Here is a 56,897-nt window from a genome sequence, read left to right as displayed (position 1 = left end):
CGCTGGGACAGATCCGCGATGTCCTGCCCGCGAATCAGCACGTGCCCCTCGCTCGGCCGTTGCAACGCGGCCACGCAGCGCCCGATGGTCGACTTGCCCGACCCCGACTCGCCGACCAGCCCCAGGGTCTCCCCCGGCCTGATCTGCAAGCTGACGCCGTCGACGGCCCGGAAGGCGGGCCGGCCGAACGGCCCGGGGAACGTGACGACCAGATCCTTCACATCGAGCACGGGCTCGACGGTCCGGTCGATCACGGGCCGCTCGATGGTCGCCGCACCGAGATGCGGAACGGCATCGAGCAGCGCCTTGGTGTAGTCGGCCTTCGGGCTGGCGAACAGCTCGTGCACCGGCGCCTGCTCGACCACCTCGCCCGCGCGCATCACCACCACCCGATCGGCGAGGTCGGCCACGACACCCATGTTGTGGGTGATCAGCACGATCGCGCTGCCGAGCCGATCGCGCAGATCGCGCAGCAGTTCCAGGATCTCGGCCTGCACGGTGACATCGAGCGCGGTGGTCGGCTCGTCGGCGATGATCACCTTCGGCTCACACGAGATGGCGATCGCGATCATCACGCGCTGTTTCTGCCCGCCGGAGAGCTGGTGCGGGTAGTAGTCGACGCGATGCTCGGGATCGGGCAGACCGACCAGGCGCAACAGGTCGATCGCCTTGGCCTTGGCGGCTTTTCGGCCCATCCCGCTGTGCGCGCGCAGCGCTTCACAGATCTGGAAGCCGACGGTGAACAGCGGGTCCAGCGCACGCGCCGGTTCCTGGAACACCATCGACACCTCGCCGCCGCGCAGTGCGGTGAGCTGACGTTCGGTCATCGAGGTGACCGGCCGGTCGCCGATGGTCACCAGCCCGCGCACCGACGCCGAATGCGGCAGCAGTCCGATGGCGGTGCGCGAACTCACCGATTTGCCCGACCCGGACTCGCCGACGATGGCGAGCACCTCACCGGGGAACACCTCGTAGGACACGTTGCGTACCGCGTTCACGGGCCCGCTGTCGGTCGAGAAAGTGACCGACAACCCCGAAACAGCCAGTGCGGCGGTCTTTTCACTCATCGACTGTTTCCTTGTCTGCCGAGGTGACCGCACGCCGGGTGCGCAGCAGCGGGTTCAGTGTTTCGTCGAGGCTCTCGCCGACCAGCGTCATCCCGAGCACCACCAGCACGATCGCGGTGCCGGGGAAGATCGAGGTCCACCAGATGCCGTTGGAGACATCGTTGAGCGCCTTGTTCAGGTCGTAGCCCCACTCGGCGGCCTGGGTGGGTTCGATGCCGAACCCGAGGAAGCCGAGCGCGGCGAGGGTGAGGATGGCGTCGGCGGCATTGATCGTGACGATCACCGGCAGCGAGCCGGTGACGTTGGACAGGATGTGGCGGAACATGATTCGCGTCGTCGACGCCCCGGTCACCCGGGCGGCGTCCACGTACGGCTCGGTCTTCACCGCGACCGTCGCGTTGCGCACCACCCGGAAGTACTGCGGCACATAGACAACCGTGATCGCGATGGCCGCCGACAGCATGCCGCCGAGACTGCTCGACGTGCCGCCCGCGACGACGATCGACACCACGATCGCCAGCAGCAGCGACGGGAACGCGTAGATGGCGTCCATGATCAGCACCAGCGTCTTGTCCACCCAGCGCCCCACGAACCCCGACAGCAGCCCCAGCGGCACGCCGATCAGCAGCGACAGCGTCACCGAGATCGCGATCACCAGCAGCGCGGTGCGCGCGCCGAACAGCACCCGCGAGAGCACGTCCTCGCTGCGCACCGAGGTACCGAACCAGTGCTCGGCCGAGGGACCTTGCTGCGGCACGAAAGCCACTCCGTCAGCGGAGTTCTGGGCCAGCCCGTAGGGCGCGAGCAACGGCGCGAACGCCGCCACGAACACGAACACACCGACCAGCACCAAGCCGGTGATGAGGGTGACCCGTTGCAGCCCCGAGGTTTTCGACAACAGTTCGGCGCCGGGCAGACGCCGGCGTTTCACAGCGGTAGTCATCAGAACCTCACCCTCGGGTCGATCAGCGCGACGATGGCGTCGACGACGAAGCTCATCACCGCGACAACCAGCGCGATGAACGCCACGATGCCCTGCACCGCGATGAAGTCGCGCGCCCGCAGATACTCGGCGAGCTGATAGCCCAGGCCTTTCCATTCGAACGTGGTCTCGGTGAGCACCGCGCCGCCGAGCATCATCGCGATGCACATGCCCATCACCGTGATGATCGGGATCAGCGCGTTGCGCACCGCGTGCCTACCGGTGACCACCCGCGTGGACAATCCGCGCGCCCGCGCCGCCTCGACGAAATCGCTGCGCAGCGTCTGGATCAGGTTCACCCGCACCAGCCGCAGGAAGATGCCGCCGGTGAGCAGCCCAAGGGCCACCGCGGGCAGCACCGCGTGTTCGAGCACGTCGAGCACATAGGACGGTTCGCCGTAGAGGATCGAATCGATGATCAGGATGTTCGTCTTCGGCGAGACATGTTGCAGCGCCAGCTCTACGTCGGTGCTGGCCCGGCCGCCGACCGGGAACCAGCCCAGCCATACCGAGAAGATCAGCTTGAGCAGCATGCCCACGAAGAACACCGGTGCCGCGTAGGCCAGCACCGCGGAGAACCGCAGGAACGCGTCCGAGGGCGTATCCCGGTGTGTCGCGGCGTATCTGCCCAGCGGAACACCGACCGCGAACGCCACGAGCAGACCCCAGAAGACGAGTTCGAAGGTGGCGGCACCGTAGGTGATCACCACATCGCTGATCGCCTGGTTGTCCTGGGTCCGTCCGAAGTCACCGTGCAGGAAGCCGGTGATGTACTCCCAATACTGCGTCAGGATAGGGCGATTGAGCCCCGCGGCTTCCTTGCGGTCTTCGATCTGGTCCTGGGTCAGCCGGCCACCCATGGCCGCGCTGATCGGGTCACCGATCACCCGCATCAGGAAGAACACCACTGTCACCAGCAACCACGCGGTCGGCAGAATCAGCAACAGCCGAATCAGCAGGTACCGCAGCAAAGCCACCTGGCGGGAACCCCCGCCGCGCATCCACCCGAAACGCCGCGCCCGGATCGGTGATCCGGGCGCAGCAGCAACGTCACTCACTTGCTCAGAACCGTGAACCGGAACTTGAAGGAGCCGTCGAGGGTCTGATCGACACCGTCGACGCCCGGCTTCGACACCGCGACCTGCTTACCCGAGAGCAGCGGCAGGGTCGGCAGGAAGTTCTGCGCCAGATCGGTCTGGATCTTCTTCAGCAACTCGGCCCGCTTGGTGGGGTCGCCCTCGGTGGTCTCGGCGGTGAGCTGGGCATTGATGCCGGGGTTCTCGAAGTGCGACTGCAGGAAGTTGTTCGGGCCGAAGAACGGCGTCAGGTAGTTGTCGGCGTCCGGGAAGTCCGGGAACCAGCCGAACTGGTACATCGGGTAACCGTCGGAGGCGCGCTCCTTCTGGTAGGTCACCCACTCGGTGGACTGCAGGTTCACCTTGAACAGACCCGAGGCCTCCAGCTGCGACTTGACCGCCGCGTACTCCTCCGAGGAGCTCGAGCCGTAGTGATCGGGGTTGTACTGCAGGTTCAGCGTCACCGGGGTGGTCACGCCCGCGTCGGCGAGGAACTTCGCGGCCGCGGCCTTGTCCGGCTTGGCGCCGTAGAGGTCCTTGAGCGGCTCGGCCGCACCCGCCATGCCGGCGGGCACGTAGCCGAAGGCGGGCTGATAGGTGCCCTTGTAGACGCCGTTGGCCAGTGCTTCGCGGTCGACGGAGGACGCGAATGCCTTGCGTACGGCCAGCTTCTGCTCCGGGGTGTTGCCCGGCATGGTGTTCATGTTGAACACCACGTAGCGCAGCTCGCCGCCGGGGCCGTCGGTGACCTTCACCTTGGAATCGGCCCGCAGGGAGTCGATGTCGGTGGGGGTGAACGAGCGGTAGCCGACGTCGATGGCGCCGTTCTGCAGGTCCAGCTTCAGGTTGTCGGAGGTGGCGTAGTACTTGGTCGACACCGTCTTGGTCTTCGGTGTGCCGAGGATGCCCTGGTAATCGGGGTTGGCCTGGTACTCGACGAGCTTGTTCTTGTCGTAGCTCGAGATCGTGTACGGGCCGGAGTAGCCCTTGGCCTTGACGACCTCGTCGTCGGTGGCCACCTTGTCGGCCGGGAACACCGCCTCGTCGACGATGGGGCCCGCCTGGGTCGGCAGGATGGTCGGGAAGGTCTGATCGTTGGCGACCTTCAGCGTGAACGCGACGGTGAGATCGTCGACCACATCGGTCTTCTCGAGATTGCCGAGCAGCGACGCGGGACCGTGCGGATCGTTGATCTTCACCATCCGGTCGAAGGAGAACTTCACGCTCTTCGCGGTCAGCGGGTTACCGCTGGCGAATTTCAGCCCGGACTTGATCTTGCAGGTGTACACAGTGGGAGTGGTGAATTCGCACTTTTCCGCCGCGTCGGGCTTGGGCGTGGTATCGCCCGGTGCGAAGTTCAGCAGATACGAATAGATCTGGTTCTCCACCAGCAGCGAACCGTTGTCGTATGCCGCGGCCGGGTCGAGCGAGAAGATCTTGTCGGTGGTACCGACGACCAGGCCCGCACCGGAGCCCGCCTCATCGGTGCGGCCGGAGCCACAACCGGCCAGCGCGGCGGCGACAGCGGCGGTAATACCCACTGCGGCAATTTGTTTCGCGCGCGTACTTCGTGCCTTGTTCAACATCAGGTCCCATTCTCGAACGCCGCGCAGCCGTCGCACCCGGATCACAGGGGCGACGACTACATGGTGAGCTAGCGATATATCGAGGGACCGTACAGGTGAACCATTACCGCCCAGTTTCAAATGGTCCGAATTATTGCCGCCATGTTATGAACTAATCTTACGAAATTGCCGGTTACCGGAATTACTCTCGTACACAACACAAAAGGGGCCGATCAGGTTTATCCTGTCCGGCCCCTCTGGTGCGGCGTAGTGCGACGTGTCTTTACCGCCGACACGTGTTATGGACGGCTCAGTGCGTCCACGTTGGCGTTCTCACCGAGCAGCTTCGACTCGGCCTTGCCCGAGAGCATCCCCTCGAGCACGTTCTTGCCGATGGCGGCCTCCGGCGGCAGTTCGATCGGGTAGTCGCCGGTGAAGCAGGCGGTGCACAGTCGCGAGCGCGGCTGCTCGGTGGCGGCGATCATGCCCTCGGTGGAGACGTAGCCGAGAGTGTCGGCGCCGATGGAGCGGCGCACGTTCTCGACCATGTCGGCGTAGCTGTCGTCGGCGCCGGTGCCGTTGGCGATCAGCTCCGCGCGCGAGGCGAAGTCGATGCCGTAGAAGCAGGGCCACTTCACCGGCGGCGACGCGATGCGCACGTGGATCTCGAGTGCACCGGCCTCGCGCAGCATGCGGATCAGCGCGCGCTGGGTGTTGCCGCGCACGATGGAGTCGTCGACGACGATCAGTCGCTTGCCCCGGATCACTTCGCGCAGCGGGTTGAGCTTGAGGCGGATGCCGAGCTGACGGATCGTCTGGCTGGGCTGGATGAAGGTACGGCCCACATAGGCGTTCTTCATCAGGCCCTGGCCGTACGGAATGCCGGAGCCCTGGGCGTAACCCACCGCGGCGGGCGTGCCCGACTCGGGCACCGGGATCACCAGGTCGGCCTCGACCGGATGCTCCTTGGCCAGCTTGCGGCCGATCTCCACGCGGGTGGAGTGCACCGAGCGACCGGCGATCGTGGTGTCGGGGCGCGCCAGGTACACGTACTCGAAGACGCAACCCTTGGGCTCGGGATTGGCGAAACGCATGGAGCGCACGCCCTCGGAGTCGATGGCCAGCAGCTCGCCCGGCTCGATCTCACGGACGAACGCGGCACCGACGATGTCGAGCGCGGCGGTCTCGGACGCGACGACCCAGCCACGGTCGAGCCTGCCCAGCACCAGCGGGCGCACGCCGTGCGGGTCACGCGCGGCGTAGAGGGTGTGCTCGTCCATGAAGGTGAGGCAGAACGCGCCGCGCAGCTGCGGCAGCAGCTCCATCGCGGCGGCCTCGATGCTGGAGTCCGCCGAGGCGTGCGCCAGCAGCGCGGTGACGATGTCGGAGTCGGAGGTGGCGCCGGTCATCTGCGGGCGGCCATCGATCACACCGGCGCCGATCAGGCCGAGTTCGCGTGCGCGACCGGCCAATTCGGCGGTGTTCACCAGGTTGCCGTTGTGGCCCAGAGCGAGGCCGGAGCCGACGGAGGTGGTGCGGAAGATCGGCTGCGCGTTCTCCCAGGTGACGCCACCGGTGGTGGAGTAGCGACAGTGCCCGACGGCGATATGCCCCGGCATTGCCGCGAGCGTCTGCTCGTCGAAGACCTGGGAGACCAGGCCGAGATCCTTGAAGACCAGGATCTGGGAGCCGTCGGAAACGGCGATTCCGGCCGCCTCCTGCCCGCGATGCTGCAGGGCGTACAGGCCGTAGTAGGTGAGCTTCGCCACGTCTTCGTCGGGAGCCCAGACGCCGAAGACGCCACACTCCTCGCGAGGGTCGTGTTCGATCTCGTCGGGGGTATTGGGCGTGGGGACGATCGTGGGATCGACGTCGGTCACCGTTTGCTCCCTGTTCGGGCGGGCTGGGGGCACTAGTCAGTCTACGGGTCATCCGCAGCGGGTAGTACGCGCGCTCGCATCCCGGCAGCAATCCACTGGTCACGAACCCGCCGATCGGCCACACAGAGCTGTTACGGTGCGCATCGTGACGACGGACGACAGTGCACACGTTGCAGCCGGTGGAACCGGGTCGCATAGCGACAACACCGGTGCGGAGCCGATTGATTCCGACCAGAAACCTCTCGGCGAAGCGACGTTCGCCACACCGAACTTGAATCGGCGTCACTGGGCTCGCATCGTGCTCGCGCCGACCGCGGTCTTGACCGTGCTCACCGCACTGCTCGGCTTCATGTACCTCGGCTATATCGCCGACCCGGAGAAGAATCTGCACGACTTCCCGATCGCGCTCGTCGATTCCGACGTCGGCGATGTCATGGGCTCGGGCGATCAGCGCAAGCAGGTCGATTTCGGCAAGCAGATCGCGGATGCGCTCGTCGCGGGCGTGCCCGCCGATCAGATCGACTTGCGCGTCGTCGGAAAATCGGAGGCCGAGCAGTTGCTGCGCACCGGACAGGTGTACGGCGCGATCATCATCCCCGGCGATTTCAGCAAACGCCTGGGCATTCTCGGCACGGGCAGCATCGTGCCCGGCGAGATGGAACGGCCGATCATCACCCTGCAGACCAACCCGCGCATGGGCGCCTACGGCGTCGGGATCGTGCAGCGCATCGGCGACCGGGCGCTGTCGGAGGTCGACAAGCAGGTCGGGCTCCAACTGACCGAGCAGGTACGGGCGACCCTGGCCGAAACACCGGCGGGCGCGCCGCCGCCGCAGGTGTCCGGCGCGGCCATGATCACCCTCGAGAGCCCGATCGATGTGGTCGCGCAGGAATTCCGTCCGCTGCCGAGCGGCACCGGGATCGGCCTGACGGCATTCTTCTTCTCCCTGCTCCTGCTGCTGGCCGGGATGGTCGGGGCGATGGTGATCCACACGATGGTCGATTCCCAGCTCGGCTTCATGCCCACCGAATACGGCCCCTGGTCCGTGCACTATCCGCCGACCCCGATCTCGCGCTTTCACACCCTGCTCATCAAGTGGGGGGTTTCGGCGCTGGTCGCGGTGATCGTTTCGCTGGTGTTCCTGCTGGTGGCGAAGGTAGTGGGCATGCCGGTCGACAATCCGCTCGCCCTGTTCCTGTTCTCGGTGCTCGCCATGATCGCGGTCGGCTGGACCGCGCTGATGACGCTGGCCGCCCTGGGCACCGCGGGTCTGCTGGTGAACCTGACCCTGTTCGTCATCCTCGGTCTGCCGTCCTCCGGCGGTACCGTCCCGATCGAGGCGACGCCGACCTATCTCGCGTGGCTCGCCGAATTCGAGCCGATGCACCAGGTGTTCCTCGGTGTCCGCTCGATCCTGTACTTCGACGCCAGCTATGCGGCGGGTCTCGACCGCGGCATCTGGATGTCGCTGCTCGGCATCGCGATCGCCGTCGTCCTCGGCACGATCATCACCCGCTACTACGACTACAAGGGCCTGCACCGCAAGCACACCGCGGCCGCGTGAGTTGGCGACCCGGTTGCCGCTACTCGGCAGCCGGGTCGTCCCGCGCGGGCAACGGCACGATCGGCAGCCACCCCGCGATCTCCCCCGCCCTTGTCCCCGAGGCGCTCACCACCCCCGCCCGCACCGCGTCGTCGAATCCGAGCAGCCCGGTAGCCAGCAACAACCAGGTCCGCGCATCCGTCTCCACCACATTCGGCGGATTCCCCCGGGTATGCCGAGGCCCCTCGATGCATTGCACGGCCACGAACGGCGGCACCCGCACCTCCACCGAATGCCCCGGCGCACTCCCCGCCAGGGCCCGCGCCGTCCCCTTCACCGCGGCCCCCAACTCCCCCCGCCCCGGCACCGGCAACGCCGGATCCCGCAACCACTCCCCCACACCCAGCACAGCCGCCCGCACCTGCGCGGGGTCGACCACATTCCGTCCAGCCATACCGCGAGACGCTACCGACGTTCACCGACATTCCGGTCACCCGAGCCGACTCCGTGACCCGAACGTCGAACACCCGCTAGCGTGACTTCCGATGAGACGCGCGACAGCCTTGATCTCGATCCCCGCGGCGACGCTGATCGCCGCCTGCCAGACGCCCGACGACACCACCCCGCCCGATCCGCCACAGACCGTGCTGGCGTGCCAGGGCAAATACGTGACCGGCCCACAAACGATCGCCGGATTCGACCTCTCGAAATTCATGCAGCGCACCCGCCTGCCACCGGATGTCCGCATAGCCGCGGGAAGATCGGCCGTCTCGCCCGGGCGACCGGGCTCGGTCGACTTGTACCTCGACCTCTGCCTGCCGGGCACCGCGACGATGAACGACCTCCTCCCGGTCGCCACCGACCTGGCTCACGAGCTCAAGGCCGACGAACTCGGCTCCCGCACAGACACATTGACCATCGCCTGCGTGTGCGCCCACCTCCCTGGCCGGACCGAAGTGCGCGACGAGGACTTCCCCGAGCACCCGTGGAACGGCACACCGTCCCGCGACGCCGAGTACCTGACCTGGACCAGGTCCGACAGCTGAAACAGGGGCTCACGGCAGCGCCCCGACGGCCGATCGAACGCCCGACGGCGCCGATCGGCGGGGCTCGTCGTACATTCGTCCTATGAGTGTCACCGATCCCCTCGAGCCGACAACGCTGCGATTGCGCGCTGCCGACGGGCTCGCCCTGGTCGCGGACAGCTTCGGCGCCGAAGGCGGCCCGTTGGTCGTGATGCTGCACGGCGGCGGACAGAACCGGCATTCGTGGAAGCGGACGGGACGGGCGCTGGCCGCGGCGGGGATGCGAGTTGTCGCCGTCGACGCGCGGGGACACGGGGACAGCGATTGGTCACCGGAGGCGGACTACTCCAGGACCGTGATGGTGGCCGACCTGCACACCGTGCTCGAACAGCTCGGTGCGACGCGGGACGCGGGCGCTGTGGTGGTCGGGGCCAGCATGGGCGGGATCACCGGGCTGCTCGCCACCGCGACGCCGGGTGGCAGCGCGATCCGCGCACTCGTGCTGGTCGACATCGTGCCCCGCTCGGAGTCCACGGGCGTGGCGCGCGTGATGGACTTCCTCGGCAGGCACCGCGACGGTTTCGACACCCTCGACCAGGTGGCCGACGCGGTCGCCGCCTACCTGCCGCACCGCCCGCGTCCCGACAACGCCGACGGTCTCCTGCGCAACCTGCGTCAGCGGGACGGCCGCTGGTACTGGCACTGGGACCCGGACCTGATCAGCGACGTCAACGACGACCCGGAAGCCCGCATCGTCGAGATGGAAGCCGCCGCCGAGGCGCTCACCATCCCGGTCCTGCTGATCCGCGGCGGCAAGTCCGACGTGGTCAGCGACGAGGGCGCCGCGGCATTCCTGGCGCTCACACCGCACGCCCGCCTGGCCGAGATCAGCGCCGCGGCCCACACCGCCGCGGGCGACGACAACGACGCCTTCACCGAGGCCGTCGCCGATTTCGTCGCGACTGCCTGAGCGGGGTTACCGCCGCAGCCCGTCCACCCACCGAGCGGCGGCGGGCGCGAGCGCTCCGCCGGCATTGATCGCCAGATGCAGGAGCGCGGGCGCGGTGGCGCTACCCGACCGGCGCCGGAGTTCGGTGAAAACGAGGCCGGCGAGGGTGGTGGCCAGCACCGTGGGGACAACCGGATCGCCCGCGACCCGTGCCGGTCGGATGTGCCAGAGGCCGAAATCGAGGGCGCTGATCACGGGTGCGAGCGACCCGGCGCTCTCGGCGAGCACCGGGTCGAGGGTTCCGCGGAAGACGGCTTCCTCGGCCAGGACCGTGCCCACGGGGATGTGCAGGCCGATCCATTCGAGGGTCGATGTCTCCGGTGCGCGGACAGCGATCTCGAGCGGGAGGCGACGCAGGGACGGGATCGACAGGGCGACGGCGTAGCCGGCGACGACGACGGCCGCACTGCCGAAACCCCAGCGGAAGCCACTGGGCGACAACCAGTTCGGGTTACCCCGAAAGAGTTTCGTGTAGCCCGTCGCGAAAGCGATGTTCGCCGCGGTGCGGCCCCGCAGCGCAAGATCGAGAGCGGGGAGAACCCGGTTGCTCCACAGCAGCGGAAGGGCCAGCGCGGCAACGGCTTCGAGCCTTCTCACTTCACCTCCCGCTCGTAGGTTTCCGCCGATTCCAGTGCGACACGGATGCTTTCGACGACATCACCGTTCAACCCCGGCGGCGCCGCGACGGCCAACCACCCGTCCAGCACCAAACTCCCGTACCGGTGCCCGTGCCCGTCGACCACCCCCTGCGCGTTGGTGAGATCGGCCGTGACCTGCCAGAACGTCACGAACGGCGCCCACCGCATCTGTGTCGACACATCGGGACCGCGCGGTTCGCTCAACCAATCCGGCCGGGTGAAGATCAGATCGGCCGACCACCACACGATCGGGTCGGACGGATGTTGCAGATAGGCGATGCGGGGTTCGCGCCACGGCTCGGCGCGATCGAGATCTGTCGCGTCATCGGCGAATCGGACGACGAGCCCGTCCGCGTACACCGGCGCCACCGCGGGCGTCCCCGGATCACGGCGGTCGACGAACTGCCGCCACAACCGATTCGAATTCGGCGGCCCCACCCACAACGCGCCGTCGACCTCCTCGCGAAGATCGGCCAGCCCGTCGAACGCCTCCTCCGACCCCTGCGAACCCAGGCTCTCCCCATAGACGAACAGTTTGGGCCGATGCCCCTCCGGCTGGGCCGACCACCGCTCGTACACCGCGTCGAACAGCTCCCGGCTGGCCGCGGCCGCCTTGTCCCGGTCCGACAGGAACGAGAGCACGCTGGGCAGATACGAGAACTGGGTCGCCACGATCGCCGTATCCCCGCCGTAGAGGTATTCCACGGCGCCCGCGGCCATCCCGTTGACCCACCCGGTCCCGGTCGTCGTGACCACCACCATCGCCTCGCGTTCGAAGGCTTTGGTCCGCTCCAGTTCGGCGACGGCCAGCTGCGCGGCGGTCTGGTCCCGAGTCACCGACTCCAACCCCACATAGGCCCGGATGGGTTCGCGCGCGGTCTTTCCCGTCACCTCGGTGATCGCGGCGGCACTCGGCCCGTTGGACACGAACCACCGCCCCTCGAACCCCAGCGACTGCCACGGCGCCAGCGATCCCGGACTCCCCGAACGCTCCGGCGCGATCGGCTGCACCGCGTACGGCGTGGCCCGATCGTTGCGCACGCTGAACGCCGAGTTGGCCACCGCGAAGAATGCCCGCGAGGCGACGCCGTTGAAGATCGTCACCGCGAGCACGACCAGCACCAGCAACCCGGCGGCGGGCGCCACTTCGCGCGGCACCCGCACCCACCGATTGAGCTGGCGAGCCAGGCCGAGCACCATGACGCGCACCGTCCGATACGCGGCCACCACCGCCACCCCGACGGCCATGCTGAGCAGTCCGGTCCGCAGATAGGCGGGCGTGGTGGTGCCCGCCATCCCCATCAGCGAGGTGATCTCGCGCTGCCACCGCGCCGACTGCACCAGCATCAGCGCCGCCACCAGCGCACACCCCACCAGCACGGTCGCCTTGATCGCGTATCGCAGCCGATCGGACGGGCTCGGAATCGGAATCCGCGACCGCACCCACCGCCGGAACAACCACTCGAGCACACATCCGAGCCCGTAACCGATCGCGGCGTTGATCCCGCTGATCAGCCCCTGGAACAGCCAGTCACGCGGCACCAGCGAAGGCGTCACCGACAGCCCGAAGAACAGCGTTGCCAGCACCAATCCGACGTAATTCAGATCGACGACGACCTCGACGCGCCGCAAGACCACGGCGCCGCGCGCACGCAGCATCGCGGTAGTCGAAGCGCGCTCGGTCACCGCCCCAGTATGGCGGCCGGTACCGACAATCACCGGATTTGTGACTGCGGAGCCGCTCACAAACTACGTACCGCACTCGAGTAGTTGTACGCGCGATCGCGACACCGAGGATCAGCACACTGAGAGCCATGAGCACAAACACCAAGCCGAAGAACACCTCGGCCTACATGGCCCAGGCCGCGATCGCGTTCGCTGTGAGCCTGTTCGGGACCGGCGCCGGAATCGCGTACCTGCCGCTGGACGGCTGGCAGCGCGCGTTCCTGGCGATGTCGGGCCTGTTCCTGGTGACCAGCTGCTTCACCCTCGCCAAGGTCGTGCGCGACCAGCAGGAGACTCAGTCACTGATCGGGCGGATCGACGAGGCGCGGCTGGAACAGCTGATCGCCGAACACAATCCGTTCAAATCGGTGTCGTGAGCCGAGCCGGGCGGCGCCGATCGAGGGGTTCGGCGCCCCCGGTTCGTCACTTCAACTGACGTTCGGTAGCCATGGATTCTTCGAGGAACACCCGAATCCGGGCAGCCAATTCCGGTGTGTAGTCCGATGGTTGGGCCACTGCGGCCCACGCGTCGGGCACCAGGTTGCCGTAGTTGTGGCCGTGCCCGTCCGACACCGTCTGCGCGCGCGGCAGATCCGCGGCGACCTGCCAGAACGTGACGATGGGATACCACGACATGGCCGGTGAAACATCGGGTCCGCGCTTCTCCCGCAACCAATCCGGCTGACTGAACAGCAGATCCGGCGACCACCACACCACCGGGTCGGAGGCGTGTTGCAGGTAGGTGATGCGCGGGTCGTTCCAGGCCGGCGTCGGCCGGGCCAGCTGATCGTCGTCGGCGGCGAACCGCACCGACATCCCGTCGGCGTAGATCGGGGTGATCTCGTCGGTGCCGGGGTCACGTCGGGTCACGAATTCCGACCACAACCGGTTGGAGTTGGGCGGTCCCACCCACAGCACGCCGTCGGTGCGGTTGCGAATGTCGGCCAGACCGGAGAACGCACCCTCCGACCCCTGCGAACCGAGGCTCTCGCCGTAGACCAGCAGCTTGGGCCTGGCGTCTTCGGGCAGCGCCGACCAGCGTTCGTACACCTTGTCGAACAGCGTGCGCCCCATGGTCATCGACTTGTCCCGGTCGGACAGGAACGACAGCGCGCTGGGCAGATACGAGTACTGCGTCGCCACCAGCGCGGTGTCGCCGCCGAACATCAACTCGATCGCCTCGGCGCTGACGGTATCGACCCAGCCGGTGCCGGTGGTGCTGATCACCACCAGCACTTCGCGTTCGAAGGCCTTGGTGCGGTCGAGTTCGGCGATGGCCACATCGGTCTGCGCCTCGACCCCGTCCGCGGATTCCAGCCCCGCGTAGACCCGAATCGGTTCGCGCGCGGGCTTTCCGGTGACCTGCCCGATCGCGAGAGCGGTCGGCGCGTTCGCCACGAACCATCGGCCCTCCGAACCCAGCGTGTCCCACTTGGCCAGCGACTCAGGGCTGCCGGAGCGTTCGGGCAGCGTCGGCTGGACCGCGTTCGGTGAGGTGTGACTGTTGCGCGCGCTGAACGCCGAATTGGCGACGGCGAAAAAGCCTTTCGCCAGCACACCGTTGAACAGCAGCACCGCGGCCACCAGCACGACGATCACCCCGAGCGGCCGGGCGAACGCCGCCGGAATCCGCACCCACTGGTTCAGCGCCCGCGTCACCGCGCGCACCAATCGCATCACCAGGCGCGAGATCCAGATCAGCAGTCCGACCACCACCGCGCCGACCAGCACCGTCCGCGGATACCCCGCGTCGGACACCGGCTCCATCCCCATCAGATCGGTGATCTGCCGCTGCCACTTCGAGGACTGGATGCTCATCAGCACCGCGAAGATCAGGCACGCCATCACGATCGCGCTCTGCAGCGCCACCACCAGCCAGCTCGGCCGCCGAGCCCATGCCGTGCGCACCTGCTCGGGCCAGGTGATCCGCGGCGCCACCCATTTGCGCCAGGCCCACGCCAGCAAGCAACCGAGCCCATAGCCGATCGTCGCGTTGATGCCGCTGACCAGCCCCTGGAAGAACCAGTCACGCGGCAGCAGCGAGGGTGTCAGCGACAACCCGAAGAACAACGTCGCCACGATCAAGCCGGCGTAGTTGGGATGAAAAAACCTCTCCACCAGGTGAATTCCCCTGATGAAGAGGTTCTCGCGAACTGCCGGTGGAGAAGCCGAGCTCGTATCCTCAGTGGTCACAAGCTCGACTCCTCTGTCCGATCAGGCGGTGTGCGCTCCGAACAGCTTAGGCAGCGTGCCTTCGAATGCCTCGCGCAATTCGGCGAGTGTCACGGAGAACTGCCCCTGCACCTCGACCGAATCCGAGCCCTGGTCGACCACGCCGATGCGCACCCACGGCAGCTGCCGCGCGTCACACATCTTGGTGAACCGGGTCTCCTCCGAACGCGGCACCGCGACGAGCACGCGTCCGGCCGACTCGGAGAACAGCTGCACGAACGGGTCAGAACCCTCGGGGAGCACGATGCGGCAACCGGTTTCGCCTGCCAGCGCCGCCTCGATGACGGTCTGTGCCAGGCCACCCTCGGACAGGTCGTGCGCGGCGGAGATCATGCCGTCGCGCGAACCCGAGGTGAGCACCTCCGAGAGCAGCTGCTCGCGGGCGAAGTCGACGCGCGGCGGCACGCCACCGAGGTGGTCGTGGGTGACCTGCGACCAGATCGAGCCGTCCAGCTCGTCGTGGGTCTCGCCGAGCAGGATCAGCGACTCGCCCGGCTCGAGGCCGAGGCCGGTCGGGATGCGGCGGTGCACATCGTCGATCACGCCGAGCACGCCGACCACCGGGGTGGGCAGGATGGCGTCCTTGCCGGTCTGGTTGTAGAAGCTCACGTTGCCGCCGGTCACCGGAATGCCCAGCGCCGCACAACCATCCGCGAGACCGCGCACGGCCTGCTGGAACTGCCACATCACGCCCGGATCCTCCGGGGAACCGAAGTTCAGGCAGTTGGTGACGGCCTTGGGGGTGGCGCCGGTGGTGGCGACATTGCGGAACGCCTCGGCCAGCGCCAGTTGCGCGCCGGTGTACGGGTCGAGCTTGGTGTAGCGGCCCGACGCGTCGGTGGCCAGCGCGATACCGCGGCCCGAGGACTCGTCGATGCGGACGACGCCCGCGTCGGCGTGCTCGGCCAGCACGGTGTTGCCGCGCACGTAACGGTCGTACTGCTCGGTGATCCACTTGCGGCTGCACAGCTGCGGGCTGGCGATCATCGTGAGCAAGGTCTCGCGCAGCTCGTCGCCGGTCTTGGGCCGGGTCAGGGTGGCGGTGGTGTCGGCGATCAGCGCGTCCTGGGTGTCGGGGCGCTGCACGGGACGCTCGTACACCGGGCCCTCGTGGGCGACGGTGCGCGGCGGTACGTCCACCACGGTCTCGCCGTGCCAGGTGATGACGAGGTGGTCGCCGTCGGTGACCTCACCGATGTCGGTGGCCAGCACGTCCCACTTCTTGCAGACGGCCATGAACGCGTCGACGTTCTCCGGCGTGACGACCGCGCACATGCGCTCCTGCGATTCGCTCGACAGGATCTCGGCGGGGGTCATGTGCGCGGCGCGCAGCGGGACCTTGGTCAGGTCGATGTGCATGCCGCCGTCGCCCGCCGCGGCGAGTTCGGACGTGGCGCAGGACAGACCGGCGCCGCCGAGGTCCTGGATGCCGACGACCAGCCCGGCCGCGTACAGGTCGAGACAGCACTCGATGAGTACCTTCTCGGTGAACGGGTCGCCCACCTGCACGGCGGGCAGCTTCTTGCGGCCGGTGCCGGACTCGTCACCGGAGAAGGAGTCCGAGGCGAGCACGGACACGCCGCCGATGCCGTCGAGGCCGGTACGCGCGCCGAACAGGATGATCCGGTTGCCGTTGCCCGAGGCGAAGGCCAGGTGCAGGTCTTCCACGCGCATCGCGCCCGCGCACAGCGCGTTCACGAGGGGGTTGCCCTGGTAGGAGGCGTCGAACACGGTCTCGCCGCCGACATTGGGCAGGCCGAGCGAGTTGCCGTAGCCGCCGACGCCGCGCACCACGCCGTCGACCACGCGACGGGTGTCGGGGGCGTCCGCCGCACCGAAGCGCAGCTGGTCCATCACCGCGATCGGGCGCGCGCCCATGGCCATGATGTCGCGCACGATGCCGCCGACGCCGGTGGCCGCGCCCTGGTAGGGCTCCACGTAGGAGGGGTGGTTGTGGCTTTCCACCTTGAAGGTGACGGCCCAGCCGTCGCCGATGTCGACCACGCCGGCGTTCTCGCCGATCCCGGCCAGCATCGAGGCCTTCATCTCGTCGGTGGTGGTTTCACCGAAATAGCGAAGATGCACCTTGGAGGACTTGTAGGAGCAGTGCTCGCTCCACATCACCGAGTACATCGCCAGCTCGGCATCGGTGGGCCGACGGCCCAGAATCTCCTTGATGCGGGCGTACTCGTCGTCTTTGAGACCGAGTTCCTTGTACGGCTGCGGAGCATCCGGGGTGGCTGCGGCGGTAGCGACGGTGTCGACCTGCAGTGTCACGGGAGACCAGGGTCCTTTCGGCCGGGGGGAACTTGATCTGCAGAGTCTAATGGTTGCGGGGTAACCGCCTGCCGCCCGTCCTGCCCTCACGCTGGGGAGGCGGCCGGATTCGGTCTGGTCACACTTGCGGTTGGGCCATTGGGGTACCCATTACTCTGGCGCTGTGAACGAAAGTCCGGGGGTTGCCGAGCAGGTCGAGCCGCGTATTCCCGATTCCGACAACCCGGACCGCCAACGACGCTGGCTGACCGCCGCCATCGGTTTGTTCGTGGTCTCCGCCGCCGTCGCACTGCTGGCGCACTGGTGGCACGGGTTCATCGACCTGCAGGTCTACCGCAACGGCGCGCGGGTGTGGCTCGACGGCGGCGACCTCTACGGCCCGATGCCGCCGGTGTACGGGCTGGGCCTGCCGTTCACCTACCCCCCGCTGGCCGCGATGTTCTTCGTGCCGCTGGCGCTGATGCCGCTGGTGGTCGCCGAGGTCGTCGTGCTGCTGACCTCGCTGGCGAGCCTGGGAATCGTGTTGTGGCTGGTGCTGGTTCGCGTGCGCCCCGAACTCGACCGGATCTCGGTGCTCACCGTGCTGATCGCCGGGCTCGGCCTCGCCCAGTACCTCGAACCGGTCCGCCAGACGTTCAACTTCGGCCAGATCAACCTGATCCTGATGGCCGCGGTCGCCCTCGACATTCTCGTGCGCAAGCCGTTCTGGCCGCGCGGGATGCTGATCGGCATCGCGGTGTCGATCAAGCTGATTCCGGCGGGCTATCTGCTGTACTTCCTGCTCCGCCGGGATTGGAAGGCCGCGGCCACCATGGTCGTCTCGGCCGCGGGCGCGGTGGGCGTCGGTTTCCTGCTGTTCCCCAAGGACTCGGTCGAATACTGGTTCCACACCGTCTCCGACACCGGCCGCATCGGCACGCCCTACTTCGCGGGCAACCAGTCGATCAAGGGCACGCTGTTCCGCCTCGGCCTGAACGAATCGCTGGCGACGGGCCTGTGGCTCGGTCTGTCGGCGGTCACCATCGCGCTGGCCGCGGTGTGGATGTACCGCCTGATCGGCGTGGGCAACGAGGTCGGCGCGCTGCTGGTGAACGCGGCGGCGGTGCTGTTGGTCTCACCGGTGTCGTGGTCGCATCACTGGGTCTGGGTCGCGCCCGCGCTGGTCGTCGCGGTCAGCCTGGCCGTGTCTCGCCGCTCTCGCGGCGTCACCACCCTCGTCGCTCTGTTCACGGTGATGTTCATCGTGGGCCCGCAGTGGGTGTTGCCACATTCGGGCGACAAGGAACTGGCCTGGGCCTGGTGGCAGCAGATCATCGGCAGCAGCTATGTGTGGACCACGTTCGCCGTGATCGTCTACGCGGTGCTCACCTACCACCCCAGCCGAAAGTCCTCGGCCGCACCGGAACTCGCGTCGGCCTGACCTCGGCGGCCATCGAGGCCGAGCCGATCCCCCGCCGCCGTCAGTCCGTTGCTTCCGGAGTGAGGAAGGCCGCGAGGGCCGAGGCATAGGCGGGCACGTCGGCGGCACCCATCAGTTCGCGGCACGAGTGCATGGCGAGCTGGGGTGCGCCCACGTCGACGGTCGACATGCCGGTGCGAGCCGCCGTCATCGGGCCGATGGTCGAGCCACAGGGCAGGTCGGCCCGGTGGACATACCGTTGCAGCGGCACGCCGGCCTGCGCACACGCCAGGGCGAACGCGCCCGCGCCCGCCGCGTCGGTGGCGTAGCGCAGGTTCTGATTCACCTTGAGCACCGGCCCACCGCCGACCTCGATGCGATGCGCGGGCTCGTGCCGGTCCGGGTAGTTCGGGTGCGTCGCGTGCGCCATATCGCCGGAGGCGACCACCGAACCGGCAAGCGCGGCAAGGTAATCCGCGCGCCCACCGCCACGGGCCAGCACGATCCGCTCCAGCACGGCGGGCAGCAGATCCGATTGCGCCCCACGATCGGACTGGCTCCCGACCTCCTCGTGGTCGAACATCACCAGCACCGCCGTCGCCGCACCCGGCTCGTCGGCGGCCGCGAGGAAGGCCTGCAGTCCGGCGTAGCAGGTGCCCTGGTTGTCGAGCCGCGGCGCGCTCACCAGGTCGAGGTCGCGACCGACGATCGTGCTCGACGCGAGGTCATGGGTCATCAGTTCCCAGCCGAGCACATCGGCACCGTCGACCTCGGCCCGCTCGGCGACGAAGTCGAGGAACGAGGCGGGCGCGTCGCCGATCCCCCAGATCGCGTTCACGTGCCGCTGCGGGTCGAGGGTGACCCCGCGCCGGTCCTCGGACAGGTGGATGGCCAACTGCGGCACCCGCAGGATCGGCTCGTCGATCCGCACCAGCACATCGCGCATCCGCGCGCCCTCGCGCACACTGAGCCGCCCCGACAGACCGAGCTCGCGGTCCAGCCAGGAGTTCAGCCAAGCCCCGCCGTACGGCTCGAGCCCGACGAGCTGCCACCCCGCCCCTGCCAGATCGGGATGCTGCTTCACGCGCAGGTTGGGGCTGTCGGTGTGCGCGCCGACCACCCGGAACGGAGCCGCGGGGACGGCGTCGTAGTCAGCCCACGCGATCAGCGAACCACCGCGCACCACATAGTGTTTGCCGCCCGCGTCATCCCACGCCGACGCCTCCGTCAACGGCGTGAAACCGTTGCCGTCCAGCTCGGCCGCCACCGTCGCACACACATGGAAGGGCGAGGGTGACGCATCGATGAAGGCACACAATCCGCTGGCCGTGGCCGCTGTCAAGGAAACCGGCATCCTGCGATCCTAGGCACGATGCCGTGCCCCGGCACCCCGCCCCGGAATACCGCGCTCGGATCAGTCGTCGCGTTCGGCGATCACCGCGAGCGCGGCCAGTAACTCGCCGTAGCGGCGATTCCCCAGGCGGCAGCGTAATTCTTCCTCCGCGAGCTTTTCCTGCGCGCGGATCCTGGCGGCCAGTTTGGCCCCGAGACTGCTCAAGCCGATCAGGATCCGGCGACGATCGTCGGTGGCGGCGACCCGGAAGATCAATCCGCGTTCGGCGAGATTGTCCGCGTGCCGGGTGGCCGACGACGGGGCCAGCCGCGCCTGGGCGGCCAGTTCCGACATCGTCATCCCGTCGTCGGTGGACAGCTGCGACAGGATCGCCCAGTGGTCGGCCGTGAGATTGTCAGCCGACAGCGCCGATTCGAGCCGGCCTACCCAGTTGCGCTCCGCGGAGCGCAGGGCGCCGTGCAGCGTGGAATACCCACTTATGATGGACACCGATTGCATTCCCACCTGCCGAGAAATTCATTCGAACAATCCTGTTCGCGCTAGGCGATAGAGTACAGAATGCCCTCGTTGGACCAGAGCCGGGATGAAACGATCGAGATTCTCTCGATCGTGCCCACACAAGGCCCTGGCGGCATCATCGCGCCATCGTGTACCGCGGCCATTTCCCTGGCAGTAGACGAAATCAATAGCGGCACAGGAATTCTGGGCCGTGAAATTCGTCTCACGACCCTCGACGGCGGCCGCGAACCACACGAAGTCGCCGCCGAAGTAGCGGCCTTCCTGGCCACCGGAATGGTCGGCGCGATCACCGGTTGGCACACCTCCGCGGTACGTCGAGCAGTCGCCGAGGCCGTGGACGCCCGCGTTCCCTACCTGTACGCCACCGACCACGAGGGCCTGCCCGACGAACGCCCCGGCGTCCTGCTGGTGGGCGAACATCCCGACCACCAGACAGTTCCCGCGGCCGCGTGGATGGCCCGCGAACTGGGGGTGCGCCGCTGGGCCGTTATCGGCAACGACTACATCTGGCCCCGCCGAACCGCTCGAGCCCTGCGCCGATCCCTGCCGAATCCGTACGACATCATCGTCGAGCACTACGTGCCGCTCGGCACCGCCGATTTCGGCGACTTCCTCGGCAACCCGACGCTGCTGCTGGCCGACGCGGTCCTGATCCTGATGGTCGGCGCCGACACCGCCCGCTTCAATCGCCAGTTCGCCGCCACCGGCCTGCCCGCCATGATGCCCCGGCTCAGCCCGGCGGTCGACGAGAACGTTTTGCTCAGCGCGGGGCCATCAGCGAACGCCAACCTCTATGTGGCGTCGAGTTTCTTCATCGACAACCACAGCGCCGAAGGTCGTGCCCGCCGCGCCCGCTATCACCGGCATCAGGGTCGATTCGCCCCCGCGCTGACCACTTTCAGCAACTCCACCTACGAGGCGATCCACCTGCTGAACACCCTGGCCGAGACCACCGGCACCCTCGACGTGAAAACGATCATCGCCGCGGCGGAAACGGGCCTGGTGCTGGACGGCCCGGCCACCCGCCGGGGTTTCCTGGGCAATCAAGCAGTAGGCCCCGCCCACCTGGCAACGGCGAACGGGGTCGACTTCGACATCATCGACACGCTCTAGTGCCGATGCGGGGCTGTCAGGCCTTGACGAAACTATCGATCACCGAGAAGAACATGCCGAGACCGTCGTCGCTGGGTCCGGTCAATGCCTCGGTCGCGTGCTCGGGGTGCGGCATCAAACCGACAACCCGCCCGTTGGCCGAGGAAATCCCGGCGATCCCGCGCTGCGAACCGTTCGGGTTGTCACCGGCGTACCGGAACACCACGCGACCTTCGCCTTCGAGCTCGTCGAGCACCTTCTCCGAAGCCTGGAAACGCCCCTCGCCCGACTTCAGCGGGACAAGAATCTGGGCGCCCGGCTCATACCGCGAACTCCACGCGGTATCGGTCGCCTCGACCTTCAACCACTCGTCGCGGCAGATGAAGTGCAGTCCCTCGTTGCGGGTCAGCGCACCCGGCAGCAGCCCGGCCTCACACAGCACCTGGAATCCGTTGCAGATACCGAGCACCGGCAGACCCTGCCCGGCGGCGCGAACGACCTCGCCCATCACCGGCGCGAACCGTGCGATCGCACCACACCGCAAGTAGTCCCCGTAGGAGAACCCACCGGGCACGATCACCGCGTCGACACCCTTGATATCGGCATCGGCATGCCACAGGCTCACAGCCTCGGCGCCGGCCAACCGCACCGCGCGAGCGGCGTCGACATCGTCGAGCGTGCCCGGGAAAGTAATAACGCCAATGCGTGCGCTCACGAGACCCGAACGACCTTCCAGTCCTCGATCACCGTGTTCGCCAGCAGCGCCTCGGCGATCTGCTCGAGCTGGGCGTCCGACACACTGTCGTCCACCTCGAGCTCGAATCGCTTGCCCTGCCGCACATCCGAGATTCCGGCGAATCCCAGACGCGGGAGCGCGCCGACCACGGCCTGTCCCTGGGGGTCCAGAATCTCGGCCTTCGGCATGACCTCGACCACGACTCGTGCCACGCGTTGCTCCTCAAGTGATGTGGGGGTTACCTCGGAAATCTTAGTTGACCGGGCCGTCGTGCCCGCGTTCCGGGGTCACGGCGGCTTAGCATCGGGTATGCGCATCGCCCACTTCGGTCATTCCTGCATCCTCGTGGAACTGCACGGCGTGAAAGTGCTGTTCGACCCCGGAACCTTCGCGCACGGGTTCGAGGGCATCACCGGCTTGGACGCGATCGCGGTGACCCACCAGCACCCCGACCACATCGATCCGAATCGGATCGGCGATCTCATCGAGAACAACCCCACCGCCCGGCTGCTGTCGGATCCGCAGACCGCGCAGCAGCGCAGCGAGGGCTGGGAGCCGGTGTCGGCCGGTCAGGTGCTCGATATCGGTGACTTACAGATCACCGGCGGCGGGGGCAGGCACGCGGTGATCCACCCGGAGATCCCGGTGATCGACAACACCGTCTTCCAGCTCGGCACCGAGGCCGACCCCGCCCAGCTGGTCCACCCCGGCGACTCGCTGTGGGTGCCGCCGGTCCCGGTCGGCGTGCTCGCCATCCCGGCCGTCGCCCCGTGGATGCGCATCGCCGAGGCCGTCGACTACCTACGCGCCGTCAACCCCCGCACCGCGGTGCCCATCCACCACGGCATCATCACCCCCTCGGCCCAGGGCATCTACTTCGGCAGGCTGACCGAGATGGCCCCGGCAGGCACCGAGTTCCGCGTACTCGAACCCGAGGACCAGGGCCAGTTCTGATCAGCGGTAGCTGGTCAGGAACAGCGCCTCGGCCAGTGCCATGTGCTCGATCTCGCTGGGGTCGACGCTCTCGTTGGGCGCGTGGATCAAGCATTTCGGCTCTTCGACGCCGATCAGCATGATCTCGGCCTTCGGGTAGGTATCGGCGAAGACGTTGCACAGCGGGATCGACCCGCCCTGCCCCTCGGTGGTCACGTCGCGGCCGTAGGAGGTCGCCATCGCCTTCTCCATGGCCGAGCGGGCGGGGCCCTGCGTGGACGCGACGAACGGTTCGCCGAGCGCCTCGACCTCGATGTCGAGTTCGGCGTTCCACGGCACGTGCGCGCGCAGGTGCTTCTCCAGCAGGTCGTAGGCCTGCTTGGGGTCGGTGCCCGGTGGGATGCGCAGGTTGAGCCTGGCCCTGGTGCTCGGCTGGATCGCCGCCGACGACCCGACCACCGCGGGCACGTCCATCCCCAGCACGGTCAGCGCGGGCCGCGCCCACAGCATGTCGGACACGGTTCCGTTGCCGAGCAGGCCGACACCGTCGAGCACACCCGCGTCCGACCGGAAGTCCGCCGACGGATACTGCGCGCCGGTCCACTTCTGATCGCCGGTGAGTCCGTCGATCGTGGTGTTGCCCTCGGCATCGCGCAACGACGACAGCAGCTGGATCATCGCGGCGAGCGCATCGGGCGCCGGTCCACCGAACATTCCCGAATGCATCGGCCCTTCCAGCGTTGTCACCGTCAGCACCACATTCACCATCCCCCGCAGGGTCTGGGTGAACGTCGGCACCCCGACCGCGAAATTGCCGCAGTCGGCGACCAGGATCGCATCCGATTGCAGCAGAGCGGGATTGGCGACGACGAACTTCTCCAGGCCGCCGGTGCCCTGCTCCTCCGATCCCTCCGCCACCACCGTGATCCCGATCGGGAAGTCGGGTCCGATCGCGCGCAGGGCGGTCAGATGCGTGACGATATTGCCCTTGCAGTCGGCCGCACCACGCCCGTACCAGCGCCCGTCCTTGTCGGTCAGCGTCCAGACCGGTGTCTTCCAAGCGGCATCGTCGAGCGGGGGCTGCACGTCGTAGTGGCAGTACAGCAGCACCGTCGGCGTGCCGGGCGGCCCCGGCTTCGACGCGATGACGGCTTTGCTGCCGTCGGGCGTCTCGTGCAGGCCCACCTCGGTCAACCCGGCCGCGGCGAACGCGTCGGCCACCCACTGCGCGGTCTGCGCACACCCTTCCGGCGGGAACTGACGCGGATCGGCGACGGATTTGAACGAAACAAGCTGGGCCAGATCCTTTTTCGCCTGACCCATCAGCCCGGAAACCTTGCCGCGCAGCGCCGTCACATCGTCGGTCATCTCTTCGCGCCTCACTTCGTCGTATCGTCGAGCTTCAGGGTCTCGAGATGAGAAAGATAGTCCTGCAAGCGATCCGGGCAGTAGGTGGCGATCGTGAGCGCCACCGCCTCGGCGGTCGCGCGCGGGCCGATCACCGGACGCTGTCCGGGTCCGGCCGCACCGTTGGTGATCGAGGCCTGGTATTTCGCCTTGATCATCGGCGAAGTCGGGTCCTGGCAGACCGACCCGCCGTCGTCGCCGAGCGCGTCGGCGATCACGTTCGTCTCCGGTGCGGGCAGACCGGCCGCGACCAGACTGTTGTGCAGCTGTTCGGCTTTCGCGCTCGCCTGGGTGTTCTCGCGGATCGCGGTGAAGGTGAACAGGCCGATCAGGGCGAACACCACCAGCAGCACACCTGAGGTGATGTAGATCCAGCGTCGCTTGTGGTCGGGGGCGTCTCCGGTCGTCATGCCTGCTGCCCTTCCGGTACGGCGAATTTCCAGCTGTCCCTGCGATTTCGATAGAACAGATACGGAATGAGCAGGCCGACGATGCCGAGGCCGCCACCCACGATGAGCACGTACACCCACGGACTGCCCGAGCCGAACTGTGACGGCGGCACGAAGCCGATCGTGAACGCGGCGATCGAGGAGGCCGCGCCGAGCGCGCACAGCGCCATCAGCGCGGGTGCCCGGTAGCCGCGCGGGTGATCCGGATCGTCGCGACGCAGCTTGGCGGCCGCGGCGAACATCAGCACGTACATGATCAGATACACCTGCGTGGTGATCACCGACAGAATCCAGTACGCGCTCGAGACATCGGGGATGAAGGCGTAGAGCAACGCGATGAACGTGGTGAACACGCCCTGCGCCACCAGCATGTTCTGTTGCACGCCGTGTTTGTTGAGCCGGGTCAGGAACGGCGGCAGGTACCCCTCGCTGCGCCCGATCAGCAACAGCCCCTTCGACGGTCCGGCCAGCCAGGTCAGCATGCCGCCGACGGCCGCGGCCACCAACGCGATGCCGACGATCGGGGTGAGGAAGCCGATTCCGAAGTGCGCGAAGAAGGCGTCGAAGGCCTGCATCACACCCGCGGTGAGGCTGAGGCTCGCCGCGGGGACGACCCAGCTGATCGCCAGCGCGGGCAGGATGAAGATCACCAGCACCAGGGCCATGGCCAGGAACATCGCCTTCGGGAATTCCTTGGCCGGGTTCTTCAGCGACGACACGTGCACCGCGTTCATCTCCATGCCCGCGTAGGACAGGAAGTTGTTCACGATCAGCACCAGGCTCGCCAACCCCGCCCAGGCCGGCAGCAGGTGCGACGAATCCATCGGCGCCGCGGACGGATTGCCCTGCGCCAGGAAGACCAGGCCGAGCACGACCAGCAAGGTGCCCGGAATCAGCGTGCCGATGATCAGGCCCATACTCGACAGCCCGGCCACGGTCTTGGTGCCTTGCGAGGACACGTACACACCCGCCCAGTAGACGGTGATGATCACGATCGCCACATACAGGCCGTTGGAGGCCAGCGACGGATGAATGATGTACGCGAAAGTGCTTGCCACATAAGCGAGCAGGCTCGGATAGTAAAAGATCGTCATGGCGAACTGGCACCAGACGGCAAGAAATCCGAGCGGCTTACTCAACCCCTGACTGACCCATTGATATACGCCGCCCTGCCATCCCGACGCGAGTTCCGCGGCGACCAGCGAGGTCGGCATCAGAAACAGAATCGCGGGAATGACATAGAGGAATACGCAGGCCAATCCGTATACGGCCATGGTGGGCGCTGATCGCAGACTCGCCACCGAACTCGTGGTCATCAGCGCCAAGGTCACCCAGGACATATATTTCGTCGTCGTCGCGACTTTCGTCGAAGTGCCCGTCATCAGCGCTGCCTCCTGCTGTGTTCACACAACTAGCGGAAACCACTCGATCAACTGATGAATGATAAATCGCGCAGGAAGCTATCGGGGCCACCGCCGCGCGCTGATCGCCGGTTACGCGCGCGGCGGTGGCGGTCAGGCGGCTCGGACAGCCGGGTAGGGCTCCCAGCGGTATACGTCGCTGTGGGCGCCGTGATAGAGCGCGAGGTCGACCGCGTCCAGCACGGCTTGGCGCGGACCCGACCGCTGCAACTGCGCCGCCGACACCGCCAACCGCAGCACGCCGCCGCGTCGAGCGGTGCGCGCGGCGCCCATCACCAGCGCCCGGCACCACCATGGCTCGGCCCGGAAGCCCTCGCCGATCCCGTACACCCGAGCGCGCTGGGCGACATCGCGTTCCAGGTCGAGCATGGTGGTGAGCCCGAATGCCATGCGGAAGCCCACGTCGGGCAACGCCGCCAGCGCACCGTTCGAGGCGTCCCAGCGCGGCGCGGCGAACAGCCGGGTCCGCAGTTGCACCCGCTCCATCACCCGATCGGCGGCCTTGAGCCGCAGCGTCGCCTCGTGCCGGGGCAGATCGGCGAACTCCGCGCGCCGCGCCTTGGTGGCGGCCTGGTCGTAGCCGTGCAGCACGATCGCGTCGCCTTCGAGGCGCCGCCCGCGCAGCCACGACTGCGTCGCCGGATCGTCGACCAACCGGTACTTGCCCTTCAATCGCGGCGCGACCAGCAGCGACAGGCGCACACCTCGCGCGTCCATCTCTCCGGCGAACTCGATCGCGGCATCGCGAGTCGTATCCCGGATCCCCGACACCGAAACGATCAACTCAGCGTTCATGCACCTACGGTGACAGCTCGAGGTGACGCCGGCGTGCTACCCCGATGACGCCACGACGAATTCCAGCGCACTCCTCACCACCCCTGCCAGTGCAATACCTGTTCGCGCGGCACCCGCACCGCGGGTTTGAAGTCGGTGCCGATCGTGAACGCCAGCGGCAGGAAGGCCGCCAGCATGACCTTGTCGTACGGAACACCCAGTACCGCAGCGAGTTCCCGTTCCAGGGGCGCCTGCGCGGTGGTCCATACGGTGCCGAGTCCGCGGGCTCGCGCGGCCAGCATGAAGCTCCACACCGACGGCAGGATCGAGCCCCACGTGCCCGCCTGGACTTCCACCGAGGCGCGGTCGGTGCGGCCTTCCACGGCGGGGATCACGAACGCGGGCACCCGGTGGATATTGGCCGTCAGATAGCGCAAGCCGTCGAAAACCCGCTCGGTGGAGCGCGGGGAGACGTTCATCCGCTCCGCGTCGCGCGCGGTCAGCGGCGTCCCCTGGCTCAGCGGCAGCGACCGCCGGAAGATGTCGGCCAGCTCGCCACGGCGGGCCTTGTCGGTGACGACCAGGAAGTGCCAGCGCTGCCGATTGCGCCCGGTCGGCGCCTGCGTGGCCAGATCGACGCACTCCTCGATGAGCGACCGGGGCACCGGCCGATCGAAGTCGAGCCGCTTGCGAACCGCGCGGGTGGTCGACAGCAACTGGTCCGGGGTCAGATCGAGAGTCATGGGCGCTCCTCGTGCCACGCAGGAATCGTCTGGCACCGGACAATCTGTGCTCAGACGATTATGACGTTAGAGCGCCAACCATCTGCCGTCAAACAATCTGTGTACAGATGATTTAATGGAGGCTCGGACCCGAGGAGTCGCATGCCGCCCAAGCCCACCTACTTCCCCCAGCTCGCCGCCGAACGACCCGACATCGCCCTGTGCCGGGCCTCGGCAGCGGTCGCCCGCGCGGCGGAAGCACACGCGAACGCGCAGGGCCTGGGCGTCGGCCAGCACCTGGTCCTGAAGATGCTCGCCGAGGTCGGCGCCTGCTCCCAGCAGGCACTGGCCGAGGAACTGCGCATCGACCGCAGCGTGATGGTGACGGTCTGCGACGACCTCGAGTCATCCGGATATGTTCGGCGCGAACGCAACCCGCTCGACCGCCGCTCCTACGCCGTCACCCTCACCTCTGCGGGCAGCGACCGCCTACACGGCGCCGAAGCCGCCACCCCCGCTTTCCTCGACGACACCTTCGCCGCGCTGACCCCCAGCGAACGCACCCAACTCACCACATTGCTCGGCAAGCTACTCATCACCGAACCTCGGCCCTGACACAAAAAAGGGCCCCGGCCGAAGCCGGGGCCCACCGCATCAGGCGTCCGCGAGACCCACTCGGTCGAGGACCCAGGCGTACTCGAAGCCGACTTCCTTCCACTTCTCGTAGCGGCCGCTCACACCGCCGTGACCCGCGGTCATCTCCGTCTTGAGCAGCACCTCGTTGTCGCCGGTCTTGGTGGCGCGCAGCTTGGCGACCCACTTGGCCGGTTCCACGTAGAGGACACGGGTGTCGTTGAGGCTGGTGATCGCCAGAATGGCCGGGTAGTCCTTGGCCTCGACGTTCTCGTAGGGCGAGTACGACTTCATGTACTCGTAGACGTCCTTGTCCGCCAAGGGATTTCCCCACTCGTCCCATTCGATCACCGTCAGCGGCAGCGACGGATCGAGGATGGAGGTGAGCGGGTCGACGAAGGGCACATTGGCGAGGATGCCGTTGAACAGTTCCGGCGCCAGGTTGGCGACCGCGCCCATCAGCAGCCCGCCCGCGCTGCCGCCGTCGGCGATCAAGCGGTCGGGTGCGGTGGCACCGGTATCGATGAGATGACTCGCGCAGGCGACGAAGTCGGTGAAGGTGTTCTTCTTCAGCAGCGTCTTGCCGTGCTCGTACCAGAGCCTGCCCATCTCCCCGCCGCCGCGCACATGCGCCACGGCGAACACCATGCCGCGATCGAGCAGCGACAGCCGCGACACCGAGAACGACGGATCGATGCTGGCCTCGTAGGAGCCGTATCCGTACAGCAGGGTGGGTTTCGGCCCGTCGGCCAGACCCTTGCGCTTGATGATCGAGATCGGAATGCGGGTGCCGTCGGCGGCGATGGCCCAATCGCGGTGCTGCTCATAGTCATCGGCGTCGTACCCGCCGAGCACCGGCTGTTCCTTGCGCAGCAGCAGCTCGCCGGTGGCGGGCACATAGTCGAACACCTGCATCGGCGTGATGAACGAGGCGACCCCCACGCGCAAGGTGGGCTGCTCCCACTCCGGGCTCGAACCCGCACCGGCGGAGAACAACTCGAGGCCGAAGTCGAGCTCTGTCAGTTCGCCGAAGCCCTCCGGGGTGAGCGGCCACACCGACAGGCGCGGCAGCGCGTCGCGCCGGTAACCGAGTACCAGATGGGTGGCGAAGGCGTCGATGTCCTCGAGCCGCACGTCCTCGCGATGCCCGATCAGGGTCGTCATGTCCGACGGGTCGGTGGCGGGTGCGACGGCGAGCACGAAGTTCTCCGCCTTCACGCCGTCGACCACGTCGTTGTGCAGGATCAGGAACTTGTCCTCGCCCGCGATCACCGCGTGCTCGGCCGAGTACTCCACGCCTTCGCGGCGCGGCAGCAGCACCCGGAACTCGCCCTCGGGATTGTCCGACTCCAGGACCCAGCCCTCGGTGGTGATCTTGGAACCGAGCCAGACCATCAGGTACTTCTCGGAGCGGGTCGCGCCGACACTCACCCAGTAGCGCTCGTCGGGCTCGTGGAACACCGTCACATCGGCGTCGGAACCGGTGCCGACGCGGTGGCGCCACACGGTGTCGGGCCGCCACGACTCGTCGACCGTCTGATAGAAGATGTGCGTGCCGTCCAGCGACCAGGTCGCCCCCGGCGCCGCGCCCGCCACCTCGTCGGCCAGCAGTTCACCGGTGCGCAGATCCTTGATCCGCAGCGTGTAGCGCTCGTCGCCGGAGCTGTCCACGGAGTAGGCGAGCAGGTTGCCGTCGTGGCTCAGCGAGAACGCGCCGAGCGCGAAGAAGTCCAGCCCCTCGGCGAGGATATTGCTGTCGAGCAGCACCTGCTCGCCCTCGATCGCCGAGCCGACCTCCAGCTGGGGCGGCGTCCAGGCGTCGATACCCTCGGCTTTCGCGTCGACGGGACAGCGGCAGTGCACGCCGTACTGTTTGCCCTCGAAACTGCGCGAGTAGTACCAGTAGTCGCCCAGCCGCGTCGGGACCGAGAGATCGGTTTCCTGCGTCCTGGCCTTGATCTCGTCGAAGATCTTGTCCCGCAGGGGCTGCAGCTGGTCGGTCTGCGCCGCGGTGAAGGCGTTCTCCGCCTCCAGGTACGCGATGACCTCGGGGTCTTCCTTGTCCCGCAGCCACTCGTAGTCGTCGACGAACGTGTCACCGTGGTGGACCCGCTCGACGGGCGCCCTCTTCGCGATCGGCGCCGACACGGTCTCATTCTCGCCAGCCATTGGTCCACCGTAGCCGCCCCGCTCCCACCGGGCCCGCCAACTCGGCCGTCGGCGGCCGGCGGCAGCGGGCTCGCGCCGGCCGAGTGAGTATTTCTGCGCATCTGCCGCAGGCCCGTTGTGCGTAGCCTGACCCGCATGGGGATGCGGTACGCAATGCGTTCGTTGGTCGTGACTGCCGGGGTGGCCTTGGCCGCGGGATCGGGAGCGGTGATGCCGGCGAACGCGTGCGCCTGCGGCGGCGTGGTGAGCGCGGACAGTTCGGCGCGGGTGAACAACGAGTCCGCGGTCGTGGGCTGGGACGGGCGGCGCGAGACCGTGCTGATGAGGTTGGGAATGCAGTTCACCGGTGCCGACGCGGCCCTGATCGTGCCGACGCCGACGCCGGCGACCGTCTCGGCGGGCAGTCCGGACTCGTTCAGGGAGCTGTCGCGCATGACCGCACCCGAGCGGGTCACCGAATACGACTGGTTCGGCAGCGGTTCGCTCGGCGGCGACGCATCTGGCGCCGCTCCGGGTTCGGGTCCCGACGTGCTGAGCCAAGTGCAGTTGGGCCCGCTGGAGGCGACCACCTTGCGCGGCGGCGATCTCACCGGTGTGCGCGAGTGGCTCGACACCAACGGCTATCAGCTCCGGCCCGAGGTGAGCGCCACGCTCGACCCCTATCTCCGCGAGGGCTGGTCCTTCGTCGCGATGCGCCTCACCAGCGCGAAGCCCCTCGCCGGCGCCCTGGACCCGGTCCGCCTCACCTTCGACTCCGACCGCCTCGTGTACCCGATGCGCATGTCGGCCGCCGCGACCACACCGCAGTCGGTCCACCTGTACGTCTTCAGCGACCACCGGGTGGCACGCATCGATCCCGATACCGAACCCCACGTCATCACCACCGAATTCGCCTCTCCGGTCGGCGAACCCAGCAATCCGGACCTGAAAGCGCTTGCGGCGAGCGGCAACTACCTCACCGAACTCTCGATCTACATCCCCCACCCGGCGACGATCACCAGCGATTTCCTTCTGGGTCCCGCCGCCGAGAACGTCCCCGTGCGTGACCGAGTGGTGAGCAAGGAATACGTCGAGATCCTCGGTCTGCCCGCGGGTTACGTCTTGATCGTCGCCGGGCTGTCACTGATCGGCGTGATCGCGAGCGTGGTCCTGCGTCGGCGGTCCGCGAGGTAGTCCGAACGCACCGCGACCCGGCTCTTCGGCGGTCACCGCCGTCGAACCGGGTCGCCTGTGGGAATTCTCAGGCCCCGAGCGCGGGTCCGATGACCGGCCACGAAGCGTGCAGGGCGTCCTGCCAGTAGGACCAGGAGTGCGTGCCCACCGGATGGTAGTCGATCTTGGCGCCGATGCCCGCGGCGCGCAGGCGCTGGTCGAAGGCCACCATGCAGGTGTTGACGCCGAGCTCGATGGGTCCGCCGAGGAAGATGTTCTCGGCCAGCGTGGGCTTGAGTTCGGCCTCGTGCGGTCCGGGGATGCCGGTGCCGGTCGACATGTACAGCGCCTTGCCGCGCAGCCCATCGATCATCAGGGCCGGGTCGTGCGCCGCCCACTCGGGGCTGCCGGGCGCGCCCCACATGTTGCCGGGATTGCCGCCCCGGTTGACGATGGAGAACATCATCGCGCCCGCCGCCATCGCGATGTCCGGACAGGCGCTGTAACCGGCGACGGCCCGGTAGAGGCCGGGGTGGCGGGCGGCCAGAATGTAGGCCGCGTTGCCGCCCATCGACAGTCCGCCGATGCCGTTCACGCCGGTGCCGTTGAACTGACCGTCGATCAGGCCGGGCAGTTCCTGGGTGAGGAACGTTTCCCACTTGTACCGGCCGAAACGCGGATCGTCGGTGACCCAGTCGGTGTAGTAGCTGGCCTGGCCGCCCATCGGCATCACCACGTTGACGTTCTTGTCGCGGAAGAAGGCTTCGGCGTCGGTGGCGTTGGTCCAGGTGCTCTGGCCGATGCCGGGGTCGAGGCCGTCGAGCAGGTAGTACGTGCCCCGCGCGCCACCGCCCGCGGGGTGCAGGACCTGGAGATCGACGTTGCGGCCCATCGCGGGCGAGGTGACGGTGATCGCCGTCCGGTGCGGAGTCAGTTCGCTGACTCCGATGATCTGCGCGGCGGACGCCGTCGTGGGGTGAACCACCGCCGGTCCGATGACACCGAGGGCAAGGGCCAGCACTGCAGCAGCAACACCTGTACGACGCACGATCTACCCTCCATAACCGCATGCCAATGACAGTCCAAAATAACCCACAGGCGAACGAATCGGAAGCATTCGGCGGTTCGGCGTTTCTTCAGCAAACTCTCCGGTTTGCAATGACCGCTTCGCCGGAATTCCGGGTCAGCGGATGAGGGCGCCCCGGATCGAACCGGCCAGATAGTCGAGATCCGCCCGCGCGGGCGACGTCGGCCGCGCACGCAGACCGAAGCCGTCGCCGGGCCTTCGCGGGATCACATGCAGGTGCACATGGAAGACCTCCTGCCCCGCCGTAACCCCGTCGGCGAGAAAGAAATTCACCCCGTCGGCCGCCACTTCACTGCTGCGCAACGCGGCGGCGATCCGCTGCCCGACCTGAAAGAGCTTGCCGCCCAACGCGGGATCGAGATCGGCCAGACTCGGTGCGGGCACCTTCGGCACCACGAGCACATGCCCCGGCGTCACAGGACGAATATCCATGAAGGCGAGGACTTCGTCGTCCTCGTACACCTTCGAGGACGGGGCGGCCCCGGCGATGATATCGGCGAAGATCGTGTACGGATTCACCCGACCACGGTATCGACCCCGACGCACGAAAGCCCGCCACCGGCGCCGAAAAGGCGGCAGTGGCGGGCTGATTCGCACGGGACTACAGAATCGGCGACGGCGTGTAGCGCGCGGCGTCCGGATTCGCCTCGACCAGCTTCTGCACCTGCGCGACGACCTCGGCGACCTGGTCCGATGCCGCGCCGATGAACGCCGCCTTGTCGGCCAGCGCCGCGTCGAGTCCGGCCCGGTCCAGCGGCATCCGCGCATCGGCGGCGAGACGATCCAGCAGATCGGGTTCGCGGCCCTGCTCGCGCATGGCCAGCGCCACCGCCACCGCGTGCTCCTTGATGACCTCGTGCGCGGTCTCGCGGCCGACGCCCGCGCGCACCGCCGCCATCAGGATGCGGGTGGTCGCCAGGAACGGCAGGTACCGGTCGAGCTCACGCGAGACCACCGCCGGGTAGGCGCCGAACTCGGCGAGCACGGTCAGGAAGGTCTCCATCTGCCCGTCGATGGCGAAGAACGCGTCGGGCAGCGCGACGCGGCGCACCACCGAGCAGAACACGTCGCCCTCGTTCCACTGGGCGCCCGCCAGCTCGGCGGCCATCGAGCCGTAGCCGCGCAGGATCACCTGCAGGCCGTTCACCCGCTCACACGAGCGCGTGTTCATCTTGTGCGGCATCGCCGACGAACCGACCTGGCCCGGCTGGAAACCCTCGGTGACCAGCTCATGACCGGCCATCAGCCGGATCGTGTGCGCGAACGACGACGGCCCCGCGCCCAGCTGTACCAGCGCGGACAGCACATCGTGATCGAGCGAGCGCGGGTACACCTGACCCACGCTGGTGAACACGTTCGCGAAGCCGAGGTGAGTGGCCACCTGCTGTTCGAGGGCGGCGAGCTTGTTCGCGTCACCGTCGAGCAGGTCGAGCATGTCCTGGGCGGTGCCCATCGGGCCCTTGATCCCGCGCAGCGGGTAGCGGTCGATCAGCTCGCGCACGCGCGCCAGCCCGACCAGCATCTCGTCGGCGGCGGAGGCGAAGCGTTTGCCCAGCGTGGTGGCCTGCGCGGCGACATTGTGCGAGCGCCCGGCCATCACCAGGGTCTGGTACTCAGCGGCCCGCTCGGCCAGGCGCGCCGCGATGGCGATGCCGTGGCGGTACACGTGCTCGAGCGAGAGCCGGATCTGCAGCTGCTCGACGTTCTCGGTGAGGTCGCGGCTGGTCATGCCCTTGTGCACGTGCTCGTGCCCGGCGAGCGCGTTGAATTCCTCGATCCGCGCCTTCACGTCGTGGCGGGTGACCCGCTCACGCTCGGCGATCGAGGCCAGGTCGACATGGTCGATGACGCGTTCATAATCATCGACAACCCCTGCGGGGACATCGATTCCGAGTTCGGCCTGCGCACGCAGCACCTCCAGCCACAGCCGGCGCTCGAGCACGATCTTGTTCTCGGGCGACCAGAGCGCGACGAGCTCCGGGCTGGCGTATCGGGTGGCGAGGACATTCGGGACGAGGCTCACGAGCACTCAGTCTAATTGCCGCACCCGTTCGGCCTGCTGGGGCATCATGTTGGGGACCACGGGCGGGGCGACGATGTCGATCATTTCGAGCAGACCGGCCCTGGCGGGTCGGCGAGGTTCGGGGTGGCCTTCGATCAGCGCGGCGACCACCGCACCGTCGACGACGGCCACCAGCCTGCGTAACTGCTCGGGGCGCACCACTCGGTCGGAGCGGCGCAGCACGTCGGCGAGCAGTTCTTCGAGCTGGGTGCGTAGTCGGAGCTGGACCTCACGTAACTCGGGGTGACGGGCCGACGCCACGGACCGCTCGTAGCGGGCGATGAGCTGGCCGCGGGCGTCGAGGTCGCCGTCGTCGGGGCCGACGAGCACGTCGAGCACGAGCTCGACCGTCGCCTCGGTGCCGCGCCTGCGATGACTGACCTCACCGACCCGGCGGCGCATCGCGTCGAGTTCGATCGCGCCGCTGAACTCGACGGCGCGGGCGATCAGATCCTCCAGCGATTCGAAGTAGTAGGTGGTCGACGCGAGTGGAAGATCGGCTCGCGAGGCCACCGAACGATGTCGCACGGCGTCGAAGCCGCCTTCGAGCAACAGCTCAGCCGCCGCAGCCACCAGAGCCTGCCGACGTCGTTCGCCTTTCGGGGTCGTTGCGGTGGTCACCGTGCCAACGTGCCAGTCATCATCAGTTCAACCGTGCGCAATCGTCATCGGGGAAACACTGGGAATTCGGGATAACTGAGTTTTACCGTATCCCGGCACAGATGTGTTCGTACTACGCAAAGTTGTTGTCGCACATCACTGTTGACAAGTGTCCAGATCAGCCCTTCAGGAACCGTCCCAGACGCTCCAGTGCTGCGGCGATGTCGTCGGTGGCACCCGCGAAGGAAAAACGGACCGTGTGGTTTCCATTTGTGGTGTCGAAATCGAGTCCGGGCGCCAGCGCGACGCCGGTTTCGGTGAGCACCTCGGCACACCAGGCGCGCGAATTATCGGTCAAATGACCAATATCGGCGTAGGCGTAGAAGGCGCCGTCGGCGGGCGCGAGATCGGTGATTCCGATCGCGGGCAGACCTTCCAGGAGCAGCGCCCGGTTGCGCGCGTACCGGCGCACATGCCCGTCCAGCTCATCCTTGGCTTCCGGCCCGAAGGCGTGCACGGCCGCGTACTGGGAGATGGCGGGCGGGCACACCGTCATATTCGACGCCAGCCGCTGCAGCGCCGGGCGCAGGTCGGCCGGGGCCAGCATCCAGCCCAGCCGCCAGCCGGTCATCGAGAAGTACTTCGACACCGAACCGATCACCACCGACTCACGGGAGAACTCCCACGCCGAGGAGGTCGGTGTGCTCGCGCCCGCATAGGTGATGCCGTGATAGATCTCGTCGGAGATCAGCAGCGTGCCGTGCTGTTCGCACCAGCGGGCCAGCGCGGCGAGTTCGGCGGGGTCGATCATGGTGCCGGTCGGGTTGGCCGGGCTGGCCACCACCAGACCCTTCGGCGGCTCCGGCAGCGCTTCGAGCATCGCCACGGTCGGCTGGAATCTGGTCTGCGGGCCGCAGTCCAGTTCGACGACCTCGCAGCCGAGCGCGGACAGCGTGTTGCGGTAGGCGGGATAGCCCGGACGCGCCACCACCACCGTGTCGCCCACGTCGAAGGCGGCCAGGAAGATCAGCGTGAACGCGCCCGACGACCCGGTCGTCACCACCACCTCGTCCGGGTGCACGTCGTAGCCGTAGGTCTCGCTGTGGTGCCCCGCGATGGCCTCGCGCAGCGGCAGAATGCCGAATGTCTCGGTATAGCCCAGCAATTCGTGATCGATCGCCGCCCTGGTGGCCCGCAACACCGGCGCGGGCGCCTGCGTGGACGGCTGCCCCGCCGCGAGCACCAGCACATCGCCGTGCGACCTGGCGCGTTCAGCGGCCGCTTTCCACACATCCATGACGTAGAAAGGGGCGATGGCCGACCGGCGCGATTCTCTGGACACCCGAGAGACGGTAGAGCACCCGATTGCGGGCGTTCACAGATATGGTCGGCACAATGGCTCCGACAGCGAATACGCAGCCACCGACGCGACCTCTGTGGTCACGTCGGGGCCGGGGCGCGGGGGCGGGATGAAGCGGACAGGGACGGCACGGGACGTGCGGGCGGGCACCCCCGAGGAAAGCGTGGACACCGAATCCGGACAGCTCACCGCCGACATTCGCGCGTCCGGCGGGAACGCTGAATCGACAGCGGCGGGCGGGTCGGCGGGAGACACTGCGGCGGCGAGCGCGTCTAGCGGGTCAGCCGAGTCGACGCGATCGAGAACTGGTGCGAGCCGTCGGGCTGTCAGTGTCAATGGCCGTATCTTGCAGGCGAACTGGCGGGAGCAGTTGCCGTCGAAGGGAGCGGCGCGCGACCGTATGACGGAGTGGGCCGCACGGTACCCGGTGGTCGGGGAAATCGCCGGTGAGCTGCGTAGCGGTGAGATGCGCAAGGTCTTCTGGCGGCGGCCGAAGGCGCAAGCCGAAGACCTGTGGGCACGGCGGCCGAGTCGCGACCGGGTGCGTCAGGTGCTGGTCGAACGGCGCGTACTCATCGCCGCAATGGCCGCGGTGGCGGTGTTCGTGGCAGCGGACGGACAGTTCGGCGCCGTCCTCGACGGTGCCCCGCTCGCACCCGGCGAAGCGATCCACGTGGCCGTCGCCTATCCCCCGCAACTGCTCCCCAACCCACAGTCGGCGACCCGCATGCTCGCTGCCATCGACGCAGGTGAGAAGCGTCGCGAGGCACAAGTGGTCGCCGCGGCGGCCCGTTCCACGCTCGAACGCGCGAAAGCGGAGGCGGCGGCCGCGGCATCGGGTGAATGGCAGGACTGGATGGGCCAGCGCGCCCCGGTGGTTCCCGGCGCGATGGTGCCGGTGCCCGGCTCGACCCCGTCCGTCGGCGGGTTCAGCCTGCCCGCGAAGGGCGCGTTCACCTCCGGTTTCGGCTCCCGCTGGGGCACCATGCACCGCGGCATCGATATCGCGGGCCCCATCGGCAGCCCCATCTACGCCGTCGCCGACGGCACCGTGGTCGAGGCGGGCCCGGCGCAGGGCTTCGGCCTCTGGGTCCGCATCCGCCACGACGACGGCACCATCAGCATCTACGGCCACATGTACGACTTCTTCGTCTCCCAGGGCGAGCGCGTCCCCGCCGGAATGCAGATCGCGCGCATCGGCAACCGTGGCGATTCCACCGGCCCGCACCTGCATTTCGAAATCGTGCAAAACGGTCAGCATGTGGATCCACAGGCCTGGCTCGCTGTGCATGGATTGCGTCTCGACTGACCGCACAGCGGACACCTGCCCAGTCGATTCGAGCACCTCGCCAGCGTGCGTGAAGTGGGCTACTATTCCCCCGGGAGATCAAGGGGAGGTCCAATGTCTTTGCAGCGAAAATTAATTCGATCATGCCTGAAACATATAGGTGACTGGTCGCGACGAGCGTCACACGATCAAAACGCCATGGAGGCAATGTGAGCGACCTATCGGTCGACGTGTCCCGCCTGAATGGCTTCAAGTTGGATCTGCAAGAGATTGCGTCGAACTCATCACTACCTGGCACTACGGGACGTTTCGCAGAACTCGTTTCGCCGTTCGAAAAATTTCGGTCTGCCCATTCTACGGCTTTGCAAAGTGACGCTTCGACGATAACGGTCTCGGCCAGAGTTTGAGTACTGCGGACACCACATACAAAACCAGCGCCATCATGGTTGCGATTCGGGAAAGACTGCGAATTCCCGGTTCACTGATGGTCTGGGTACTCGGGCTGTCAGTACTCGTGGGGTCCGGGTGTGCAGATCCAAGCTCCCGAGAATCGGGGACAGTCCAGGAGGCATCGATCAGTCCGGAACTGATTGCGGAAGCGGCGAAGTATGGAGACTGGGTACTTCCAGCGGACGGAAACGTGTTGCTCGTCAGGAAATTGGAGCAGCCGCGGGCGGATGTGAAATACAATCTAGTCGTCGAGACATCACCTGATGGATTGGCGGCGATGTTGGAGAATTCAAAGTTCGTCTCTCCATTCAAGGGCGGCCTTCCGCCATACCCAGAGCGAATAATCGCCGGACCCGACCTTGTCACTTCGCCGAGCGTTCGGAGATCGCAAGATACATTTAGGTCCGAAAAAGGTGACGGCATGATTCGCGATGTCATGGTGGATGAGCGCTCCGCCGACCTGCGAATAGTTCACATCGAGTTTCGCGGTCAATGAGCTACCGGCTCGTCTGTGCCGGACGGGTTTTTCGAGTATTCGTTGCGCGCGGTCGATCGCAGCTATACAACCGAGTTGCACCGCGTTGGGACCGATGACTCCCAACCCGGGCGACTACGCCTGGCCGTCACCAGAGCTACGAATTATCCTCTGGCACAACAACTTCAGTCGCACCGATATCGGTCCGGAAATGACTGCCGGGGAGCTTGATGCCCGCAAGCCGTGCGTAGCCCGTTCCCGTGCCTGCGCGAGATCCGCGCCGACGCCGACCACGTTGAGCACACGCACGCCCGCGCCTTGTCCGCGCTGATCCGTACCGGCGTGCAGCACCAGCGCACCCACCGCATTTCGAAATCGTGCAAAACGGTCAGCATGTGGATCCGCAGGCCTGGCTCGCTGTGCATGGATTGCGCCTCGATTGACATCGCGTCGAGACCACCGACATCACGGGAACGTTAATGTGAGACCTGTCGAGTGTTTTCCTCCGAACCGAAGCGAGGCAACCATGGCAGGCAAGTTCGAGGTATTCAAGGACAAGGCGGGAAAGTTCCGTTTCCACCTCAAGGCCGGCAACGGCGAAATCGTCCTCGAAAGTCAGGGATACGAAAGCAAGGAAGGCGCCAAGAAGGGGATCGCCTCCATCCAGACGAATGCTCCGAACGCCCAGGTCCTCGACCTCACCGCCTGATCGGCGCAGCCGCGCAACGTGCTGCGCCACCGTTTCCCGCTCGATCGTGATCAGCGGTCGCGCACCGCTGATCACCGATCGCGCGAATTACCCCGCGACGCTGTTGCGTTCCGGGACAACAACTTCGGTCGCGCCGATATCAGTCCGGAAATGACTGCCGGTGAGCTTGATTCCCGCGAGTCGCGCGTAGGCCCGCTCCCGCGCCTGCGCGAGGTCCGCACCGACACCGACCACGTTCAGCACACGCCCGCCCGCCGACACCAGCGCCTTGTCGGCGCGCTGATCCGTACCGGCGTGCAGCACCAGCGTTTCGCCCTCCAGCGCGCCGTCATCGGCACCGGTGATCACATCGCCGGTGCGCGGTCGCGCCGGGTAGTTCTCGGCGGCGAGCACGACGGTGATCGCGGAACCGTCTTTCCAGCGCGGTGCGTCGACCTCGGCGAGGCGCCCGGTCGCGGTGGCGTGCAGCAGTTCGGCGAACGGGCTGTCCAGCAGCGCGAGCACCGCCTGGGTCTCGGGATCACCGAAGCGGCAATTGAATTCGACGACAGCCGGGCCGTTCGTACCGATCGCCAGACCCGCGTACAGCAGGCCGGAGAACGAGCTGCCCCGCGCGACCAGCTCGGCGGCGACGGGCTTCACCACGTCGTCAACGATCTCGTTCAGCGTCTCCGCGGGCAGCCACGGCAGCGGCGTGTAAGCGCCCATGCCGCCGGTGTTCGGGCCGGAATCGCCGTCGCCGACCCGCTTGTGGTCCTGTGCGGGCAGCAGCGGGATCACGGTCTCACCGTCGACCAGACAGAACAGCGACACCTCCGGACCGTCGAGGAACGACTCCAGCAGCACCGGATGTCCCTGCTCGAGCAGTTCGGCGCCGTGATCGCGGGCCGCGCGCCGGTCGGCGGTCACCACCACGCCCTTGCCCGCGGCGAGCCCGTCGTCCTTGACCACCCAGGTCGGGCCGAAGCGGTCGAGCGCCGCGTCCAGCTCGGCCGGGCTGTCGACGATCTCGCTGTGCGCGGTGCGCACCCCGGCCACCGCCATCACATCTTTCGCGAACGCCTTCGACCCCTCGATCCGCGCCGCGTCGGCCGACGGGCCGAACACGGGGAATCCGGCCGCGCGCACGACGTCGGCGACGCCGAGCACCAGCGGCACCTCGGGGCCGATCACCACCAGGTCGGCGGCCACTTCACCGGCCAGCGCGGCGACGTCGTCGGCGGAGCAGGGATCGACCGGGCGTAGCTCGGCGTGCTGGCCGATGCCGGGGTTGCCCGGGGCAGCGATCACCGCCGTCACGGACGGATCCCGGCGCAGCGCCAGGACGAGGGCATGTTCACGGGCTCCGGAACCGATGACGAGTACGCGCACGGCCTTAGATTAGTCGCGTACTTCGCGCGTACTTCGCACGCCCCGTTCCGATACAAGGTCCGCGATCGGGTAGCGCGATCGTCACCCCCGCGAGGGCGCTTCGGGCCGGCGATCGGGCTGTCGCGATGCGGCTCGGCCCTCGCGGCTCGGGTTCGATTGCGCCACAATGGGACCAGGCGTGGCGCGGCAGCCGCCACCGAAACGGGGGAATGCCATGGGCCTGCTCGACGGGATGATGGGCAATGCCGGTCGCATAGATCCGGCCGCCGCCCAGCAGGAATACGCGAAGCTGTTCGGGCAGGGCGAGCAGGTGTATGCCGCGTTCATCCTGGTCCGCGACGCGATGCTGTTCACCAATCGCCGCCTGATCATGGTCGACAAACAGGGCGTCACCGGCCGCAAGGTCAGCTATCACAGCATCCCCTACCGGTCGATCAGCCACTTCGCCGTCGAAACCGCGGGCACCTTCGACCTCGACGCGGAGCTCTACATCTGGATCGGCAGCGGCGACGAGCCGGTCAAGCAGCGTTTCAACCGTCAGGTCGACATCTACGAGGTGCAGGGCATCCTGTCGCATTTCGTGTCGATCTAGCTACGCTCACCGGTATGGCATCCGTCTTCAGCACGATCATCGCAGGTCAGATCCCCGGCCGCTTCGTCTGGGAAGACGACGAGTTCGTCGGCTTCCTCACCATCGGCCCCGTCACCCAGGGCCACACCCTCGTCGTCCCGCGCGCGGAGATCGACCAGTGGCAAGACGTGGATCCCGCCGTGATGGCCCGGATGATGGGCGTGGCCCAGAAGATCGGCCAGGCCGTTCGCGTCGCCTTCGACGCCCCCCGCGCCGGCCTGCTCATCGCCGGCCTCGAGGTCCCCCACCTGCACACCCACGTCTTCCCCGCCTACACCATGGGCGACTTCGACATCTCGGGCGCGAACACCGACCCCACCCCCGAATCCCTCGACGAAGCCCAGACCAAGATCAAGGCCGCCCTCCGCGACCTCGGCCACGGAGCGAACGTCCCAGCCTGAGTTCTGCCCTGGATGGAACCGAAACGACCGGGCGCGCGTCTAAGACATCGAGTGGTCGTTGTGTGCGAAAGAGGAGAGACGATGCGAGTGGTTGGCTTTGCCGCCGGGGTGTGCGCTGTAGTGGCGCTCGCCGGATGTTCCACAGCGGTCGACGGGCAGCCTGAGGCCAGCGGGGCTCCGCTGACCAAGGAGCAGCTGTTCGATCCGTGTGCTGTGTCGGACAGTGTGTTGCAGGCGGCGGGGGCCGATCCTGCAACGAAGGACGACAACCCTTTCTCGTCGCCGCGTGCTGATTGGAAGGGGTGCGGCTGGCGAGCTGGGGATTTCTTCATCGATCTTTTCTCGACTACATACACCATGGACAAGTTTCGCGAGAACAGACTCCTCCATGATTTCCAAGACGTCACGATAGAAGGCCGAAAAGGTGTGCAGTACCTCATCGGGGAAGCCACACCGCCCGAGGAATGCGGACTTGCCTTCGAATCCAGCCAGGGGACAATAACTCTGCAATCCAGTAAGGCTTCGAGCAGTAAGTCGACGAAAGACCCGTGCGCAGTGGTAAACAGTGCAGCACCACATTTTGTCGCGATACTTCCAAAATAATACTGGCAGACACCTAGAGAGCTTGCACCGATGGCAGATACAAATGAAACCGCCAAGGAGTTCCAGAGACTGGCAGGGGAGGCGTCCGCGGGCCGTCTGATAATCGAAGACCAGGCAGCCGATCGATGCGCGGCCCGGTGTGATGAGTACATCACAGAGCTCGACCTTCTGACCCGACGCGCCCAGCGTATGGTATTCGTCGATTCTTTCGGCGATCTGGATTCGGCGATCAAGCTCGGCGACAAGTTCTTCCAGCTCGCGCAGGGCGGCGCAGGAAGTGGCTCATACACCGAGGCTATCGCGAAGCACCAAGAAATTCTCACCGCGATGGCCGACATGTACCGCAAAGCCGGCGCCGCATACAGAGCCTGCGACGAAGCCACCCAGCTGGCCATCAAGCAGCAGACCAACAAACTCGACTAATCCAAAGGGGGGACAATATGTCATTCGGAGAATTCCTGACCGGCCTATCAAATCCGAGCACTTTCGTCAGTACGGTCGCCAACCGCGTAGGTTCGCTGTTCGACTCTGATATTGAGCCTGCGCAATCCGAACTGGACGCACAGGCGGACGGAAATAGAGAACGCACGCAGATCTATGGCGACAACAAGGCGCTGGCCTCCGGATTCTCGGGTGAGTACACACCCCAAGTGGTCCCGCCGGTGATGGAATCATTCGTCGACATGGAGCACTCCCGCATCACGAAGTTTGTCGGATCGATCGACATACCCAAAATGAGCGAGAGCATTACTGGTTGGACAACTCTCGCGGATGACACGAAGGCCAAGGCAACAACCTTCCGCGACAACATCCACAACGAAATGGAGCGCGGATGGTCGGGCAGCGCCGCGACGCAGGCCCTCTCCAGCACCAACAGCTACCTCACCGAAATCGACAAGGTCGAGCAGGCCGCACGGTTGATCGGCAACAAGATGGCCGAAGCTCGTTCGGGCTTCCAGCAGGTAAAGTACTCGGTTCCCCATGAGTCGGATAACCAGAGCAGCACTGTAGCGGGAGTGGTCGCTACCGTGCTTTCCAACGCGGTTGTGCCCGGGCTCGGCTCCACCACCGCCTTGGTCATGGACAGCACCAGCGCAGGCCGTTCCGAAGCCGCCCAGGCCGCAGCCCGCGAAGTGATGACGACCGTCTACAAGCCGGTTGCCGAACAGTCCGACACGCAGGTCCCGAAGATCCCGACGCCGGCGAAACCCCAGTCCGACAAGCCGACCGGCGACACCACCAAGGACAAGCCGACCGGCACCACCACCGACAAGCCCACCGGCACCACCACCAAGCCGAGCACCGACGACACCACCCCGTCCACCACGGAGCCGGAAACCCCCACCACCACCGACCCTGGTGACGACGACACCGACGACAGCACCACTGACGACACCACCGGCGACGAGACCACCGCGGCCACGACAACTCCGGAAACCCCCACCACCACTACCCCGTCAGGCACCAGCCCTGGCACGACTCCGGCCGGCACGTCCCCCGGCGGACTCGGCTCCGGCGGCGGAGCAGGCGCTGGCGCGGGTGCCGGAGCAGGCGCGGGCACACCCGGCGCGGCAGTCCCCGGTACCGCCGGTCAGAAGCAGGGCGCCGGTGCGGGCACGGGCACGGGTTCCGGTGCGTCGTCGGGCCGCTCGGGTATGTCCGGCATGGGCGGAATGGGCGCCCCCGGCGCGCGCGGCGGCGGCAAGGACGACGAGAACGAGCACCAGGCCCCCGACTACTTGCGCGGCGTCCACGAAGAACTACTCGGCCCCGAACGCCTGCACGTCCCGCCGGTGATCGGCGGCGACGCATGACCGACACCTGGGAGCTGACCCCGTTCGAGTTCTGGGTCGCCTGGGAAACGCTCGGCCGCGACCGTATGCCCTGGCCCCTCACCTTCACGGCAGGTGTCGAAACGCAGGTCGAGTTCGACCGGGAATGCCGTCGTGCCGCGGATTCGCTGATCGCCAAAATGGGCACCGACGAATCGCTGTACCACGCCTTGCACGCCCTCGCGCACCCCGAAATCCGGGTGGAACTGTTCGGGCACCGCTTCGACGGCCGCACCCGGATGGTCCGCGCCTGCGCGACCACCGAGGCGAGCAACGGCGTAGTCGCCGCCCAGCTCCCCGGTCCCGAATACGGCCAGGGCGGCAACATCCTGATCACCCTGCGCCCGGCCCACGCCATCGTCACCCGCCTGCTGTCCATCCTCCCGAAAACTCCCGCGGGCACCACCGGCGGCTTCAACGTCCACCGCGACGACTTCACCACCACCCCCGACCCCTACGCCCGCCACCGCACCCCCGCCGAACAAGCCCTCAAATTCCTCAAACGCCCCTTCACCACCTACGCGGAATTCCGCGTAGCAACCGGCCCGGCCCTGGACGGCTGGCAAGAAGGCGGCACCACCCTCCAACTGGTCGACTACACCGACGACGGCCGCTACCTCATCCAAGAAGGCGAACGAGTAGAAGTAACCCCCACCACCCCCGACCGAATCGAAGCCCACCTCCATCACCTGATCGAGAAAGCCACGGCCGGCACCCGCCAATCAGCCTGGTAATCAACACAACCAGGCCCTGTGGCCGGTCATCCCATGGCAATTCCGTATGGGTCTGGCGATCTACGGGATTTCCATGCTGTAGCGATGCCATCGCATGGCACTCCGCTACGCCTGTAGACGCAACGGAGTGCCCTTGCGGTTCCATCGATTTCACCACCGGTACCAGCCCTCGGGATTCCAGTACGCTCATCCCTTGGCACTGCGTGCCGCAGGGTCATGGCGACCGGTTCGGACCGGGCCGATCAAGTTCGACACCGCAGGTCGCGGGCAGGGTTGCCCGCTGAGCAGGGGTGGCATCACACCAGGGGGTGGGACACTGAATATGACAAGAGCAGGCGGAGAACTCAGCTCGAACATGTCTGCGGTCACGGACGCGTTCACAATCCGTGACACCACCAACGCCACTGCGCTCAAGACCCAGCAGTCCGGTCTGTAATGGCCGCCAATCCCCTGATCGCGGCGAAGGAAGACACCACCGACTGGTCCACCGGGATCAGTTTGGTCAGCTCGGTCACCGACCTGTCCGACGCGATCTCGGGCGGTTCCTGGATCGAAGTAGGTCTGGGTGTCGTCGGTCTCGGCGCCGAAGCGGTTTCGTTGGTCGTGGACCCACTCGGGACATTGGCCGGGTACGGCGTCGGCTGGCTGATCGAACACTGCCAACCATTGCAAGACGCCCTGGATTGGATCGCCGGTGACCCCGCGCAGATCGAGGCTTATGCCAAGACCTGGGACAACGTCGCCGCCCGGATCAGCGAGGTAGCGACCGCCCAAAACGCCGCGGTTACAGCCGATGTCGCGGACTGGACCGGTCAAACCGCCACCGCCTACAAATCCGCAGCGTCCAACACCACGAACCTGCTCACCGCGGCCAACACCGCAGCGACCGCAGCAGCCTCGGCGATCCGGATGGCGGGTGGGATCGTGGCCGCGGTCCGCGAAACTGTGCGTGACCTGGTCGCCCAAACTGTCGGTCGTCTCGCGGTGTGGGCGGCGGAGTTGGTGTTCTCGGTCGGGTTGGCGACTCCGTTGGTCGCGGTCCAGGCGACTGCGTATATCGCGAAGACTGTGGCGACGATTTCGAAGTTGTTTTCGAAGTTGGCCAAGACGATGTCGAAGCTGAAGCCGTTGCTCAAGCAGTTGAAGTCGGCGTTCGGTGATATCGCGAAGGCATTCAAGAAGACCCCGTCCAAGACCTCGAAGAACGCTGACACCACCACGAGTCCTGCGGCGACGAAGAACACTGACACCTCGACAACACCGGCGACGACGAAACAGCCTGACACGCCCACGAATCCGTCGAGTACACCCGACACACCGTCCAAAACCACCGACAACCCAGACACCCCGGGCAGCACGAAACCCGCGAACACTCCAAGCGATACCAGCAAGCTTCCCGACCAAACCGATTCGCAGAAACCCGACCTCAACAAAACCGCGAAACAAACCACCGACTGCGGTGACCCGGTCGACGTCGCGACCGGCGAATTCCTGCTCCCCGCAACCGATATCGAACTCCCCGGCGTACTGACACTGATGTTGACCCGCCGGCACCGCTCGTCGTATCGCTTCGGCCGATGGTTCGGGCCTTCCTGGGCCGCGACCCTGGACATGCGCGTCGAAGTCGACCAGGTCGGAGTCCGGTTCGTCGGACCCGACGGTGAGCTGTGGCAGTTCCCCCACACCGCCCCCGACGTCCCAGTCCGGCCGGTCCACCAGGGCACCCGCGCGACCATGACCCGCACCGAAACCGGCGGATACTCAGTCCACGACCCAGACCGCGAACTCACCTACATATTCCGACCGACCGTGGCGGACGGGCCCGAAACCGCACTCGGCACCTATCCGATCACCGAGATCACCGACCACCACCACAACCGAATCACCTTCCACTACACCAGCACCGGCCAACCCACCGAAGTCGCCCACACCGGCGGATACCGCGTCCGCATCGACACCACCGACGACCGCGTCACCGGCCTGACCGTGCTCGGCACCACCCCCACCGGCGAGCCGCTGGAAACGACTGTTCGCGAGTTCGGTTATACAGCAGGTGATCTCACCACGGTCACCAACGGTGTCGGCGCGACCACGACCTTCGCCTACGACAACGAACACCGGATGCTGTCGTGGCGCGATTCCCGCGGCACAGAAATGCGCAACACCTACGACCGATCCGGACGGGTCATCGAACAGGTCGGCACCGACAACATCCTGTCGGCGACTTTCACGTATGAGGCGATTGCCGACTTCCGCCGCTCGCGCACTCATCATACGAACTCCCTCGGCGCCACCACCACCTTCGAGTTCGACGAAGACCTCTGCCTACGCAACCTGATCGACCCACGCGGCGCGACATCGATGACCGACTACAACGAGTACCGCCAACCGGTCCGCCACGTCGACGCCTACGCCAACACCACCGTCTACCTCTACAACCCCGACGGCGACCTGGTCCTGGTCCGGCGCCCCGACCAACAAACCATCAGCATCAGCTACGCCGCACCACGGCGTCCGGCCACGATCACCGACGTCGACGGCACCACCACCACCCGCACCTACGACGACCATGGCAACCTCACCAGCGTCACGGATGCGGACGGTGTCACCACTGCTTACACCCATCATCGGTGCGGTGCACCGGCCTCGGTCACGCTTTCGACCGGTGCCACCACCGGAATCGACGTCGACGACGCCGGCCTACCGATCCGGATCGTCGAACCCGGCAACGCCGTCACTGTCGTCGAACGCGACATGTTCGGTCGACCGGTCACGATCACAGATCCCCTCGGCTACACGAGCATCAACCGATACTCGGTCGAGGGAAAGCGGCTGTCACGTACCGATGCTGATGGCACTGTCCAGTCGTGGACCTATGACGGTGAAGCGAACCTGCTCACCCACACCAACCAAGTCGGTGCGATCACCCGCTACACATACGGCACTTTCGATCTGGTAGCCACCCGCGAAACCGCCGATGGTGCGGTTACCTCCTACACCCACGACACCGAACGTCGGCTCACCTCGGTCACCAACCCACTCGGTGATACCTGGACCTACGAATACGACCCGGCTGGAAATGTCTGCACCGAAACCGATTTCAACGGCTCAGTCATTTGCACCGACTACGACCTCCTCAACCGGCCCAGCATCATTACCACACCCACCGGTGTCCAACGCCGCCTCACCTTCGACATCCTGGGCCGGTTCACCGGTGTCAGCACAGACACCGGTGAATGGATCACCAACACTTACACCCCGACCGGGCAACTCGCGACCGCCCGAAACGGGATCCATGCTGACGTGGTCCATTCGGTCACCTTCGCCCACACTCCAGCGGGCCGAGTCCTGACCCAGCACGTCGACGGAAGACCTGTCACCTACGACTACGACGAACACGGCCGCCGCATCGGATACTCGACTCCCAGCGGCGCGTCGACCAAATATGAACGCACCCCGACCGGGCGAATCTCCGCACTAACTACTAACGGGCACCGATTCGACTTCACCCACGACTCGATCGGACGCCAGAACAGCTGGCACAGTGCCGGTATCGGACAACACAACATCTATAGCGCGTCTGGCCAGACCGTCAGCCGTGAACTCGTCCGACTCGACCCGCGCACCAGCACCCCCACCCGACTCCTCGAACGCGACGAATATGCTTGGCGCCCCGACGGTTACATCACCAGCCACACCACCACGTCACCCACCACCAGTCGTCGCCGCGACTACACCCTCGACGCCCTCGGCCGAATCACTCACATCGCCGCCCCAAGCGACGGTGTCACCGAGCAGTACAGCTACGACGCCCTGTCGAACCTCACTACGGCCGAGATTCCCTCATCACCAGCACCATCTGATCCTGTCCCGCCCGACAACAACCCATCCGAACCTGCAACTGATCCGCGGTTCGAATACCGCAACAACCTCCTTATCCGAGCCGGTCGCATCCGCTACCACTACGACACCGCCGGCCGCCTCATCCGTACAGAAAAGACCCGGATCTCCCGCAAACCCGCCATCTGGCACTACCGCTACAACGCCTTCGATCAGCTCACCGAAGTCACCACCCCCGACAACGACACCTGGACCTACACCTACGACCCCTTCGGCCGCCGAACCACCAAACGTCACCGATCGAGCGAAACCCGCTTCTCCTGGGAGGGAATCCATCTCGCCGAACAAACCACCACTACCGCAAATTCTGGCGCCCAAACCCACACCTGGGCCAACCATCCCATCACTCATGTCCCCCTCACACAATCGGTCGACGACCAATTCTGGGCAATCGTCACCAACCTCCAGGGCGCCCCAATTCACCTCGCCGACCCCACCACCGGCGAAATCGCCTCAACAGCCACCACTACCCTCTGGGGTCAGACTATCTGGACGGGCACCACTACGCCCCACCGATTCCAAGGCCAACAACACGATCCTGAAACCGGCCTCCACTACAACCACCACCGTTACTACGACCCAGAAACCGGTCGCTATCTCACCCAAGATCCACTCGGGCTCGCACCCGCGCCTAACCCGGCGACGTATCCACGGAATCCGACGCGTTGGTCGGACTCCCTAGGGCTCGCGCCTGACTGCGATGGCGGAATTGCTCTAGGCTTCAGCGAAATCGATGGCGACCCGATGGCTCTCCAGGATTTTGCCAGTTCGGTCGGGGCGCGGTCGTATCATGACTGGCCTTCGCAGGGCGATGATTGGGTCAATGAATTTCAAAATTTTGTACAAGATCCAGATACTCCTGTCCATTTCAACCTCGACGGACTCGATGACCAAGAGTGGATCACTTCAGCTGGACGAGCAAGAGGAACTGACCCAATTTTCGACGGCCATGTAACCCCCTGGGAATTGTCGTATATCATGGATAATCGCAGCTCGTTGTCGAACGTGTTCTTCTATCGAAACGGAAGTCGGTATGACAACCCCTTCACCTGATCGCGAGTATACGAGAATTGATGGCGATCTTCCGATCCACTTTGGATTCAAGTTCAGGCCGTGGCGCTACAACCTTTCTCTGTCGGAATTGGAGCTACGCAGTTTCGACAGGTCTCCGGATCCGACTTTTGTATCTATTAGATTCTTCAGCGTATTTGCTTTGAAAATGAAGACGTTGTTCAACACTATGACGATCGACCTGGCCGACCGATCTCAGTCCCTGGAGATACTCCAGATTTCGGAGGTGGATGAATCTAAATGGGGTCGAATCAAGTGCCTGGCGTTGAAATCTGGCGATGTGGACAGTTTGGTTGCATGCACCAGTTATTCTATTCGACTTTACCCTCATGGATTTCCGTCGGCCAGCACGGTTACCCGGAATCCGAGCGAGTAAGGGGGAACGACAGTACGGTTCGGCGCCGGGGGCGAGCGACACTTGCTCTTTCGCCCAGGAAACGATGTACTGGGCTCCGGTTCGTTCCTATCGGAAGGTTTCGCAGATGCGTTTGACCGTTGGACTCACCACCGTCGTTGCGATATCCCTACTCGGGGCAGGCACAGCGTCGGCGGAGGTACGCGAGGCGAAGATTCAGTGCCTCGGTTCGAACGCGAACTTCCACCTGTACCCGTTCTATCTGTCGCTGGTGGCGACCTCATCGGACGACCGACCCGGCACCATTTCGATTCAGCCCCGCGGCGATTCGAACTTCGGCCCCTTCGGCTATCACGCGACCGTGAACTGGACCAATCTCGACACCGGCGAATCCGGCGTCGTCGCCCAGGACGGCACCGTCGGCGCCGACATGCCGAGCTTCGACGTGAACACCGGCTGGGGCACCGTCCGCCTGACCGGTGCGGTAGGCACCTCCGGTCTGTCCGCGGGCCAGACCATGCAGTGCTCCGGCGCAGACCTCTACGTGTCGTAGCGCTCGTCAGCCCGGCGGATCATCGAGCGGCACCGTCGTTCGCGCCACGGGCAGCAGGATTTCGTAGCGAGCCGGTCGCTCGGTCACGGCATGGACGGCGGCGATTTCGGTGAGCGCGCGGAGCGGATTCGATACGGTAGGCAGTATCGAATCCGAGGAGGAAAATGTGCCGCGCCCACGGATCGGCGACTGGTTCCGCGACACCGGCCGATGAATACTCCGCTTCTGCACCAACGCTTTCCACGTCTGCGCGAATCCCTGCCGCATATCGGACTGAGCTCCGGCCCGACACCGGTCCGTAGGCTCGATGCGCTGCCTACCGGTGGCGCGCCGGTCTGGCTCAAGGACGACGGCGCGTTCGGTGACGGCGGGTGGGGTGGCAACAAAGTCCGCAAGCTGGAATGGATCCTGCCCGACGCGCACCGGCGCGGCTCCCGGACCATCCTGACCGTCGGCGGACTGGGGACGAACTGGGGACTGGCCGTCGCCCTGTACGCACGCGATCACGGGCTCGGCACCGCGCTCGCCCTCGTCGACCAGCCCGTGGACGAGCACGTTCGTGCCCAGTTGAGCCGACTCGAGAACTGTGGCGCCGCGCTGTATTTCACGCATTCGAAGACGCGGACCATCCTCACCGCACCGATGCTGCTCGCCCGGCACACCAGTGGGTGGCATCTGCCCTACTTCCTGCCGCCCGGCGGGTCCTCGCCGGTCGGTGTCCTCGGCTACGTCGAGGCCGCGCTCGAACTGGCCGGACAAGTAGACCGCGGCGAGCTACCCGAGCCCACCCACCTCGTGACCGCCGTCGGATCCGGCGGCACGATCGCGGGGCTGCAGCTCGGATTGCGGATGGCGGGCTTGACGACCCGGGCAGTCGGTGTCGTCGTCAACGACACGCTGCGGTTGGACCCGGCGACGATCACCCGGCTCGCCCGCCGTACCGCGCGCCTGCTGCGTCAGCGAGGCGCGGACCTGTCCGATCTCGAACCGCGAGTCGAGGACATCGATATCGTCACCTACTGGCTCGGCAGCGGCTACGGCCACCCGACGTCGGAAGGCGAACGCGCCCAAACCTTGTCAGGCGACCGCGAGCACCTGCACCTCGAACCGGTCTACACCGCCAAGGCCATGGCGGCGCTGCTGGCGATGAACGAGCAGGGCGCATTCGGCGACGGCCCGGTCCTCTACCTCAACACGAACGGGCCGCGCTGACCAAGCGAGTCCATACCGGAAGTCACAGCAGTTCTACACAAGATGCTCACGCCTCCTGCTCAGGTACGCGCGCTCGGCGGGGTTCTGCGTGGCGCCAATCGCGGCGTCGTAGGCCGATCTCGCCTCGGCGCTGCGCCCCAACCGGCGGAGCAGGTCGGCGCGGGCGGCGTACCAGGCATGATAGCCGTCGAGTGGCAGTGAATCTATCTGTGCCAGCGCCACATTGGGGCCGTCCAGTTCGGCGATGGCGACGGCTCGGTTGAGGGCGACGATCGCGGTCGGGGTGACGGTGTAGAGCTGGTCGTAGAGGGCGACGATCTGGTTCCAGTCGGTGTCGCGGGGGTCGGCCGCGTCGGTGTGGACCGCGTTGATCGCCGCCATGATCTGATAGCGACCAGGTGGGTCGCCGCCTGCCGCGACTCGGCGCAGGCATTCGCGTACCAGCGCGTGCCCCTCGGCGATGAGGGGGTGGTCCCAGCCGCCGCGGTCCTGCTCATCGAGCGTCACCAGCTCCCCGCCCGCGAAACGTGCCGCGCTGCGGGCGTCGATGAGCAACATCAGCGCGAGCAACCCGGCAACCTCGCCGTCCTCAGGCAGCAGATCGCGCATGATGCGGCCGAGCCGAACGGCCTCGGCCGTCAGGTCGGCCCGAACAGATTGCGCGCCTGCCAGATACCCCTCGTTGAAGATGAGGTAGATGACCTCGAGCACACCGCCGAGCCGATCGGTGACGTCATCGCGATCGGGCACGCGGAACGGGATGTGCGCGGCTTTGATCTTGGCCTTGGCGCGGGTGATGCGTTGCGCCATGGTCGTTTCGGCAACGAGAAACGCACGAGCGATCTCGCCGACGGTGAGCCCGCCGAGCAGGCGCAGTGTCAGCGCGACTCGCGCCTCCGGCGCCAATGCCGGATGGCAACAAGTGAAGACGAGCCGGAGACGGTCGTCGTTGATCGGTCCGGTCGGTTCGTGCGGTGTGTGATCGTCGATGATCATGGCTGCCTGGTGTTTCGCGTCGCGCAGTGATTCACGGCGGATCCGGTCGATCGCGCGGTTGCCCGCGGTCTTCGTCAGCCAGCCGCCCGGGTTGGGCGGTATGCCGTCGACCGGCCACCGTTCGATGGCGGTGAGCAAAGCCTCGCCCGCGGCGTCCTCGGCGATGTCGAGATCGCCGAACCGTCTAGCGAGCGAGGCGACCACCCGGCCGTACTCCTCGCGATAGATCCGATCGATCCGGGCGCGAGTGTCGTCGCTCATGCGCCGTCGAACGTCCTGATCTCGATCTTCTGCTCGCAGACCTTCGACGCCCTGGCGGCGATCTTCAGCGCGGCATCGAGGTCGGGCGCCTCCACGACCCAGAACCCGCCGAGGCATTCCTTGGTCTCGGCATACGGCCCGTCGGTGACAACCACGTCAGCACCGGTGTTGTCGACCGTGGTGGCCTCATCGATCCGTCCGAGCCCACCCGCGAAGACCCACGCCCCTTCGGCCCTGAGCTCGTCGTTGAACCTCCCCGTCGCCTCGTACTGCGGCTGCGCCTCCTCCTGCGGAATGTCATAAACACTCGGCTCGACAACAACGGAAAGCAGGTACTGAGTCATGGCGATTTCCCTTCCTCGGTGGCTGCCGGTCGGCCGCCTCTACCCACACCACGAACGGACCGACCCGGATACGACAACTCTCGACGAGATTCCTCGATTTTCTCCGAAACAGGCGCATCGATCCACGAGGCACTTGCGACCTTCTGAATAGTAGCTTTGCTGCTTGACGGCTTTACTGCTCGATGGGATATTGCGGCGATGGGCAATTTTCGCGGATATGCGGCAATCCAGGGACGTGGCACGGTCGCGCTGCCCGCTGAGCTTCGGAAGAAGTACCGGCTGGACGAGCCAGGTGCGCAGCTGGAGATCACCGAACGCGAAGACGGCGTGATCGAGCTTCGGCCCACATTGCCGGTCCCAGTCGATGAGATCTGGTTCTGGAGCGAGGGCCACCAGGCAGCTGAACGCGAGGCCGAAGCCGATGTCGAAGCTGGGCGACACAGCACTTTCGACAACGCCGAATCGTTCTTGGCGCACCTCGACACTCTGGCGTCGGGGCCCAGCGAGGCGGTGGAGTGAAATACCGGACGCTTGCATCGTTCGATCGAGACTTGCGACGTCTGCCCGCTGAACATCAACGCATGTTTCAGCAAGCCCTACGCTCACACTTCCTGCCGGCCATCGACGCCGGAGCGTTCGCGGGCTCACCACCTTGGCCGACACGCCTGCGGATTCACAAACTGAGCAACTGCGAGGTCTACTCACTCACGTGGAATTTCACCTCAGCGGACGGTAGGGCCACGTTCCACCTGGAGAAGACGAACGAGAGCGAGCCGATCCTGGTCTGGCGACGAATCGGCGACCACGGAATCTACGACCGCCCATAACGCCACCGCACCGGTCAGTTGGCCCCGGAGAACGCCACGCTGCTGCCCACTCCGATGATCATCGCCCCACCCACGCTGCCGACCGCCTCGAGTCGGCGCGGAGATCGCGCGAACCACGTCCGCACGGTGCCCGCTAGCAAGGCCCAAGCACTGTCCGAAGCCATCTGAATCACGAGGAAGATCGCCCCGAGCACCAGCAGTTGGGCGGGCAGTGCGCCCGCCTCCGGCACCGTGAACTGCGGCAGGACCGCACCGAAGAACACCATCGTCTTGGGGTTGGTCGCGCCGACAACGAAGCCCTGCCACAGCACCCGCCGACCGGTGGTGTTCGGCACCTCCGCTTCGAGCGCTGTCACCAATTTCTTCCGATCCCGAATCGTCACGACGCCCAAGTAGACGAGGTAACCGGCGCCGGCGACCTTCACGATCAGGAACAGCGCGGACGAAGCCATCAACACCGCCCCCAACCCGAAGGCCACCGCGACCAGTGGAACCCCCGAGCCGGCCACCGCGCCGATCACCGACAGAATCGCCTGCCTGCGCCCCAGGGTGAGTGCCCGCCCGATAGCGAACAGCACATTCGGACCCGGAATCACGATGATGACGAACGCGGCAACCACGAATGCCGCCGCATGAGACAGCGGAACCATCCACCGACCCTAACCGGCCACTGCCACAATGGTCACGAGACGAAAAAGGACCTGACCTGCTTTCACAGGTCAGGTCCTTGTCGAGCCCCCTGTCAGGATTGAACTGACGACCTTCGCTTTACAAGAGCGGTGCTCTACCACTGAGCTAAGGAGGCGGGTGGTGCGCGACTATCTTAGCCGCGCACGCCAACCGCGCGACACCGGATGGGTGTCACGCGGTGGCGGAGGAGATCAGGACTGGGCGCGGGCTGCGTCGTCGGCGGCCATCGCGTCACGCAGGCTCTTGGGCCGCATGTCGGTCCAGTTCTTCTCGACGTACTCGACGCACGCTGCCCGGCTTTCTTCGCCGAACACGACACGCCAGCCCGCCGGGACCTCCGCGAACGCGGGCCACAGGGAGTGCTGCTCTTCATCGTTGACCAGAACGAAGAAGCGGCCGTCCTCGTCGTCGAAGGGGTTGGTGCTCATTTCACCTCACTGGATACTGGCGCTGTGTACAGGATCACTGCGCGGCCGCGAAGCCACGAGCGTTGTGTCGACCCTAGCAAGGCATACGTTACTGGTAGGGAGTTACCCGATGCTGCCCCGGTCACGGCGGTCAGGCGGCGAAGAAGTCGAGCAAGATCTTGTTGATCGCCTCGGGTTGCTCCAGGTAGCCGTAGTGACCGGTATCCGGGACCTCCTGGTAGCGGGCGCCGGGAATGGCCTCGGCGACCTCACGCGAGAGGTACGGCGGAATCATCCGATCATCGGCGAACCCAATTGCCAAGCAGGGCACCGTAATCGAACGATACGCGGCGACCCGATCGAATTCGTGATCCATCGCTCGCTGGGCCCGGACACCGGCCGAGGGCGTCCCCACGCTGAACTCGAACAGATCGAGCCAGTCGCGCGCGGAGTTGGTGTCGGCCATCGTCGCGGGCGACAGATTCATCACCGCGCTCAACGCCGCCTCGAATTTCGCGGGGAGCTTCACCGCCGAGGCGTCGAGCTCCTGCTCACCCGCCGACAACGTCTTCTGGAACTGATCCAGCCTGCCGTGTCCGGCCATGAACACGGCCTTGCGCACCAGATCGGGCCGGGCAAGCGCCAGCTCCTGCGCCACCCGCGCACCCATCGACGTGCCCGCGACCAGCGCGGGGCCTTCGTCGAGGAACTCGATGAGCGCGGCGGTATCGGCGACCAACTCCTCGATCCGCATCCCGCCCGGGGCCTCGAACGACGGCGCGATCCCACGGTTGTCGAACACGCAGACCCGGTAACCGGCCGCGACCAGCGCGGGAACCTGATGCAGCTCCCACACCCGGCCCGGCGAGCCCGTTCCCATGATCAACACCACCAGCGGA

At 66.4% G+C, this 56,897-nt stretch carries 54 protein-coding genes, 1 tRNA gene and 1 pseudogene (2 of these 56 running past the window's edge); 21 read left to right on the top strand and 35 right to left on the bottom strand.

Features of this window, described 5'->3' with window-relative positions; translation table 11 throughout:
- The 5 genes from ACFVVI_RS20570 to purF form a co-directional block, all read right to left on the bottom strand.
- Positions 1–1,067, bottom strand: the 5' portion of a protein-coding gene (locus ACFVVI_RS20570) for an ABC transporter ATP-binding protein (RefSeq protein WP_378990583.1). It extends 598 nt beyond the left edge of the window; only the first 1,067 of its 1,665 coding nucleotides appear in the window; the start codon lies at positions 1,065–1,067; its stop codon lies beyond the left edge, outside the window.
- Positions 1,060–2,010 carry an ABC transporter permease gene (locus tag ACFVVI_RS20565; protein WP_378990584.1) on the bottom strand — a complete coding sequence of 317 codons (951 nt, stop codon included), beginning with the start codon at positions 2,008–2,010 and terminating at the stop codon, positions 1,060–1,062. Before ACFVVI_RS20565 ends, ACFVVI_RS20570 begins: the two co-directional genes overlap by 8 nt.
- Complete coding sequence (locus ACFVVI_RS20560) at positions 2,010–3,050, bottom strand: ABC transporter permease (protein ID WP_358070928.1); 1,041 nt, start codon at positions 3,048–3,050, stop codon at positions 2,010–2,012. Before ACFVVI_RS20560 ends, ACFVVI_RS20565 begins: the two co-directional genes overlap by 1 nt.
- Before the next feature lie 53 nt (positions 3,051–3,103).
- Positions 3,104–4,711, bottom strand: a complete 1,608-nt coding sequence (locus ACFVVI_RS20555) for an ABC transporter substrate-binding protein (RefSeq protein ID WP_378990585.1) — start codon at positions 4,709–4,711, stop codon at positions 3,104–3,106.
- A gap of 278 nt (positions 4,712–4,989) precedes the next feature.
- Complete coding sequence (gene purF, locus ACFVVI_RS20550; protein WP_378631779.1) at positions 4,990–6,570, bottom strand: amidophosphoribosyltransferase; 1,581 nt, start codon at positions 6,568–6,570, stop codon at positions 4,990–4,992.
- 298 nt (positions 6,571–6,868) lie between these two features.
- On the opposite strand from purF, the gene ACFVVI_RS20545 reads away from it, so the two are divergent.
- Entirely contained in the window at positions 6,869–8,134 is a 1,266-nt protein-coding gene (locus tag ACFVVI_RS20545) for a YhgE/Pip domain-containing protein (RefSeq protein ID WP_379311936.1), read from the top strand.
- A gap of 19 nt (positions 8,135–8,153) precedes the next feature.
- Here ACFVVI_RS20545 and ACFVVI_RS20540 read toward each other — a convergent pair whose 3' ends face one another.
- Positions 8,154–8,567 (bottom strand): sterol carrier family protein, encoded by a 414-nt coding sequence (locus ACFVVI_RS20540; protein ID WP_387446336.1) that lies wholly within the window; start codon positions 8,565–8,567, stop codon positions 8,154–8,156.
- A gap of 91 nt (positions 8,568–8,658) precedes the next feature.
- On the opposite strand from ACFVVI_RS20540, the gene ACFVVI_RS20535 reads away from it, so the two are divergent.
- Both ACFVVI_RS20535 and ACFVVI_RS20530 read left to right on the top strand, forming a co-directional pair.
- Positions 8,659–9,159, top strand: coding sequence for a hypothetical protein (locus ACFVVI_RS20535; RefSeq protein WP_387446335.1), 501 nt, complete (start codon positions 8,659–8,661; stop codon positions 9,157–9,159).
- 82 nt (positions 9,160–9,241) lie between these two features.
- Entirely contained in the window at positions 9,242–10,108 is an 867-nt protein-coding gene (locus tag ACFVVI_RS20530; RefSeq protein ID WP_387446333.1) for an alpha/beta fold hydrolase, read from the top strand.
- A gap of 6 nt (positions 10,109–10,114) precedes the next feature.
- Here the strand turns inward: ACFVVI_RS20530 and ACFVVI_RS20525 are convergent, their stop codons facing one another.
- Complete coding sequence (locus ACFVVI_RS20525) at positions 10,115–10,744, bottom strand: CPBP family intramembrane glutamic endopeptidase (RefSeq protein ID WP_387446332.1); 630 nt, start codon at positions 10,742–10,744, stop codon at positions 10,115–10,117.
- Positions 10,741–12,444, bottom strand: a complete 1,704-nt coding sequence (locus ACFVVI_RS20520; RefSeq protein ID WP_387446540.1) for an alpha/beta hydrolase — start codon at positions 12,442–12,444, stop codon at positions 10,741–10,743. Before ACFVVI_RS20520 ends, ACFVVI_RS20525 begins: the two co-directional genes overlap by 4 nt.
- Before the next feature lie 155 nt (positions 12,445–12,599).
- Here ACFVVI_RS20520 and ACFVVI_RS20515 point away from each other — a divergent pair, with 155 nt between their 5' ends.
- Positions 12,600–12,887, top strand: a complete 288-nt coding sequence (locus tag ACFVVI_RS20515; protein ID WP_056818759.1) for a YiaA/YiaB family inner membrane protein — start codon at positions 12,600–12,602, stop codon at positions 12,885–12,887.
- Positions 12,888–12,933: 46 nt separating this feature from the next.
- Here ACFVVI_RS20515 and ACFVVI_RS20510 read toward each other — a convergent pair whose 3' ends face one another.
- Together ACFVVI_RS20510 and purL are read right to left on the bottom strand one after the other, a co-directional pair.
- Positions 12,934–14,703, bottom strand: a complete 1,770-nt coding sequence (locus ACFVVI_RS20510; RefSeq protein WP_387446329.1) for an alpha/beta hydrolase — start codon at positions 14,701–14,703, stop codon at positions 12,934–12,936.
- Between the two features lie 21 nt (positions 14,704–14,724).
- The gene (gene purL, locus ACFVVI_RS20505) at positions 14,725–17,019 is read right to left on the bottom strand and encodes a phosphoribosylformylglycinamidine synthase subunit PurL (protein WP_378990593.1); all 2,295 of its coding nucleotides are present in this window, start codon (positions 17,017–17,019) and stop codon (positions 14,725–14,727) included.
- Between the two features lie 163 nt (positions 17,020–17,182).
- On the opposite strand from purL, the gene ACFVVI_RS20500 reads away from it, so the two are divergent.
- Positions 17,183–18,439 carry a glycosyltransferase 87 family protein gene (locus ACFVVI_RS20500; RefSeq protein ID WP_387446327.1) on the top strand — a complete coding sequence of 419 codons (1,257 nt, stop codon included), beginning with the start codon at positions 17,183–17,185 and terminating at the stop codon, positions 18,437–18,439.
- Between the two features lie 40 nt (positions 18,440–18,479).
- Here the strand turns inward: ACFVVI_RS20500 and ACFVVI_RS20495 are convergent, their stop codons facing one another.
- Both ACFVVI_RS20495 and ACFVVI_RS20490 read right to left on the bottom strand, forming a co-directional pair.
- Positions 18,480–19,772: a M18 family aminopeptidase gene (locus tag ACFVVI_RS20495; protein WP_378658054.1), complete on the bottom strand. Its 1,293-nt coding sequence runs from the start codon at positions 19,770–19,772 to the stop codon at positions 18,480–18,482.
- Between the two features lie 60 nt (positions 19,773–19,832).
- The gene (locus ACFVVI_RS20490) at positions 19,833–20,270 is read right to left on the bottom strand and encodes a MarR family winged helix-turn-helix transcriptional regulator (protein ID WP_378631758.1); all 438 of its coding nucleotides are present in this window, start codon (positions 20,268–20,270) and stop codon (positions 19,833–19,835) included.
- 60 nt (positions 20,271–20,330) lie between these two features.
- Here ACFVVI_RS20490 and ACFVVI_RS20485 point away from each other — a divergent pair, with 60 nt between their 5' ends.
- Complete coding sequence (locus ACFVVI_RS20485) at positions 20,331–21,404, top strand: substrate-binding domain-containing protein (protein ID WP_387446325.1); 1,074 nt, start codon at positions 20,331–20,333, stop codon at positions 21,402–21,404.
- 16 nt (positions 21,405–21,420) lie between these two features.
- Here the strand turns inward: ACFVVI_RS20485 and purQ are convergent, their stop codons facing one another.
- Together purQ and purS are read right to left on the bottom strand one after the other, a co-directional pair.
- A complete protein-coding gene (gene purQ, locus ACFVVI_RS20480; RefSeq protein WP_378631755.1) occupies positions 21,421–22,098 on the bottom strand; it encodes a phosphoribosylformylglycinamidine synthase subunit PurQ in 678 nt (225 codons plus the stop codon).
- Positions 22,095–22,331, bottom strand: coding sequence for a phosphoribosylformylglycinamidine synthase subunit PurS (gene purS, locus ACFVVI_RS20475; RefSeq protein WP_056818769.1), 237 nt, complete (start codon positions 22,329–22,331; stop codon positions 22,095–22,097). The genes purQ and purS overlap by 4 nt, the downstream gene beginning before the upstream one ends.
- A gap of 97 nt (positions 22,332–22,428) precedes the next feature.
- On the opposite strand from purS, the gene ACFVVI_RS20470 reads away from it, so the two are divergent.
- On the top strand, positions 22,429–23,073 hold the full coding sequence (locus ACFVVI_RS20470; RefSeq protein ID WP_378990597.1) for an MBL fold metallo-hydrolase: 645 nt from the start codon (positions 22,429–22,431) through the stop codon (positions 23,071–23,073).
- Here the strand turns inward: ACFVVI_RS20470 and ACFVVI_RS20465 are convergent, their stop codons facing one another.
- From ACFVVI_RS20465 to ACFVVI_RS20445, 5 genes are all read right to left on the bottom strand, one after another.
- Positions 23,074–24,420 carry a dipeptidase gene (locus ACFVVI_RS20465; RefSeq protein ID WP_387446322.1) on the bottom strand — a complete coding sequence of 449 codons (1,347 nt, stop codon included), beginning with the start codon at positions 24,418–24,420 and terminating at the stop codon, positions 23,074–23,076.
- A gap of 11 nt (positions 24,421–24,431) precedes the next feature.
- Positions 24,432–24,869, bottom strand: a complete 438-nt coding sequence (locus tag ACFVVI_RS20460; protein WP_387446320.1) for a hypothetical protein — start codon at positions 24,867–24,869, stop codon at positions 24,432–24,434.
- Positions 24,866–26,290, bottom strand: a complete 1,425-nt coding sequence (locus ACFVVI_RS20455) for an APC family permease (protein WP_378990601.1) — start codon at positions 26,288–26,290, stop codon at positions 24,866–24,868. Before ACFVVI_RS20455 ends, ACFVVI_RS20460 begins: the two co-directional genes overlap by 4 nt.
- Positions 26,291–26,422: 132 nt before the next feature.
- Entirely contained in the window at positions 26,423–27,124 is a 702-nt protein-coding gene (locus tag ACFVVI_RS20450) for a DUF2334 domain-containing protein (protein ID WP_378658062.1), read from the bottom strand.
- A 74-nt stretch (positions 27,125–27,198) separates the two neighbouring features.
- Positions 27,199–27,846 (bottom strand): nitroreductase family protein, encoded by a 648-nt coding sequence (locus tag ACFVVI_RS20445; protein ID WP_378990602.1) that lies wholly within the window; start codon positions 27,844–27,846, stop codon positions 27,199–27,201.
- 141 nt (positions 27,847–27,987) lie between these two features.
- Here ACFVVI_RS20445 and ACFVVI_RS20440 point away from each other — a divergent pair, with 141 nt between their 5' ends.
- Positions 27,988–28,440 (top strand): MarR family winged helix-turn-helix transcriptional regulator, encoded by a 453-nt coding sequence (locus tag ACFVVI_RS20440; RefSeq protein WP_387446319.1) that lies wholly within the window; start codon positions 27,988–27,990, stop codon positions 28,438–28,440.
- A gap of 39 nt (positions 28,441–28,479) precedes the next feature.
- Here ACFVVI_RS20440 and ACFVVI_RS20435 read toward each other — a convergent pair whose 3' ends face one another.
- Positions 28,480–30,627, bottom strand: a complete 2,148-nt coding sequence (locus tag ACFVVI_RS20435; RefSeq protein WP_387446317.1) for a S9 family peptidase — start codon at positions 30,625–30,627, stop codon at positions 28,480–28,482.
- Between the two features lie 153 nt (positions 30,628–30,780).
- Here ACFVVI_RS20435 and ACFVVI_RS20430 point away from each other — a divergent pair, with 153 nt between their 5' ends.
- Positions 30,781–31,800, top strand: a complete 1,020-nt coding sequence (locus tag ACFVVI_RS20430) for a DUF2330 domain-containing protein (RefSeq protein ID WP_387446316.1) — start codon at positions 30,781–30,783, stop codon at positions 31,798–31,800.
- Between the two features lie 67 nt (positions 31,801–31,867).
- Here the strand turns inward: ACFVVI_RS20430 and ACFVVI_RS20425 are convergent, their stop codons facing one another.
- The 5 genes from ACFVVI_RS20425 to ACFVVI_RS20405 all read right to left on the bottom strand — a co-directional run bounded on the left by ACFVVI_RS20425 (position 31,868) and on the right by ACFVVI_RS20405 (position 36,870).
- Positions 31,868–32,827 carry an alpha/beta hydrolase gene (locus ACFVVI_RS20425; protein ID WP_378990606.1) on the bottom strand — a complete coding sequence of 320 codons (960 nt, stop codon included), beginning with the start codon at positions 32,825–32,827 and terminating at the stop codon, positions 31,868–31,870.
- A gap of 135 nt (positions 32,828–32,962) precedes the next feature.
- On the bottom strand, positions 32,963–33,385 hold the full coding sequence (locus tag ACFVVI_RS20420; protein ID WP_387446315.1) for an HIT family protein: 423 nt from the start codon (positions 33,383–33,385) through the stop codon (positions 32,963–32,965).
- A gap of 82 nt (positions 33,386–33,467) precedes the next feature.
- Complete coding sequence (gene purB / locus ACFVVI_RS20415) at positions 33,468–34,889, bottom strand: adenylosuccinate lyase (RefSeq protein WP_378990608.1); 1,422 nt, start codon at positions 34,887–34,889, stop codon at positions 33,468–33,470.
- 6 nt (positions 34,890–34,895) lie between these two features.
- Entirely contained in the window at positions 34,896–35,549 is a 654-nt protein-coding gene (locus ACFVVI_RS20410; RefSeq protein WP_378631736.1) for a TetR/AcrR family transcriptional regulator, read from the bottom strand.
- A 157-nt stretch (positions 35,550–35,706) separates the two neighbouring features.
- The gene (locus ACFVVI_RS20405) at positions 35,707–36,870 is read right to left on the bottom strand and encodes a pyridoxal phosphate-dependent aminotransferase (protein WP_378990610.1); all 1,164 of its coding nucleotides are present in this window, start codon (positions 36,868–36,870) and stop codon (positions 35,707–35,709) included.
- Positions 36,871–37,288: 418 nt separating this feature from the next.
- Here ACFVVI_RS20405 and ACFVVI_RS20400 point away from each other — a divergent pair, with 418 nt between their 5' ends.
- Entirely contained in the window at positions 37,289–38,197 is a 909-nt protein-coding gene (locus ACFVVI_RS20400) for a M23 family metallopeptidase (RefSeq protein WP_387446312.1), read from the top strand.
- 1,061 nt (positions 38,198–39,258) lie between these two features.
- Here ACFVVI_RS20400 and ACFVVI_RS20395 read toward each other — a convergent pair.
- Positions 39,259–39,452, bottom strand: a pseudogene (locus ACFVVI_RS20395) (phosphoribosylglycinamide synthetase C domain-containing protein); the annotation flags it as partial.
- 175 nt (positions 39,453–39,627) lie between these two features.
- Here ACFVVI_RS20395 and ACFVVI_RS20390 point away from each other — a divergent pair.
- Positions 39,628–39,810 carry a YegP family protein gene (locus ACFVVI_RS20390; RefSeq protein ID WP_194825705.1) on the top strand — a complete coding sequence of 61 codons (183 nt, stop codon included), beginning with the start codon at positions 39,628–39,630 and terminating at the stop codon, positions 39,808–39,810.
- An 87-nt stretch (positions 39,811–39,897) separates the two neighbouring features.
- Here ACFVVI_RS20390 and purD read toward each other — a convergent pair whose 3' ends face one another.
- Positions 39,898–41,181 carry a phosphoribosylamine--glycine ligase gene (purD, locus tag ACFVVI_RS20385; RefSeq protein WP_378990613.1) on the bottom strand — a complete coding sequence of 428 codons (1,284 nt, stop codon included), beginning with the start codon at positions 41,179–41,181 and terminating at the stop codon, positions 39,898–39,900.
- A gap of 214 nt (positions 41,182–41,395) precedes the next feature.
- On the opposite strand from purD, the gene ACFVVI_RS20380 reads away from it, so the two are divergent.
- The 6 genes from ACFVVI_RS20380 (at position 41,396) to ACFVVI_RS20355 (ending at position 45,382) form a co-directional block, all read left to right on the top strand.
- Positions 41,396–41,773: a PH domain-containing protein gene (locus ACFVVI_RS20380; protein WP_378966914.1), complete on the top strand. Its 378-nt coding sequence runs from the start codon at positions 41,396–41,398 to the stop codon at positions 41,771–41,773.
- Positions 41,774–41,787: 14 nt separating this feature from the next.
- Positions 41,788–42,213, top strand: a complete 426-nt coding sequence (locus tag ACFVVI_RS20375) for an HIT family protein (protein WP_387446309.1) — start codon at positions 41,788–41,790, stop codon at positions 42,211–42,213.
- Between the two features lie 81 nt (positions 42,214–42,294).
- Positions 42,295–42,816, top strand: a complete 522-nt coding sequence (locus tag ACFVVI_RS20370; RefSeq protein ID WP_387446307.1) for a DUF3558 domain-containing protein — start codon at positions 42,295–42,297, stop codon at positions 42,814–42,816.
- 30 nt (positions 42,817–42,846) lie between these two features.
- Positions 42,847–43,239 (top strand): hypothetical protein, encoded by a 393-nt coding sequence (locus tag ACFVVI_RS20365; protein ID WP_358180850.1) that lies wholly within the window; start codon positions 42,847–42,849, stop codon positions 43,237–43,239.
- A gap of 17 nt (positions 43,240–43,256) precedes the next feature.
- On the top strand, positions 43,257–44,630 hold the full coding sequence (locus tag ACFVVI_RS20360) for a hypothetical protein (protein WP_387446305.1): 1,374 nt from the start codon (positions 43,257–43,259) through the stop codon (positions 44,628–44,630).
- Positions 44,627–45,382: an ESX secretion-associated protein EspG gene (locus ACFVVI_RS20355; protein WP_378990618.1), complete on the top strand. Its 756-nt coding sequence runs from the start codon at positions 44,627–44,629 to the stop codon at positions 45,380–45,382. Before ACFVVI_RS20360 ends, ACFVVI_RS20355 begins: the two co-directional genes overlap by 4 nt.
- Before the next feature lie 827 nt (positions 45,383–46,209).
- On the opposite strand, the gene ACFVVI_RS20350 is transcribed toward ACFVVI_RS20355, so the two are convergent.
- The gene (locus ACFVVI_RS20350; protein ID WP_387446548.1) at positions 46,210–46,995 is read right to left on the bottom strand and encodes a hypothetical protein; all 786 of its coding nucleotides are present in this window, start codon (positions 46,993–46,995) and stop codon (positions 46,210–46,212) included.
- Between ACFVVI_RS20350 and ACFVVI_RS20345 the strand changes: the two genes are divergently transcribed.
- Both ACFVVI_RS20345 and ACFVVI_RS20340 read left to right on the top strand, forming a co-directional pair.
- Positions 46,892–50,335 carry an RHS repeat-associated core domain-containing protein gene (locus tag ACFVVI_RS20345; protein ID WP_387446538.1) on the top strand — a complete coding sequence of 1,148 codons (3,444 nt, stop codon included), beginning with the start codon at positions 46,892–46,894 and terminating at the stop codon, positions 50,333–50,335. The genes ACFVVI_RS20350 and ACFVVI_RS20345 overlap by 104 nt on opposite strands.
- 500 nt (positions 50,336–50,835) lie before the next feature.
- Positions 50,836–51,261 carry a hypothetical protein gene (locus ACFVVI_RS20340; RefSeq protein WP_378990619.1) on the top strand — a complete coding sequence of 142 codons (426 nt, stop codon included), beginning with the start codon at positions 50,836–50,838 and terminating at the stop codon, positions 51,259–51,261.
- A 6-nt stretch (positions 51,262–51,267) separates the two neighbouring features.
- Here ACFVVI_RS20340 and ACFVVI_RS20335 read toward each other — a convergent pair whose 3' ends face one another.
- Positions 51,268–51,465 carry a hypothetical protein gene (locus ACFVVI_RS20335; RefSeq protein WP_387446303.1) on the bottom strand — a complete coding sequence of 66 codons (198 nt, stop codon included), beginning with the start codon at positions 51,463–51,465 and terminating at the stop codon, positions 51,268–51,270.
- Positions 51,466–51,471: 6 nt separating this feature from the next.
- Here ACFVVI_RS20335 and ACFVVI_RS20330 point away from each other — a divergent pair, with 6 nt between their 5' ends.
- Complete coding sequence (locus tag ACFVVI_RS20330) at positions 51,472–52,473, top strand: 1-aminocyclopropane-1-carboxylate deaminase/D-cysteine desulfhydrase (RefSeq protein WP_387446301.1); 1,002 nt, start codon at positions 51,472–51,474, stop codon at positions 52,471–52,473.
- Between the two features lie 33 nt (positions 52,474–52,506).
- Here the strand turns inward: ACFVVI_RS20330 and ACFVVI_RS20325 are convergent, their stop codons facing one another.
- Both ACFVVI_RS20325 and ACFVVI_RS20320 read right to left on the bottom strand, forming a co-directional pair.
- Positions 52,507–53,730 carry an RNA polymerase sigma factor gene (locus ACFVVI_RS20325; RefSeq protein ID WP_387446298.1) on the bottom strand — a complete coding sequence of 408 codons (1,224 nt, stop codon included), beginning with the start codon at positions 53,728–53,730 and terminating at the stop codon, positions 52,507–52,509.
- A complete protein-coding gene (locus tag ACFVVI_RS20320) occupies positions 53,727–54,074 on the bottom strand; it encodes a YciI family protein (protein ID WP_387446296.1) in 348 nt (115 codons plus the stop codon). The genes ACFVVI_RS20325 and ACFVVI_RS20320 overlap by 4 nt, the downstream gene beginning before the upstream one ends.
- Before the next feature lie 156 nt (positions 54,075–54,230).
- Between ACFVVI_RS20320 and ACFVVI_RS20315 the strand changes: the two genes are divergently transcribed.
- Positions 54,231–54,593 (top strand): AbrB/MazE/SpoVT family DNA-binding domain-containing protein, encoded by a 363-nt coding sequence (locus ACFVVI_RS20315; protein WP_387446294.1) that lies wholly within the window; start codon positions 54,231–54,233, stop codon positions 54,591–54,593.
- Positions 54,594–54,915: 322 nt separating this feature from the next.
- Here ACFVVI_RS20315 and ACFVVI_RS20310 read toward each other — a convergent pair whose 3' ends face one another.
- The 4 genes from ACFVVI_RS20310 to ACFVVI_RS20295 all read right to left on the bottom strand — a co-directional run.
- On the bottom strand, positions 54,916–55,551 hold the full coding sequence (locus ACFVVI_RS20310; RefSeq protein WP_387446292.1) for a LysE family translocator: 636 nt from the start codon (positions 55,549–55,551) through the stop codon (positions 54,916–54,918).
- Positions 55,552–55,634: 83 nt separating this feature from the next.
- Positions 55,635–55,706, bottom strand: a tRNA-Thr gene (locus tag ACFVVI_RS20305).
- A 76-nt stretch (positions 55,707–55,782) separates the two neighbouring features.
- Positions 55,783–56,019: an MbtH family protein gene (locus tag ACFVVI_RS20300; protein WP_022565839.1), complete on the bottom strand. Its 237-nt coding sequence runs from the start codon at positions 56,017–56,019 to the stop codon at positions 55,783–55,785.
- A 130-nt stretch (positions 56,020–56,149) separates the two neighbouring features.
- Positions 56,150–56,897, bottom strand: the 3' portion of a protein-coding gene (locus ACFVVI_RS20295) for an alpha/beta fold hydrolase (RefSeq protein WP_387446289.1). Its footprint extends 86 nt past the window's final position; only the last 748 of its 834 coding nucleotides appear in the window; its start codon lies off the right edge, out of view; its stop codon occupies positions 56,150–56,152.

This window comes from Nocardia sp. NPDC058114 (assembly GCF_042884695.1).
GTDB lineage: Bacteria > Actinomycetota > Actinomycetes > Mycobacteriales > Mycobacteriaceae > Nocardia.
Note: the sequence above shows the minus strand (reverse complement) of the source record. Positions and strands in the feature narration are given on the sequence as shown.

Coding starts and splice junctions, on each gene's coding strand:
- ACFVVI_RS20300 (WP_022565839.1), bottom strand. CDS start 56,019: ATGAGCACCAACCCCTTCGACGACGAGGACGGCCGCTTCTTCGTTCTG.
- ACFVVI_RS20540 (WP_387446336.1), bottom strand. CDS start 8,567: ATGGCTGGACGGAATGTGGTCGACCCCGCGCAGGTGCGGGCGGCTGTG.
- ACFVVI_RS20325 (WP_387446298.1), bottom strand. CDS start 53,730: ATGAGCGACGACACTCGCGCCCGGATCGATCGGATCTATCGCGAGGAG.
- ACFVVI_RS20430 (WP_387446316.1), top strand. CDS start 30,781: ATGCGTTCGTTGGTCGTGACTGCCGGGGTGGCCTTGGCCGCGGGATCG.
- ACFVVI_RS20370 (WP_387446307.1), top strand. CDS start 42,295: ATGCGAGTGGTTGGCTTTGCCGCCGGGGTGTGCGCTGTAGTGGCGCTC.
- ACFVVI_RS20330 (WP_387446301.1), top strand. CDS start 51,472: ATGAATACTCCGCTTCTGCACCAACGCTTTCCACGTCTGCGCGAATCC.
- ACFVVI_RS20390 (WP_194825705.1), top strand. CDS start 39,628: ATGGCAGGCAAGTTCGAGGTATTCAAGGACAAGGCGGGAAAGTTCCGT.
- ACFVVI_RS20320 (WP_387446296.1), bottom strand. CDS start 54,074: ATGACTCAGTACCTGCTTTCCGTTGTTGTCGAGCCGAGTGTTTATGAC.
- ACFVVI_RS20380 (WP_378966914.1), top strand. CDS start 41,396: ATGGGCCTGCTCGACGGGATGATGGGCAATGCCGGTCGCATAGATCCG.
- ACFVVI_RS20560 (WP_358070928.1), bottom strand. CDS start 3,050: ATGCGCGGCGGGGGTTCCCGCCAGGTGGCTTTGCTGCGGTACCTGCTG.
- ACFVVI_RS20535 (WP_387446335.1), top strand. CDS start 8,659: ATGAGACGCGCGACAGCCTTGATCTCGATCCCCGCGGCGACGCTGATC.
- ACFVVI_RS20340 (WP_378990619.1), top strand. CDS start 50,836: ATGCGTTTGACCGTTGGACTCACCACCGTCGTTGCGATATCCCTACTC.
- ACFVVI_RS20435 (WP_387446317.1), bottom strand. CDS start 30,627: ATGGCTGGCGAGAATGAGACCGTGTCGGCGCCGATCGCGAAGAGGGCG.
- ACFVVI_RS20310 (WP_387446292.1), bottom strand. CDS start 55,551: ATGGTTCCGCTGTCTCATGCGGCGGCATTCGTGGTTGCCGCGTTCGTC.
- ACFVVI_RS20530 (WP_387446333.1), top strand. CDS start 9,242: ATGAGTGTCACCGATCCCCTCGAGCCGACAACGCTGCGATTGCGCGCT.
- ACFVVI_RS20465 (WP_387446322.1), bottom strand. CDS start 24,420: ATGACCGACGATGTGACGGCGCTGCGCGGCAAGGTTTCCGGGCTGATG.
- ACFVVI_RS20485 (WP_387446325.1), top strand. CDS start 20,331: ATGCCCTCGTTGGACCAGAGCCGGGATGAAACGATCGAGATTCTCTCG.
- ACFVVI_RS20470 (WP_378990597.1), top strand. CDS start 22,429: ATGCGCATCGCCCACTTCGGTCATTCCTGCATCCTCGTGGAACTGCAC.
- ACFVVI_RS20350 (WP_387446548.1), bottom strand. CDS start 46,995: ATGTCCAGGGTCGCGGCCCAGGAAGGCCCGAACCATCGGCCGAAGCGA.
- ACFVVI_RS20565 (WP_378990584.1), bottom strand. CDS start 2,010: ATGACTACCGCTGTGAAACGCCGGCGTCTGCCCGGCGCCGAACTGTTG.
- ACFVVI_RS20375 (WP_387446309.1), top strand. CDS start 41,788: ATGGCATCCGTCTTCAGCACGATCATCGCAGGTCAGATCCCCGGCCGC.
- ACFVVI_RS20460 (WP_387446320.1), bottom strand. CDS start 24,869: ATGACGACCGGAGACGCCCCCGACCACAAGCGACGCTGGATCTACATC.
- ACFVVI_RS20400 (WP_387446312.1), top strand. CDS start 37,289: ATGACGGAGTGGGCCGCACGGTACCCGGTGGTCGGGGAAATCGCCGGT.
- ACFVVI_RS20515 (WP_056818759.1), top strand. CDS start 12,600: ATGAGCACAAACACCAAGCCGAAGAACACCTCGGCCTACATGGCCCAG.
- ACFVVI_RS20450 (WP_378658062.1), bottom strand. CDS start 27,124: ATGAACGCTGAGTTGATCGTTTCGGTGTCGGGGATCCGGGATACGACT.
- ACFVVI_RS20360 (WP_387446305.1), top strand. CDS start 43,257: ATGTCATTCGGAGAATTCCTGACCGGCCTATCAAATCCGAGCACTTTC.
- ACFVVI_RS20355 (WP_378990618.1), top strand. CDS start 44,627: ATGACCGACACCTGGGAGCTGACCCCGTTCGAGTTCTGGGTCGCCTGG.
- ACFVVI_RS20520 (WP_387446540.1), bottom strand. CDS start 12,444: ATGCTGCGTGCGCGCGGCGCCGTGGTCTTGCGGCGCGTCGAGGTCGTC.
- ACFVVI_RS20455 (WP_378990601.1), bottom strand. CDS start 26,290: ATGACGGGCACTTCGACGAAAGTCGCGACGACGACGAAATATATGTCC.
- ACFVVI_RS20490 (WP_378631758.1), bottom strand. CDS start 20,270: ATGCAATCGGTGTCCATCATAAGTGGGTATTCCACGCTGCACGGCGCC.
- ACFVVI_RS20445 (WP_378990602.1), bottom strand. CDS start 27,846: ATGACTCTCGATCTGACCCCGGACCAGTTGCTGTCGACCACCCGCGCG.
- ACFVVI_RS20555 (WP_378990585.1), bottom strand. CDS start 4,711: ATGTTGAACAAGGCACGAAGTACGCGCGCGAAACAAATTGCCGCAGTG.
- ACFVVI_RS20440 (WP_387446319.1), top strand. CDS start 27,988: ATGCCGCCCAAGCCCACCTACTTCCCCCAGCTCGCCGCCGAACGACCC.
- ACFVVI_RS20365 (WP_358180850.1), top strand. CDS start 42,847: ATGGCAGATACAAATGAAACCGCCAAGGAGTTCCAGAGACTGGCAGGG.
- ACFVVI_RS20495 (WP_378658054.1), bottom strand. CDS start 19,772: ATGCCGGTTTCCTTGACAGCGGCCACGGCCAGCGGATTGTGTGCCTTC.